General features: G+C 54.5%; 55 protein-coding genes and 1 riboswitch (1 of these 56 cut by a window edge). Of the genes, 33 read left to right on the plus strand and 22 right to left on the minus strand.

Annotation, left to right across the window (positions count from 1 at the left end):
* From ACLD11_RS08930 to ACLD11_RS08945, 4 genes are all read left to right on the plus strand, one after another.
* On the plus strand, nt 1-964 hold a 964-nt coding region (locus tag ACLD11_RS08930; protein ID WP_411014799.1), incomplete at its 5' end, for a sodium ion-translocating decarboxylase subunit beta.
* A gap of 118 nt (nt 965-1,082) precedes the next feature.
* A complete protein-coding gene (locus ACLD11_RS08935) occupies nt 1,083-1,781 on the plus strand; it encodes a triphosphoribosyl-dephospho-CoA synthase (RefSeq protein WP_411014800.1) in 699 nt (232 codons plus the stop codon).
* Between the two features lie 378 nt (nt 1,782-2,159).
* Nucleotides 2,160-3,239: a FecCD family ABC transporter permease gene (locus ACLD11_RS08940; RefSeq protein WP_411014801.1), complete on the plus strand. Its 1,080-nt coding sequence runs from the start codon at nt 2,160-2,162 to the stop codon at nt 3,237-3,239.
* Entirely contained in the window at nt 3,239-4,015 is a 777-nt protein-coding gene (locus ACLD11_RS08945) for an ABC transporter ATP-binding protein (RefSeq protein ID WP_183059016.1), read from the plus strand. The genes ACLD11_RS08940 and ACLD11_RS08945 overlap by 1 nt, the downstream gene beginning before the upstream one ends.
* Before the next feature lie 90 nt (nt 4,016-4,105).
* On the opposite strand, the gene gpmA is transcribed toward ACLD11_RS08945, so the two are convergent.
* The 8 genes from gpmA to modE all read right to left on the minus strand — a co-directional run bounded on the left by gpmA (nt 4,106) and on the right by modE (nt 12,973).
* Nucleotides 4,106-4,858 carry a 2,3-diphosphoglycerate-dependent phosphoglycerate mutase gene (gene gpmA, locus ACLD11_RS08950; RefSeq protein WP_000301554.1) on the minus strand — a complete coding sequence of 251 codons (753 nt, stop codon included), beginning with the start codon at nt 4,856-4,858 and terminating at the stop codon, nt 4,106-4,108.
* Between the two features lie 223 nt (nt 4,859-5,081).
* Entirely contained in the window at nt 5,082-6,122 is a 1,041-nt protein-coding gene (gene galM / locus ACLD11_RS08955; RefSeq protein ID WP_000931426.1) for a galactose-1-epimerase, read from the minus strand.
* The gene (gene galK, locus ACLD11_RS08960) at nt 6,116-7,264 is read right to left on the minus strand and encodes a galactokinase (protein WP_411014802.1); all 1,149 of its coding nucleotides are present in this window, start codon (nt 7,262-7,264) and stop codon (nt 6,116-6,118) included. Before galK ends, galM begins: the two co-directional genes overlap by 7 nt.
* 2 nt (nt 7,265-7,266) lie before the next feature.
* The gene (gene galT / locus ACLD11_RS08965) at nt 7,267-8,313 is read right to left on the minus strand and encodes a galactose-1-phosphate uridylyltransferase (protein WP_000187471.1); all 1,047 of its coding nucleotides are present in this window, start codon (nt 8,311-8,313) and stop codon (nt 7,267-7,269) included.
* A 10-nt stretch (nt 8,314-8,323) separates the two neighbouring features.
* Nucleotides 8,324-9,340: a UDP-glucose 4-epimerase GalE gene (gene galE / locus ACLD11_RS08970; protein WP_001265465.1), complete on the minus strand. Its 1,017-nt coding sequence runs from the start codon at nt 9,338-9,340 to the stop codon at nt 8,324-8,326.
* Nucleotides 9,341-9,562: 222 nt separating this feature from the next.
* On the minus strand, nt 9,563-10,471 hold the full coding sequence (locus ACLD11_RS08975; protein WP_000885520.1) for a DUF2167 domain-containing protein: 909 nt from the start codon (nt 10,469-10,471) through the stop codon (nt 9,563-9,565).
* 170 nt (nt 10,472-10,641) lie between these two features.
* Entirely contained in the window at nt 10,642-12,117 is a 1,476-nt protein-coding gene (modF, locus tag ACLD11_RS08980) for a molybdate ABC transporter ATP-binding protein ModF (RefSeq protein WP_411014803.1), read from the minus strand.
* 67 nt (nt 12,118-12,184) lie between these two features.
* On the minus strand, nt 12,185-12,973 hold the full coding sequence (modE, locus tag ACLD11_RS08985; protein ID WP_411014804.1) for a molybdenum-dependent transcriptional regulator: 789 nt from the start codon (nt 12,971-12,973) through the stop codon (nt 12,185-12,187).
* A 128-nt stretch (nt 12,974-13,101) separates the two neighbouring features.
* Here modE and ACLD11_RS08990 point away from each other — a divergent pair, with 128 nt between their 5' ends.
* From ACLD11_RS08990 to modC, 4 genes are all read left to right on the plus strand, one after another.
* Nucleotides 13,102-13,251: an AcrZ family multidrug efflux pump-associated protein gene (locus ACLD11_RS08990; protein WP_000891513.1), complete on the plus strand. Its 150-nt coding sequence runs from the start codon at nt 13,102-13,104 to the stop codon at nt 13,249-13,251.
* Between the two features lie 166 nt (nt 13,252-13,417).
* Complete coding sequence (gene modA, locus ACLD11_RS08995) at nt 13,418-14,191, plus strand: molybdate ABC transporter substrate-binding protein (protein ID WP_001522982.1); 774 nt, start codon at nt 13,418-13,420, stop codon at nt 14,189-14,191.
* Complete coding sequence (gene modB, locus ACLD11_RS09000) at nt 14,191-14,880, plus strand: molybdate ABC transporter permease subunit (protein WP_183059012.1); 690 nt, start codon at nt 14,191-14,193, stop codon at nt 14,878-14,880. The genes modA and modB overlap by 1 nt, the downstream gene beginning before the upstream one ends.
* 2 nt (nt 14,881-14,882) lie before the next feature.
* Nucleotides 14,883-15,941 carry a molybdenum ABC transporter ATP-binding protein ModC gene (modC, locus tag ACLD11_RS09005; RefSeq protein WP_079944594.1) on the plus strand — a complete coding sequence of 353 codons (1,059 nt, stop codon included), beginning with the start codon at nt 14,883-14,885 and terminating at the stop codon, nt 15,939-15,941.
* On the opposite strand, the gene ACLD11_RS09010 is transcribed toward modC, so the two are convergent.
* Nucleotides 15,942-16,760, minus strand: a complete 819-nt coding sequence (locus ACLD11_RS09010) for a pyridoxal phosphatase (protein WP_001748281.1) — start codon at nt 16,758-16,760, stop codon at nt 15,942-15,944.
* A 163-nt stretch (nt 16,761-16,923) separates the two neighbouring features.
* Between ACLD11_RS09010 and pgl the strand changes: the two genes are divergently transcribed.
* Nucleotides 16,924-17,919 (plus strand): 6-phosphogluconolactonase, encoded by a 996-nt coding sequence (pgl, locus tag ACLD11_RS09015; protein WP_411011838.1) that lies wholly within the window; start codon nt 16,924-16,926, stop codon nt 17,917-17,919.
* Between the two features lie 113 nt (nt 17,920-18,032).
* On the opposite strand, the gene ACLD11_RS09020 is transcribed toward pgl, so the two are convergent.
* Complete coding sequence (locus ACLD11_RS09020) at nt 18,033-18,965, minus strand: LysR family transcriptional regulator (protein ID WP_183059010.1); 933 nt, start codon at nt 18,963-18,965, stop codon at nt 18,033-18,035.
* Between the two features lie 197 nt (nt 18,966-19,162).
* Here ACLD11_RS09020 and ACLD11_RS09025 point away from each other — a divergent pair, with 197 nt between their 5' ends.
* The 3 genes from ACLD11_RS09025 (at nt 19,163) to ACLD11_RS09035 (ending at nt 24,095) form a co-directional block, all read left to right on the plus strand.
* Nucleotides 19,163-20,218, plus strand: coding sequence for a 4-oxalomesaconate tautomerase (locus ACLD11_RS09025; RefSeq protein WP_411014805.1), 1,056 nt, complete (start codon nt 19,163-19,165; stop codon nt 20,216-20,218).
* An 82-nt stretch (nt 20,219-20,300) separates the two neighbouring features.
* The gene (locus tag ACLD11_RS09030; protein ID WP_411014806.1) at nt 20,301-21,734 is read left to right on the plus strand and encodes an anion permease; all 1,434 of its coding nucleotides are present in this window, start codon (nt 20,301-20,303) and stop codon (nt 21,732-21,734) included.
* A 102-nt stretch (nt 21,735-21,836) separates the two neighbouring features.
* Nucleotides 21,837-24,095: a hydratase gene (locus ACLD11_RS09035; RefSeq protein WP_411011835.1), complete on the plus strand. Its 2,259-nt coding sequence runs from the start codon at nt 21,837-21,839 to the stop codon at nt 24,093-24,095.
* A 60-nt stretch (nt 24,096-24,155) separates the two neighbouring features.
* Here ACLD11_RS09035 and ACLD11_RS09040 read toward each other — a convergent pair whose 3' ends face one another.
* Entirely contained in the window at nt 24,156-25,439 is a 1,284-nt protein-coding gene (locus ACLD11_RS09040; RefSeq protein ID WP_001094776.1) for a putative acyl-CoA thioester hydrolase, read from the minus strand.
* 438 nt (nt 25,440-25,877) lie between these two features.
* Between ACLD11_RS09040 and hutI the strand changes: the two genes are divergently transcribed.
* From hutI to hutH, 5 genes are all read left to right on the plus strand, one after another.
* Nucleotides 25,878-27,101, plus strand: coding sequence for an imidazolonepropionase (hutI, locus tag ACLD11_RS09045; protein WP_411014834.1), 1,224 nt, complete (start codon nt 25,878-25,880; stop codon nt 27,099-27,101).
* Nucleotides 27,098-28,039 carry a formimidoylglutamase gene (gene hutG, locus ACLD11_RS09050; protein ID WP_023198005.1) on the plus strand — a complete coding sequence of 314 codons (942 nt, stop codon included), beginning with the start codon at nt 27,098-27,100 and terminating at the stop codon, nt 28,037-28,039. Before hutI ends, hutG begins: the two co-directional genes overlap by 4 nt.
* A gap of 44 nt (nt 28,040-28,083) precedes the next feature.
* Nucleotides 28,084-28,809 (plus strand): histidine utilization repressor, encoded by a 726-nt coding sequence (locus tag ACLD11_RS09055; RefSeq protein WP_411014807.1) that lies wholly within the window; start codon nt 28,084-28,086, stop codon nt 28,807-28,809.
* A gap of 196 nt (nt 28,810-29,005) precedes the next feature.
* Entirely contained in the window at nt 29,006-30,691 is a 1,686-nt protein-coding gene (gene hutU / locus ACLD11_RS09060) for a urocanate hydratase (protein ID WP_001115217.1), read from the plus strand.
* A 1-nt stretch (nt 30,692) separates the two neighbouring features.
* On the plus strand, nt 30,693-32,213 hold the full coding sequence (gene hutH, locus ACLD11_RS09065; protein WP_411014808.1) for a histidine ammonia-lyase: 1,521 nt from the start codon (nt 30,693-30,695) through the stop codon (nt 32,211-32,213).
* A gap of 84 nt (nt 32,214-32,297) precedes the next feature.
* On the opposite strand, the gene ACLD11_RS09070 is transcribed toward hutH, so the two are convergent.
* Nucleotides 32,298-32,774: a kinase inhibitor gene (locus tag ACLD11_RS09070; protein WP_000767403.1), complete on the minus strand. Its 477-nt coding sequence runs from the start codon at nt 32,772-32,774 to the stop codon at nt 32,298-32,300.
* 57 nt (nt 32,775-32,831) lie between these two features.
* The gene (gene bioA, locus ACLD11_RS09075; RefSeq protein WP_411014809.1) at nt 32,832-34,121 is read right to left on the minus strand and encodes an adenosylmethionine--8-amino-7-oxononanoate transaminase; all 1,290 of its coding nucleotides are present in this window, start codon (nt 34,119-34,121) and stop codon (nt 32,832-32,834) included.
* Between the two features lie 86 nt (nt 34,122-34,207).
* Between bioA and bioB the strand changes: the two genes are divergently transcribed.
* The 5 genes from bioB (at nt 34,208) to uvrB (ending at nt 40,492) form a co-directional block, all read left to right on the plus strand.
* Nucleotides 34,208-35,248 carry a biotin synthase BioB gene (bioB, locus tag ACLD11_RS09080; RefSeq protein ID WP_411014810.1) on the plus strand — a complete coding sequence of 347 codons (1,041 nt, stop codon included), beginning with the start codon at nt 34,208-34,210 and terminating at the stop codon, nt 35,246-35,248.
* A complete protein-coding gene (bioF, locus tag ACLD11_RS09085; RefSeq protein WP_411014811.1) occupies nt 35,245-36,402 on the plus strand; it encodes an 8-amino-7-oxononanoate synthase in 1,158 nt (385 codons plus the stop codon). Before bioB ends, bioF begins: the two co-directional genes overlap by 4 nt.
* Entirely contained in the window at nt 36,386-37,141 is a 756-nt protein-coding gene (gene bioC / locus ACLD11_RS09090; protein ID WP_411014812.1) for a malonyl-ACP O-methyltransferase BioC, read from the plus strand. Before bioF ends, bioC begins: the two co-directional genes overlap by 17 nt.
* Nucleotides 37,134-37,820, plus strand: coding sequence for a dethiobiotin synthase (bioD, locus tag ACLD11_RS09095; protein ID WP_411011826.1), 687 nt, complete (start codon nt 37,134-37,136; stop codon nt 37,818-37,820). The genes bioC and bioD overlap by 8 nt, the downstream gene beginning before the upstream one ends.
* A gap of 650 nt (nt 37,821-38,470) precedes the next feature.
* On the plus strand, nt 38,471-40,492 hold the full coding sequence (gene uvrB, locus ACLD11_RS09100) for an excinuclease ABC subunit UvrB (protein WP_097363394.1): 2,022 nt from the start codon (nt 38,471-38,473) through the stop codon (nt 40,490-40,492).
* Between the two features lie 86 nt (nt 40,493-40,578).
* Here the strand turns inward: uvrB and yvcK are convergent, their stop codons facing one another.
* On the minus strand, nt 40,579-41,487 hold the full coding sequence (gene yvcK, locus ACLD11_RS09105; protein WP_001246033.1) for a uridine diphosphate-N-acetylglucosamine-binding protein YvcK: 909 nt from the start codon (nt 41,485-41,487) through the stop codon (nt 40,579-40,581).
* Nucleotides 41,488-41,751: 264 nt separating this feature from the next.
* A riboswitch (molybdenum cofactor riboswitch) is annotated at nt 41,752-41,896 on the plus strand.
* Between yvcK and moaA the strand changes: the two genes are divergently transcribed.
* The 9 genes from moaA to ACLD11_RS09150 all read left to right on the plus strand — a co-directional run bounded on the left by moaA (nt 41,884) and on the right by ACLD11_RS09150 (nt 47,392).
* On the plus strand, nt 41,884-42,873 hold the full coding sequence (moaA, locus tag ACLD11_RS09110; protein ID WP_058331841.1) for a GTP 3',8-cyclase MoaA: 990 nt from the start codon (nt 41,884-41,886) through the stop codon (nt 42,871-42,873). It overlaps the preceding riboswitch by 13 nt.
* Nucleotides 42,874-42,894: 21 nt before the next feature.
* Complete coding sequence (moaB, locus tag ACLD11_RS09115; RefSeq protein WP_000084604.1) at nt 42,895-43,407, plus strand: molybdenum cofactor biosynthesis protein B; 513 nt, start codon at nt 42,895-42,897, stop codon at nt 43,405-43,407.
* Between the two features lie 2 nt (nt 43,408-43,409).
* Nucleotides 43,410-43,895, plus strand: coding sequence for a cyclic pyranopterin monophosphate synthase MoaC (moaC, locus tag ACLD11_RS09120; protein WP_000080894.1), 486 nt, complete (start codon nt 43,410-43,412; stop codon nt 43,893-43,895).
* Complete coding sequence (gene moaD / locus ACLD11_RS09125; protein ID WP_000598596.1) at nt 43,888-44,133, plus strand: molybdopterin synthase sulfur carrier subunit; 246 nt, start codon at nt 43,888-43,890, stop codon at nt 44,131-44,133. Before moaC ends, moaD begins: the two co-directional genes overlap by 8 nt.
* Nucleotide 44,134: 1 nt before the next feature.
* Nucleotides 44,135-44,587: a molybdopterin synthase catalytic subunit MoaE gene (gene moaE / locus ACLD11_RS09130; RefSeq protein WP_001209384.1), complete on the plus strand. Its 453-nt coding sequence runs from the start codon at nt 44,135-44,137 to the stop codon at nt 44,585-44,587.
* Nucleotides 44,588-44,634: 47 nt separating this feature from the next.
* Nucleotides 44,635-45,339, plus strand: a complete 705-nt coding sequence (locus tag ACLD11_RS09135; protein WP_000373611.1) for a Bax inhibitor-1 family protein — start codon at nt 44,635-44,637, stop codon at nt 45,337-45,339.
* 145 nt (nt 45,340-45,484) lie between these two features.
* Nucleotides 45,485-46,192, plus strand: a complete 708-nt coding sequence (locus ACLD11_RS09140; RefSeq protein ID WP_411014813.1) for a Bax inhibitor-1 family protein — start codon at nt 45,485-45,487, stop codon at nt 46,190-46,192.
* A 23-nt stretch (nt 46,193-46,215) separates the two neighbouring features.
* Nucleotides 46,216-46,824, plus strand: coding sequence for a hypothetical protein (locus tag ACLD11_RS09145; protein WP_411014835.1), 609 nt, complete (start codon nt 46,216-46,218; stop codon nt 46,822-46,824).
* Nucleotides 46,825-46,831: 7 nt separating this feature from the next.
* Nucleotides 46,832-47,392, plus strand: a complete 561-nt coding sequence (locus ACLD11_RS09150; protein ID WP_411011823.1) for a hypothetical protein — start codon at nt 46,832-46,834, stop codon at nt 47,390-47,392.
* A gap of 2 nt (nt 47,393-47,394) precedes the next feature.
* On the opposite strand, the gene ACLD11_RS09155 is transcribed toward ACLD11_RS09150, so the two are convergent.
* From ACLD11_RS09155 to ACLD11_RS09165, 3 genes are read right to left on the minus strand one after another with little or no spacing between them, the layout of a single operon-like run.
* A complete protein-coding gene (locus ACLD11_RS09155) occupies nt 47,395-48,357 on the minus strand; it encodes a YbhN family protein (RefSeq protein WP_023215095.1) in 963 nt (320 codons plus the stop codon).
* Complete coding sequence (gene clsB, locus ACLD11_RS09160; RefSeq protein ID WP_000649639.1) at nt 48,357-49,598, minus strand: cardiolipin synthase ClsB; 1,242 nt, start codon at nt 49,596-49,598, stop codon at nt 48,357-48,359. Before clsB ends, ACLD11_RS09155 begins: the two co-directional genes overlap by 1 nt.
* Nucleotides 49,595-50,353 (minus strand): endonuclease/exonuclease/phosphatase family protein, encoded by a 759-nt coding sequence (locus tag ACLD11_RS09165; RefSeq protein WP_000192039.1) that lies wholly within the window; start codon nt 50,351-50,353, stop codon nt 49,595-49,597. Before ACLD11_RS09165 ends, clsB begins: the two co-directional genes overlap by 4 nt.
* Nucleotides 50,354-50,485: 132 nt before the next feature.
* On the opposite strand from ACLD11_RS09165, the gene ACLD11_RS09170 reads away from it, so the two are divergent.
* The gene (locus tag ACLD11_RS09170; protein WP_000871970.1) at nt 50,486-50,896 is read left to right on the plus strand and encodes a YbhQ family protein; all 411 of its coding nucleotides are present in this window, start codon (nt 50,486-50,488) and stop codon (nt 50,894-50,896) included.
* Here the strand turns inward: ACLD11_RS09170 and ACLD11_RS09175 are convergent.
* The 5 genes from ACLD11_RS09175 to cecR all read right to left on the minus strand — a co-directional run bounded on the left by ACLD11_RS09175 (nt 50,858) and on the right by cecR (nt 56,641).
* Complete coding sequence (locus tag ACLD11_RS09175) at nt 50,858-51,964, minus strand: ABC transporter permease (protein ID WP_000469050.1); 1,107 nt, start codon at nt 51,962-51,964, stop codon at nt 50,858-50,860. The genes ACLD11_RS09170 and ACLD11_RS09175 overlap by 39 nt on opposite strands.
* A gap of 155 nt (nt 51,965-52,119) precedes the next feature.
* Nucleotides 52,120-53,250, minus strand: coding sequence for an ABC transporter permease (locus ACLD11_RS09180; RefSeq protein ID WP_000045762.1), 1,131 nt, complete (start codon nt 53,248-53,250; stop codon nt 52,120-52,122).
* Nucleotides 53,243-54,979: an ATP-binding cassette domain-containing protein gene (locus ACLD11_RS09185; protein ID WP_001287616.1), complete on the minus strand. Its 1,737-nt coding sequence runs from the start codon at nt 54,977-54,979 to the stop codon at nt 53,243-53,245. Before ACLD11_RS09185 ends, ACLD11_RS09180 begins: the two co-directional genes overlap by 8 nt.
* Nucleotides 54,972-55,967 (minus strand): secretion protein HlyD, encoded by a 996-nt coding sequence (gene hlyD, locus ACLD11_RS09190; protein ID WP_000743436.1) that lies wholly within the window; start codon nt 55,965-55,967, stop codon nt 54,972-54,974. Before hlyD ends, ACLD11_RS09185 begins: the two co-directional genes overlap by 8 nt.
* Nucleotides 55,967-56,641 (minus strand): transcriptional regulator CecR, encoded by a 675-nt coding sequence (cecR, locus tag ACLD11_RS09195; RefSeq protein WP_001025254.1) that lies wholly within the window; start codon nt 56,639-56,641, stop codon nt 55,967-55,969. The genes hlyD and cecR overlap by 1 nt, the downstream gene beginning before the upstream one ends.
* 229 nt (nt 56,642-56,870) lie before the next feature.
* On the opposite strand from cecR, the gene rhlE reads away from it, so the two are divergent.
* Nucleotides 56,871-57,349 carry the 5' portion of an ATP-dependent RNA helicase RhlE gene (gene rhlE / locus ACLD11_RS09200; protein WP_000007065.1) on the plus strand. Its footprint extends 883 nt past the window's final position, so the window shows 479 of its 1,362 coding nt (coding positions 1-479); its start codon is at nt 56,871-56,873; the stop codon falls past the right edge of the window.

Consider the following 57,349-nt stretch of genomic DNA (forward strand, 5'->3'; position numbering starts at 1 on the left):
GGTGGACATGGGCTACACGCCGGGGGTGCTGGCGTTGTTCTACAAAGTGGCGATTGGCTCCGGCGTCGCGCCGCTGGTCATCTTTATGGGCGTGGGGGCGATGACCGACTTCGGCCCGCTGCTGGCGAATCCGCGCACCCTGCTGCTGGGGGCGGCGGCGCAGTTCGGTATCTTCGCTACGGTGCTGGGGGCGCTGACGCTGAACTACTTCGGCCTTATCAGCTTCACCCTGCCGCAGGCGGCGGCCATCGGCATTATCGGTGGCGCGGACGGCCCGACGGCCATTTACCTGTCGGGCAAGCTGGCGCCGGAGCTGCTGGGGGCCATCGCGGTGGCGGCGTACTCGTATATGGCGCTGGTGCCGTTAATCCAGCCGCCGATTATGCGCGCGCTGACCACGGAGACGGAGCGCAAAATCCGCATGGTGCAGCTGCGCACGGTGAGCAAGCGGGAAAAAATCCTCTTTCCGGTGGTGCTGTTACTACTGGTGGCGCTGCTGCTGCCGGACGCCGCGCCGCTGCTGGGGATGTTCTGCTTTGGCAATCTGATGCGTGAAAGCGGCGTGGTGGAGCGTCTGAGCGACACGGTACAGAACGGGCTGATTAATATCGTCACCATCTTCCTCGGGCTGTCGGTGGGCGCGAAGCTGGTGGCGGACAAGTTCCTGCAGCCGCAGACGCTGGGCATTCTGCTGCTGGGGGTGATTGCGTTCGGGATTGGGACGGCGGCCGGGGTACTGATGGCGAAGCTGCTGAACCTGTGCAGTAAGAACAAAATCAACCCGCTTATCGGTTCGGCGGGGGTGTCGGCGGTGCCGATGGCGGCCAGGGTGTCGAACAAGGTGGGCCTGGAATCAGACGCACAGAACTTCCTGCTGATGCACGCGATGGGGCCGAACGTGGCGGGTGTGATTGGCTCGGCGATAGCCGCCGGGGTGATGCTGAAGTACGTGCTGGCGATGTAAATCTGTTCCTTTCCCGGAGGCGGCGCGTTGCGCCTGTCCGGGCTACCGGATTGCATGGATCTGTAGCCCGGACAGATGCGCAGCATCGCCTCCGGGAATGTCCCATAAGGAGACTTTGATGAATGAAACCATAGCATTTCGTCCGGAAGGCCGGGCGTCGACAAAAGATGTGGTTGTCAATTATACGCTGGCGTCACTGGACGAGCTTGAACAACTGCACCCGGCGCTGAATCTGCTGGCGCACCCGTCAATCGTCCGTGGCAGCCATGATTTCTTTGTCCGTTGTTATGACGCGGGCGTACAGCATGCGCAGGCCGGGGCGGCTGAAACGGTAGCGGTTTTGCCTGATTCGCTGCCACAAGAACGGCAAAGGAGCGGGCTGCTGTGTGCCGCAGCAGGTCGTCTGGATGCCCTGCGCCAGCCGATGACGCACAATCGTTTATGTGACCTGGCCAGTCAGTTCTGTGCTGGCATGGCAGATGTTGACAGCGAAACCCGCAGCGGTTTTTATACCGTGCGCAGCATATCGCTGCCGGTTTACCGGCGGCTGTTGCGGGATCAACATTCTCACAGTGTCTGCCTGCAGCAGGCTCTGCTGCACCTGCTGGCCTGGAAGAGCGATTCTCCCTGGGCGCGGCAGCAGGCGCAGCGGCTGCTCTGGCAGGGCGGCGTGCTGGGCGATAAAGGTGAGTTTGCGCTTATGACGCTGGATGATGAACTGCGGGAGCGCCAGATTGAGTGGCCCGGGCTATGGTCGCTGCTGGCCGTCACCGGGTTTCTGGCGAAATTCCCTGCCGGACCGATATTTGCTGACTGAAAAATGAGGACTGCTGACAATTATCTATTGTGTTGGCATTTCTGCGAGAGGCAGCTAGCGCTTTGCCTGACTTACGAAATGAGAATATCAACAGATTACGTACTTTTTGTAGGTCCGTGGTTGGAACATTGCCACCTGGTTACACGTTGTCAGCAGCCTCAAGCGTGGATGGCTCCACGCTTTTTTGTCTATGGAAAACCCCCAGCCAGGCCCTGTCTCTTGATCAGGAGATCTGATCAAGAGACAGGGCTATGCCGGAGGATATTTATTGGAAACCGATGAGATAGGCCACCGTGTCATCAATCGAAATATAAATAAATATATAACGAGATAATTCGGCGCTATAATTCTCCTCTGATTAATAACGTAGCCCGAACCATGACCTGTCAGGACAAATCACTTTTAGCCCCCGGTCTCGCTTCCACGCCCATCATTCCGCGCTATCGCCAGATCATACGCAAACGGGCCGTGCTCATGTTAGCTATTGCGCTGGCGATGATGGCTTCACTGATGGTGGATGTAACCAGTGGGTCTTCTGGTTTACCGCTCAGTGCGCTGTGGCAGGCCCTTTTCCAGCCGGAAAAGGTGAATGCGGGCATACACGTTATTGTCTGGGATATTCGTTTACCCTATGCCCTGATGGCCCTACTGGTAGGCATGGCGTTAGGGTTAGCGGGCGCCGAAATGCAAACCATTTTAAATAATCCGCTGGCGACACCGTTTACCCTCGGCGTATCGTCCGCGGCGGCTTTTGGTGCTGCGCTGGCGATTGTGTTGGGGATCGGTATTCCCGGTATTCCTGCCGCCTGGTTTATCCCGGCCAATGCGTTCATCTTTGCGCTTTTATCCGCGTTACTCCTGGACGGTATTACCCGTTGGACAGGCGTCGCCGCATCCGGAGTGGTGTTGTTCGGTATTGCGCTGGTATTCACCTTTAACGCGTTGGTCGCCATTATGCAGTTTGTGGCTGATGAAGATACGCTGCAGGGGCTGGTATTCTGGACGATGGGGAGCCTGGTCCGTGCGTCGTGGGAAAAATTGGGCGTACTGGCCGTGGTGTTTATTGCTGTGCTTTTTTGCGCGTTACGAAGCGCCTGGCAACTCACGGCATTACGTCTGGGCGAAGAGAGGGCGATGAGCTTTGGGATTCATGTCCGCCGTTTACGCCTGCTGTCATTGTTGCGTATCAGCTTGTTATCAGCGCTGACGGTAGCTTTCGTCGGGCCGATTGGTTTTATTGGTCTCGTTGCGCCGCACATTGCGCGAATACTTTTGGGGGAAGATCACCGTTTCTACCTTCCGGGCAGCGTGCTGATAGGCGGGCTGGTGTTATCGCTGGCCTCTATTGCGGCGAAAAATAGTATTCCGGGCGTCATGGTGCCGGTGGGGATTGTCACCTCGCTGGTCGGGGTTCCGTTCTTTTTAAGCATTGTATTGCGACATCGGGGGAGTCTCTGATGCGCGGGTTAATGCTCCGCTCATTTAGCGCCGGCTATTCCACTCAGCCGGTTATTGCAGATCTCAACGTTCCCTTACTGCCGCGCGGGAAAGTTACCATTTTGCTGGGGCCGAACGGCTGTGGTAAATCGACGTTACTACGTTCGCTGGCCGGGCTGAATAACGCCGACGGCGAGGCGCTGCTTGATGGCGAAGATCTCATGTCGTTATCGTTTGCCGAGCGGGCGCAGAAAGTTGTGTTTTTGCCGCAGTCATTACCGCAGGGCGTACATCTGCATGTACTGGAGTCGATTATCGTGGTACTGCGGGCATCAGGCGGCAGAGACAATGCGCAGGGCAGAGCGCAGATACTGGCTATCCTTGAGCAATTGGGCATAACGCATCTGGCGTTGCAGTATCTCGACCAGCTTTCCGGCGGTCAGCGGCAGTTAGTGGGTCTGGCGCAATCGCTGATTCGTCGCCCTGAACTTCTGTTGCTGGATGAGCCGCTCAGCGCGCTGGATTTAAACTATCAGTTTCACGTAATGGATCTCGTGCGTCGGGATACCCTGGCGCAAAATAGGGTGACGATAGTCGTGGCGCATGACATTAATATTGCACTGCGTCATGGTGACCATGTCCTGATGCTAAAAGACGGCAGGCTGGTCGCCAGCGGCGCGCCGGAGACGGTGATTACTGCGGAGCGTCTGGCTGAAGTGTACCGGGTACGAGGACGCGTGGAGCGCTGTTCGCAGGGTAAATTGCAGGTGGTGCTGGACGGCGTGATCGCTGTTTAAGACATATTGCCTGATGGCGCTGCGCTTATCCGGCCTACCCATTGCTCGTAGGCCGGATAAGGCAGTTATACCGCCATCCGGCAAAGGTGATTACTTCGCTTTACCCTGATTCGCCACGGCAGCCGCTTTCGCGGCGATCTCGTCAGCGTTACCCAGATAGTAATGTTTGATCGGCTTGAAGTTTTCGTCGAACTCATACACCAGCGGCACGCCGGTCGGGATGTTTAACTCAAGAATCTCATCTTCACTCATGTTATCCAGGTATTTCACCAGCGCACGCAATGAGTTACCGTGAGCGGCGATGATCACGCGCTCACCGCTCTTCATACGCGGCAGGATGGTGTCGTTCCAGTAAGGAATAACGCGGTCGATGGTCAGCGCCAGACTTTCGGTCAACGGCAGCTCTTTCTCGCTCAGTTTGGCATAACGTGGATCGTGACCCGGATAACGCTCATCATCTTTGGTCAGTTCCGGCGGCGTCACGGCAAAACCGCGGCGCCACTGCTTAACCTGCTCGTCACCATATTTTTCTGCCGTTTCCGCTTTATTCAGCCCCTGCAACGCGCCATAGTGACGTTCATTGAGTTTCCAGGATTTTTCCACCGGCAGCCACGCCTGATCCAGTTCATCCAGTACGTTCCACAGCGTATGGATAGCGCGTTTCAGTACGGAAGTGTAGGCAAAATCAAAGCTGAAACCTTCTTCTTTTAGCAGTTTACCCGCTGCTTTTGCTTCGCTTACGCCTTTTTCAGACAGGTCAACATCATACCAGCCGGTGAAACGGTTCTCTTTGTTCCATTGACTTTCACCGTGACGTACCAGAACCAGCTTAGTTACAGCCATACTCTCACTCCTATAAATCATATGTAATGATAATAATTCTCATTATATTGCCGCGAGGTGTTGGCGGCAATGCTTACGCATAACCATAGCGAAAATAGTGGCGCAGTGTAAGGTTCTTGTGAACTCAGAGTTGCGATTTTGTCTTTAAGTGGTGGAGGTTTGAGCAGGGCAATGGCGCGTAGGCCCGATAAGCTTGCGTCATCGGGCATGTAGCGGCATATCGTTAGAACGGAATAAACTGATACTCGGTCAGGCTGGCGTACTCCTCGCCAGGGCGAAGGATACAGTCAGGCTGCGGCCATTCAGGATGATTCGGGCTGTCCGGCAGCAGTTCGCTTTCCAGCGCCAGCCCTTGCCAGTCGGCATAAGGTTCCGGCCCGCGGGAAGGTGTACCCGCCAGATAATTGCCGGAATAAAACTGTAGCGCCGGGGCGGTGGTGTAAACCATCATTTGTAGCTTTCCATCCTGTGACCACAGACGGGCCGCCGGCTTTTTGCCATCACCCTGCGTCTGTAGCAGGAAAGCATGATCGTAGCCTTTAACCTTGCGCTGATCGTCATCGGCGAGAAACTCGTTGGCAATGACTTTTGGCATCCGGAAGTCAAACGAGGTATTGGCTACCGATTTTAGCCCCTGGCGTGGAATACCGGATTCATCTACCGGCAGATACTCATCCGCCAGAATTTGCAGCTTATGTTGGCGCACGTCGGTCCGATCGCCGTCCAGATTAAAATAGACATGGTTGGTCAAATTCACCGGACAGGGTTTATCGACCGTTGCCCGGTAGGTGATGGAGATTCTATTGTCATCGGTCAGACGATATTGCGCCGTGGCGCAAAGATGGCCAGGAAAGCCCTGGTCGCCGTCATCAGAGGTGAGCGCGAATAATACCTGGCGATCGTTCTGGTTCACAATTTGCCAGCGGCGCTTGTCAAAGCCTTCCGGTCCGCCGTGTAGCTGGTTCTCGCCCTGGCTTGGGCTTAACTGTACGGTTTCGCCGGCAAACGTATAGCGGCTATTGGCGATACGGTTCGCGTAACGGCCAATAGAGGCGCCGAGGAATGACGTCTGTTCAGGGTAGTGTTCCGGGCTGGCGCAGCCCAGCAATGCTTCCCGAACGCTGCCGTCAGACAGCGGAATACGGGCGGAAAGAAGAGTGGCTCCCCAGTCCATCAGCGTTACCACCATCCCTGCGCTGTTGCGCAGGGTTAGCAGGCGGTACGGTTGACCATCGGGGGCCAGTGCGGGCGTTTCATTTAGCACTGTCCTGCTCCTTGTGACGGTTTGCATACATAAAAGGTTTCTTTGATTCCGGTTTTCGCTTCGTACTGTTGCGCAACGGCCTGCTGCACAGCGGGAACCAGATCTTCCGGGATCAGCGCGACAACACACCCGCCGAAGCCGCCGCCGGTCATGCGCACGCCGCCTTGATCGCCGATGGTCGCTTTGACGATGTCTACCAGCGTGTCTATCTGCGGGACGGTAATTTCGAAATCATCGCGCATTGAGGCATGGGACTCCGCCATCAGTTGGCCCATACGTTGCAAATCACCTTTCTCCAGCGCGCTTGCCGCTTCAACGGTGCGCGCATTTTCGCTCAGTACATGGCGAGCGCGTTTTGCGACTACCGGGTCCAGTTCGCTGGCAACGGCATTGAACGCCTCAAGGCTGACATCGCGCAGGGCCGGCTGCTGGAAGAAACGGGCGCCGGTTTCGCACTGTTCACGGCGGGTATTATACTCGCTGCCCACCAGCGTGCGCTTAAAGTTACTGTTGATGATCACCACGGCGACACCTTTCGGCATGGAAACCGCTTTGGCGCCGAGCGTACGGCAATCAATCAGCAACGCATGATCTTTTTTGCCGAGCGCAGAGATGAGCTGATCCATAATGCCGCAGTTACAGCCGACAAACTGGTTCTCGGCCTCTTGTCCGTTGAGCGCAATTTGCGCGCCGTCCAGCGGCAGGTGATAAAGCTGCTGGAAGACGGTGCCCACCGCCACTTCCAGCGAGGCGGAGGAGCTTAACCCGGCGCCCTGCGGCACATTGCCGCTGATGACCATATCCACGCCGCCAAACGCGTTGTTACGCTGCTGCAGGTGTTTCACTACGCCGCGCACATAGTTAGACCACTGCTGGCTATCGTGGGTCACGATCGGCGCATCCAGTGAAAATTCGTCCACCTGATTGTCGTAATCGGCGGCAATCACCCGTACGGTACGATCGTCGCGCGGCGCACAGCTAATTACGGTCTGGTAATCGATAGCGCAGGGCAGAACGAAACCATCATTGTAATCAGTATGCTCGCCGATCAGGTTGACGCGGCCTGGCGCCTGAATCGTGTGGGTGGCAGGGTAGCCGAAAATTTCAGCAAACAGCGCGCGCGTTTTCTCTTTCAGATTCATTTTTATACTCCGGATTCGCGAAAATGGATGTCGCTGACCGCGCGCAGGCGTTCAGCCGCTTGTTCTGCGGTTAAATCACGCTGGGTTTCCGCCAGCATTTCATAGCCGACCATAAATTTACGGACGGTCGCAGAGCGCAGCAGCGGCGGATAAAAGTGCGCGTGCAACTGCCAGTGCGCGTTTTCTTCACCGTTAAACGGCGCGCCGTGCCAGCCCATTGAGTAGGGGAAGGAACACTGAAACAGGTTGTCATAACGACTGGTCAGCTTTTTCAACGCCAGCGCCAGAGAGTCGCGCTGCTCGTCGTTTAAATCGGTAATGCGCAGGACATGCGTTTTGGGTAACAGTAGCGTTTCGAACGGCCACGCCGCCCAGTAAGGCACCACCGCCAGCCAGTGTTCGGTTTCGACCACGGTGCGGCTGCCGTCCGCCAGTTCCCGCTGGACATAATCCACCAGCATTGGCGAACGCTGTTCGGCGAAATAGGCTTTTTGTAAACGATCTTCGCGTTCGGCCTCATTCGGCAGGAAGCTGTTGGCCCAGACCTGTCCATGCGGATGCGGGTTCGAACAGCCCATCGCCGCGCCTTTATTTTCAAAGACCTGCACCCACGGATAGGTTTTGCCTAACTCGGCGGTCTGCGTCTGCCAGGTTCTGACGATTTCCGTCAGCGCGGGCAGGCTCAACTCCGGCAGCGTTTTACTGTGATCGGGAGAAAAACAGATCACGCGGCTGGTGCCGCGCGCGCTCTGACAGCGCATCAGCGGATCGTGGCTGTCCGGCGCATCCGGCGTGTCGGCCATCAGCGCCGCGAAATCGTTAGTAAAGACGTAAGTCCCTTTGTAATCGGGATTTTTATCGCCGGTGACACGCGTATTGCCCGCACACAGGAAGCAGTCCGGATCGTGGGCCGGCAGCATTTGCTGAGACGGCGTTTCCTGCGCCCCCTGCCAGGGGCGTTTTGCGCGATGCGGCGAAACCAGAACCCACTGGCCGGTAAGCGGGTTATAACGGCGATGCGGATGATCGATGGGATTAAATGGGGTCATAACAACATCCTTAATCTGGGTATCCCTGCGGATGGCGTGACTGCCAGTGCCAGGTGTCCTGCGCCATTTCGTCAAGCGTGCGGGTGACGCGCCAGTTCAGCTCGCGATCGGCTTTGCTGGCATCTGCCCAATACGCCGGGAGATCGCCGTCGCGACGCGGCGCGAAGTGGTAATTAATGGGTTTACCGCAGGCTTTACTAAAGGCGTTGACCACATCCAGGACGCTACTGCCGACACCCGCGCCGAGGTTATAAATATGTACGCCGGATTTGTCCGCCAGTTTTTCCATCGCCACGACGTGCCCGTCGGCTAAGTCCATAACGTGAATGTAATCGCGTACGCCGGTGCCATCCTCGGTCGGGTAATCGTTGCCGAAAACGGCGAGCGATTCGCGACGACCCACGGCGACCTGGGCGATATAGGGCATCAGGTTATTCGGAATACCTTGCGGATCTTCTCCCATGTCGCCCGACGGGTGCGCGCCGACCGGGTTGAAATAACGCAGCAGCGCAATACTCCACTCCGGCTGGGCTTTTTGCAGATCGGTGAGGATCTGTTCTACCATCAATTTACTTTTGCCGTAGGGGCTTTGCGGCGTGCCGGTAGGAAAACTTTCGACGTAAGGAATTTTGGGCTGATCGCCATAAACGGTGGCGGAGGAGCTAAAAATAAGGTTTTTAACGTTGGCCGCACGCATGGCGCTGACCAACCGTAGCGTACCGTTGACGTTGTTGTCATAGTACTCCAGCGGCCTGGCGACCGATTCGCCGACGGCTTTCAGGCCGGCAAAGTGAATCACGGTATCAATCGCGTGATCGTGCAGAATTTCGGTTATAAGCGCTTCGTTGCGAATATCGCCTTCGACAAAGGTCGGGTGCTTACCGCCCAGACGTTCAATAACGGGCAGCACGCTGCGCTTGCTGTTGCAGAGGTTATCGAGGATGACGACGTCATGACCATTTTGCAGCAATTGTACGCAGGTATGACTTCCAATGTAACCGCTACCACCTGTAACCAATACTCTCATAATTCGCTCCGTTAAGCCTATGGTATGGAATAACCATAGCATAACAAAGATGCGAAAAGTGTGACATGTAATAAATTAGTGGAATCGTTTACACACTGGTGATTTTGCGCATTTATATCAATTAAATGATTACAAATCATCTGGCTTGAGAATGCTTCTGCTTTTTATCCGAAAAAAAGGCGCGTTACGCGCCTGGGAATGAAACGGCCGGGGCAGGAGCTGTCAGTCTTTTTTACGCGAGAGTAGCTTCCTGGCGAGCGCCCCGACAGCGACGACGCCGATGGCGGTCACTTTCCAGAACTTAAGCAGCGCGATACCGAGCATAGCAAGCAGACCTACTTTTTTGGCCGCGATACCGCCAATCAGCGCGGCGAGCCCATACTCCGCTATTTTGTCCGTTGATTCGTTGAAGTCAGCGTAGCGTTGTCCAGAGTTGAACTTGACGGAACTGAGAATTCTTTTCGCCAGAGGGATTTCGTGGTCAACAGAACCTCTGTCGGTCACCAGATTTAAAGAAAAATAACCTTCACGTCCCAGCAGATAGGTGTTGTAGTTCACGCCTTGTTCATTCAGTGGTTCGTTGGTGCCGATATCCTGGATGGCGGCGGACCAGATCAGACGATGATTGGTTGCATCGTAGGTAGGCTTCTCGATCCAGCCAATAATTTCTATCGGCTCAATGCCTTTTGCAATACGATCTTTATTCGCTTCTTTTGTGCCTTTGCGCAGGTTATCCATTAATTCATCGGCATCCCAATTTTTTGCATCATCATCTTTTACATAACCAGAATCATCATATTCGATAGAAATAAATCCATTCATTTCCTTTTTAAATACGAGACCGTAAAAATATTCATCGTCAACATAGTTACCAATTTCACGCATAAATACCGCCGCTTCTTTTGCGGGTATCCAGGTAAATCCTTCCGGCAGATTAAGCGTGGCTTTATCACCTAAACTAATCTTTGTCGGACCCGCAACGGCAGCGCGGCTCATGCCTTCAACAGCGACCTCAACGGCGGTTTTACGCGCTTCCTGCGCAGCGGTCGGCTTTTGCTCAGCATAACTGCCGGGGCAAAATAACATGGCTGCCAGTAAAAATAGTATTATTTGTGGAAAACGAAAAGCCATAATGAATCCCTTATATTCACATACGACATCATTGTCGAAAATTTCAGGATTATTATGACAATGAGGCGGTCAGCGATTCAAGAGATAGTAAGCTTATCGACCGTTATTATTATTCTTAATAAAAGGAGAGTGGTTCCAGAATGGCGCGCGGCGCCATTCTGATAATACATTTAATTATTGCATCGTCCGGAAACGTACTTATAACGTTCGCCCTCTGGTACAAATTCCAGTCGGTGGGTAATACAGGCAGGCGCATCCTCTGCATGATGGGAAACGAACAGCAGTTGAGTCTCTCCCTGGCGAATTAATACATCCACAAAACGGCGTACCAGTTGGCGGTTCAGCGGATCCAACCCTTGCAGCGGCTCATCCAGAATCAACAATGTCGGATGTTTAACCAGCGCGCGCACGATCAGCGCCAGCCGCTGCTGTCCCCAGGAGAGACTGTGGAAGGGGGCATCCGCCGTACGCTTATCGATTCCCAGAATATCCAGCCACTGTTGCGCCAGTTTTCGTTGCCTGTCTGAAACGGCCTGGTAAATGCCGATAGAATCGAAATAGCCGGAGAGAATGACATTGCGCACCGTGGTACTGACGCGGTAATCCAGATGTAAACTGCTGCTGACGTAGCCGATATGTTTTTTGATATCCCAGATTGTTTCGCCGCTTCCTCGCCGCCGCCCGAACAGCGTAAGATCGTTGCTGTAGCCTTGCGGATGATCGCCAGTAATAAGGCTAAGCAACGTAGACTTACCCGCTCCGTTAGGACCGACGATCTGCCAGTGTTCGCCCGGATTGACTCGCCAGCTTAGGTGGTGGAGGATAGGGCGATCGTTATACGAGACTACGCCATCGTTAAGTACGATCCGTGGTTCGCCATCGGGTAACGCATGGCGGGCGGAAGGTTCGTCTGGTTCGGGTAATTGTACGTCGGTCAGACGCTCGCTGTGCGCGAGTTGAGCGACCAACGCCCGTTGCAGCAACTCTGTCGTCGTTCCGGTTTCCGCCAGCGTACAGTCGGCAAGCACGCCGGCAAACTGCACGAAGTCCGGGATTTCATCAAAACGGTTGAGTACCAGCGCCAGGGTAATGCCCGCCTGGTTCAACGCCGTCAGGCGTTGCGCCAGTTGTTGACGGGCGGTCACGTCAAGCCCGTCGAACGGTTCATCAAGGATTAATAACTCCGGCTCAGACATCAGCGCCTGACATAGCAGCGCTTTTCGCGTCTCGCCGGTAGAAAGGTATTTAAAACGCCTGTTGAGTAAAGCGGAAATGCCGAACTGCTGCGCCAGCATCGCACAGCGGGCAGGATGGTGAACATCATCCTGAATAATTTCCGCGGTAGTGCGCCCGGTATCGTCTTCGCCAGGACTGAGCATATCGGTGTTATTACGTTGCCACTCATCGCTGACCAGCTTTTGCAATTGTTCAAAGGACAGACGCGTAATGCGGGTAAACTGACACTGGCGCTCGCCTGTTAATAACGGCAGTTCACCCGCCAGCGCGCGGGCGAGCGCCGACTTCCCGCTCCCGTTAGCCCCAACGAATGCCCAGCTATCGCCCGCATTGAGCGTCAGCGAATCCAGATGAAGTGTTTTTGTATCGCTCAGACGAAACGTGCCTTGCGAAATTTGCAACGATGACATTTTGCATCCCATTTTTTGCAGCGATGAATGACAGGGATACGTCTTTCGGCAACGGATGTCAATGTGCTTAGCACAACGTTGCAATAATCACTCTGTCCGCATTAAACCAGGCAATCACGTCATCGCCTTCCTTTAACGTGGCGGCATCCGCAGTCGGTATCGTGGCGCACAGCGTCTGGCCGTCCGGCAGCGCCATCAACACTTCACACTGTTCCGCGCCGCGCTCGATATGGCTGATCGTTCCCGACAACTGATTGTCAGCGGCGCGCGCAACGGCTGCATCCCGGGTAATGCCAACCCACGGCGCTTTTAGCAGGATCAGCACTTCTTTACCTTCCTCCAGGCCGAGACGCTCGCCGCTTTGCGCCGTCAGCGCGACTTTGAGCCGCGTTTTGCCGTCGGCCAGCAGCACGTCGACATGCTGTTGCACCTGATCGCGATCGCGGGCGGTAATGGTGCCGAACCACTGATTTCGGGCGCTGGTTTGCAGTGAAAAGCGGGAGATAGCGGCCAGCAGACTGTCAAGCGGCAGGGCGTCATCGTCGCTTAACACATCGAACGCTTTTTGCTGAATTTGGCCCAGCAAATCGTAAAGCTGGATCAGACGCTGGCCATAGCGGGTTAATATCGCGCCGCCGCCGCCTTTGCCGCCCGTTGCGCGTTCAACCAGCATATGTTCGCTAAGCTGGTTCATGTCGTTTATCGCATCCCAGGCGCTCTTATAGCTGATTCCCGCGTCTTTCGCGCCCTGACTAATCGAGCCGGAAAGCGCAATGTGTTTCAGCAGAGAGATACGTCGGGGATCGGCAAAAAGCTTTTGCTGAAGTTTCAGGGTAAGAAGGATTTCGGCCTGCATAACCAGCTCCTGGTAAAAAGACTATTGTGACTGAAAAGCGCGTCAGCGCAAAGCCGACCGCACAAAAGGGGAGTGCTTTTCTGTGTGATGCGGTTAAAATACAAAAAGGACTATATCTGGAGTTGCCCATGTTAGAGTTATTAAAAAGTCTGGTATTCGCCGTCATCATGGTACCGGTAGTGATGGCCATCATCCTCGGTCTGATTTACGGTCTGGGTGAGGTGTTCAACATTTTTTCCGGTATCGGTCAGAAAGACCAGTCCAGACAGAACCGCTGATTTCCCCAAACGCCCGCTCAGTCGGGCGTTTTTGTTACTCAAGATCCTGCTTTTCCTGCCGATATTTTCTGTGTTTAATCGTTAATGGGTATGAATAACCGCTGGGAAACCCCTGAGATTATCGTTATATTGTCGTTTACATAACGAAACGCACAAGGAGTTACAGATGGCGCATTCCTGGTTACGCCTGGTCGCAGGGGCGACATTATCTTTCGTCATCGCTGGTCATGCGCTGGCGGATGAAGGCAAGATCACCGTATTTGCCGCCGCGTCGCTAACGAACGCGATGCAAGACATTGCGGCAGAATATAAAAAAGAGAAAAATGTGGATGTGGTCTCCTCATTCGCCTCCTCTTCAACGCTGGCGCGCCAGATAGAAGCGGGCGCGCCGGCGGATCTGTTCATCTCTGCTGACCAGAAATGGATGGATTACGCAGCCGATAAAAAAGCGGTGGATACCACGACGCGCGAAACATTGCTTGGCAACAGCCTGGTGGTGGTGGCGCCGAAAGCCAGCGAGCAGAAACCGTTTACCATCGACAACAAAACGGACTGGATTCGTCTGCTGAACGGCGGGCGTCTGGCGGTGGGCGATCCGCAACACGTACCGGCGGGAATTTATGCCAAAGAAGCGCTGCAAAAGTTGGGCGCATGGCAAACGCTTGAACCGAAACTGGCGCCGGGCGAGGATGTGCGCGGCGCGTTGGCGCTGGTCGAACGTAACGAAGCGCCTTTGGGCATTGTATACGGTTCTGATGCGGTCGCCAGCAAGGGGGTTAACGTGGTGGCGACGTTCCCGGAAGATTCACATAAAAAAGTAGAATACCCCATCGCTATCGTGGAGGGGCATAAAAATGCGGCCGTCAGCGCGTTCTATGATTACCTGAAAGGACCGCAGGCCTCGGCAATTTTTAAACGTTATGGATTTACGACGAAGTAATGATACTGACCGATCCAGAATGGCAGGCTGTCCTTCTTAGCCTGAAAGTGTCTTCCCTGGCCGTGCTGTTTAGCCTGCCGTTTGGGATCTTTTTTGCCTGGTTACTGGTGCGATGCCGGTTTCCGGGCAAAGCCTTACTTGATAGCGTCCTGCATCTGCCGCTGGTGCTGCCGCCGGTGGTGGTCGGCTATCTGCTGCTGGTGTCGATGGGGCGACGCGGATTTATTGGCCAGTGGCTGTATGACTGGTTCGGTCTCACGTTTGCCTTTAGCTGGCGCGGTGCTGTGCTGGCGGCGGCGGTGATGTCCTTCCCGCTGATGGTGCGGGCTATTCGGCTGGCGCTGGAGGGGGTGGATATCAAGCTTGAACAGGCCGCCAGAACGCTGGGCGCCGGGCGCTGGCGCGTTTTTCTGACTATCACCTTACCGCTTACCCTGCCGGGCATTATTGTCGGTACGGTGCTGGCGTTTGCCCGTTCGCTTGGCGAATTTGGCGCGACCATTACCTTTGTTTCCAATATTCCGGGCGAAACCCGCACCATACCTTCCGCCATGTATACCTTGATTCAGACGCCTGGCGGGGAGAGCGCGGCGGCGAGGCTGTGCGTGATTTCGATTGTATTAGCGTTGATTTCGCTGTTGATTTCTGAATGGCTGGCGCGGATGAGCCGTGAACGGACGGGGTGCTAACCATGCTGGAGCTTAATTTTTCCCAGATGCTGGGAACGCACTGTTTAACCCTCAACGAAACGCTGCCAGCCAGTGGGATCACGGCTATCTTTGGCGTCTCCGGCGCGGGAAAAACCTCTCTGATTAATGCCATCAGCGGTTTGACTCGCCCGCAAAAAGGACGCATCGCGCTGAATGGCCGGGTGTTGCATGACGCGGAAAACGGTATCTGTTTAACGCCGGAAAAGCGCCGCATCGGTTATGTTTTCCAGGATGCGCGCCTGTTCCCCCATTACAAAGTCCGCGGCAATTTGCGCTACGGCATGGCGAAAAGCATGACCGGCCAGTTTGATAAGCTGGTGTCGCTGCTGGGAATTGAAGCGTTGCTTGATCGCCTGCCGGGGAGCCTGTCCGGCGGAGAAAAACAGCGCGTAGCGATAGGCCGGGCATTGCTCACCGCCCCGGAGTTGCTGCTGTTGGACGAACCGTTGGCCTCGCTGGATATCCCGCGAAAACGCGAATTACTGCCGTACCTGCAACGGCTGGCGCGAGAAATCAATATTCCCATGCTGTATGTCAGCCATTCTCTCGATGAAATTCTCCACCTGGCGGATAAAGTCATGGTGCTGGAGGATGGACAGGTTAAAGCGTTTGGCCCGCTGGAAGAAGTCTGGGGAAGCAGCGTTATGCACCCGTGGCTGCCGAAAGAGCAACAGAGCAGTATTCTGAAAGTCAGCGTGCTGGAGCATCACCCGCATTATGCCATGACCGCTCTGGCGCTTGGCGACCAGCACCTATGGGTAAATAAACTCAATCAGCCGCTGCAATCCACACTGCGTATTCGTATACAGGCGTCGGATGTCTCGCTGGTACTACAGCCGCCGCAGCAGACCAGTATCCGCAACGTATTGCGGGCAAAAGTGGCGAATTGTTATGACGATAACGGACAGGTGGAAGTCCAGCTTGAGATAGGCGGCAGAACGCTGTGGGCGCGAATAAGCCCGTGGGCCAGGGATGAGCTGAATATCAAGCCTGGCCTGTGGCTTTACGCGCAGGTGAAAAGCGTTTCTATCACCGCCTGACTATAGCAGGTGGGTGTAAATAAATTTGGCGATGCTGTCGGTAGTGTTATCGCCGATCACGACGTCAGCGCGCGCTTTCACCGCCTCATCGGCGTTGCCCATCGCAACGCCGGTGCCTGCCGCCTCCAGCATACTGATGTCGTTGTAGTTATCGCCGAAAGCGATCACATTTTTCATTGACCCTCCCTGCGCTTCTATCCACTGGGTAAGGCGCTTGCCTTTACTGTTGCCTTTGCGCGCAATATCCACCTGATCGTGCCATGACCATTCGCACTCCAGGCCAAGCGCCTGTTCAACATGCTGACCGAACCGCTGTAGCCTGGGAATATCTTCATCGGTAAGCGCAAACTTCCACACGGCATTCACGTCGCGCGCCGCCTGCGCCAACGAAGAGACCTGTGTAAAGGTCGGACGTTGCTCCGGCGGCAAGGTTTGCGCCCACCGGGAGGTACGCACGACGTGACCGGTTGGGTGTTCGTAAAGCATAGCGTCATCAACATACATCAGGCCGTGAATCTGATGCTCATCCAGTAAATCAATCAACTGCAACGCCTTATCCACGGGCATAGGATCGGCATCCAGGACAGTTTTAGCTTGATAATCATACAAATAGGTGCCGTTGCAGCAAATAGCAGGTGTTTCCAGCGCCAGCGCCTGATAAAAAGGATGAATAGCAACGTGATGGCGACCCGTGACAATGATAAGTTGAAAGCCCGCCTCTTTGGCGCGTGATAGCGCGTCAAGCGAGGAGGGGAGTAAGGTTTTATGCGGGGTTAATAACGTTCCGTCTAAATCAAGGGCAATCACGCGTGCAGTCATAATTTTTTCCAGATTAAGTGTAATAATTCCGTCTGTCGGCATGGTACACCGGGACGGTAAGCAGACAAAATTCTGCGTCTGAATTCAGCATTCGCCGTCAAAAGCGACTACGTTAAGCTGTGTCCTGTTATTGCAGCTACATGCTATATGCAAAGGAGTATTCATGAAACAAACAGTCTATACCGCCAGCCCTGAGAGTCAGCAAATTCACGTCTGGAGCCTGAACCACGAAGGGACGCTGACGCTGGTGCAGGTCGTGGATGTGCCCGGTCAGGTTCAGCCGATGGTGGTCAGTCCGGATAAACGCTACCTCTATGTCGGCGTGCGCCCGGAGTTTCGTGTCCTGGCGTATCGTATTGCGCCGGATGATGGCGCGCTGACGTTTGCCGCCGAATCCGCCCTGCCGGGTAGCCCGACCCATATTTCTACCGATCATCATGGTCGTTTTGTCTTTGTCGGATCGTATAACGCCGGTAATGTCAGTGTGACGCGCTTACAGGATGGCCTGCCGGTTGAGCTGGTGGATGTGGTGGAAGGGCTGGACGGCTGCCACTCGGCAAATATTACGCCTGATAACCGTACCCTGTGGGTGCCGGCGCTAAAACAGGATCGCATTTGTCTGTTTACGCTAAGCGATGACGGCCATCTGGTGGCCCAGGAGCCGGCGGAAGTAAATACAGTTGAAGGGGCAGGCCCGCGTCATATGGTCTTCCACCCGAATCGACAATATGCGTATTGCGTCAATGAACTGAACAGTTCGGTGGATGTCTGGCAGCTTAAAAATCCGCATGGCGAGATAGAGTGCGTGCAAACGCTGGATATGATGCCCGCCGATTTTTCCGATACCCGCTGGGCGGCGGATATTCATATTACGCCGGATGGACGGCATCTGTATGCCTGTGACCGCACCGCCAGTCTGATTACCGTCTTTAGTGTCTCCGAAGATGGCAGCGTACTGAGCGTTGAAGGCTTCCAGCCGACGGAAGCCCAACCGCGCGGCTTTAATATCGACAACAGCGGGAAATACCTGATTGCTGCGGGTCAAAAATCACATCATATCGCGGTCTATGAAATTACGGGCACTCAGGGGCTGCTGACGGAAAAAGGCCGTTATGCCGTCGGCCAGGGGCCGATGTGGGTTGTGGTGAACGCGTTCTAAAGACGCTGTGTGCCGGAGGGCGACGGCCTGTTGCTGTAGGCCCGGTAGGTGGCTGCGCCACCGGGCAATCCGGCATGGGCCGCCACGTAGCGCGCGAAAGCCGCCATCCGCCGTTATTGCTGCGGTTTGGCAAAATGCGTCCAAAGGTTGTCTTTGCCATCGGCCCAGACATTTAACAGCAATGAGAAAAAACGCTCCGCCGGCGGCGAAAGCATGGCGTCTTTCCGGCGAATAATGCCCAGAGTGCGCCTGATCACCGGTTCTATCAGGGGAATGCCAATGAGCGTAGGATGCGGTGCCTGCGGCATTGCCAGTCCTGGTAATGCGGAAATACCTAAACCTGCCTCTACCAGACCAAGCGAAGTGGATAAATGGCGAACCTCGTAAAACCACTCCAGCTTCCAGGGCTTATCCGCAAGTTGCTGCTCAATTAACAGGCGGTTGCCGCTTGAAGCGCGTACGCCTATCAGAGTGTGATTGACTAATTCCTGCCATTCAACCAGTTGTCTGGAAGCTAACGGGTGATCCCGTCGGCAGGCCAGAACAAACGGTTCATTTACCAGCGGGGTAAAATCAATCGCGGAATTTGTGATGCTATTCATATTTATGCCAAAATCCGCCTCTTTGCAGAGTACGGATTCCATACAATTATTGGTGCCTTTTTCAAGTATCCGTACTTTAATGTTGGGGTATAAAGCATTAAATTTGCCAATCGCGAGCGGTAAAAAATAGAAAACGGCGGTTGGAATACAGGATAGTGTAATTATACCGTGATGGTAATTATTGAGTTCACGAACATTAAAAATAGTTTCATCCAGTCTTCTGATTAATTCACGCGCTTCGGGTAACAACATTTTTCCCGCTTTTGTTAATGTTACTTTACGCGTAGTTCTCTCAAAAAGGAGAGTATGTAAATCATCCTCCATGTTTTTTATTCTGCGAGTTAATGCGGGTTGCGTAATATTGAGTAATTTAGCTGCTTTGTTAAAAGAGGTAGTCTCCGCCAGAGCGACAAACGCTTTCATACTTGATAGTTCGTGTTTCATTATAACTCCAGCATATAGAAATAATGTTGTCCCATTATCAGACGCATAGCGGGTATTGCAGAGAGTGTACCTGCCGTGTCTGGCTTTTGATTAATAAAAAAAGCTGATTAATCACATCACGAAAGTCATTAGCCTCGCCATTTTTTACATGCAACCATAGTCACAGCAAAAATAAGATGATGATTAAGGATTGTGTTATGAAAAAAATACCCTGTGTATTAATGCGAGGGGGAACCTCCAGAGGCGCTTTTTTATTAGCGGAACATTTACCCGAAGATAAAACCCAGCGAGATAAAGCGTTAATTGCAATTATGGGATCGGGCAATGCGTTAGAAATTGACGGCATTGGCGGCGGGAATCCGCTGACCAGTAAAGTTGCGATTGTCAGCCGTTCGGATGATCCGCAGGCGGATATTGATTATCTTTTCGCTCAGGTCGTTGTACAGGAGCAACGCGTCGATACCACGCCAAACTGCGGCAATATGCTTTCCGGCGTCGGCGCATTTGCTATTGAGCAGGGGCTTATTACCGCGACGTCGCCGGTCACGCGAGTGCGCATACGTAATGTGAATACCAATACCTATATTGATGCCGATGTGCAGACGCCAGGCGGCAGGGTTACGTATGAAGGCACTACGAGAATCGATGGCGTGCCGGGAACGGCAGCCCCGGTAATGCTTACGTTTTTGAATGCCGCAGGCGCAAAAACCGGCACCGTTTTCCCCACCGGATGCCGTATCGACTATTTTGATGGTATCGCCGTTACCTGTATGGATATGGCGATGCCGGTGGTCGTCATTCCCGCTGCCAGCGTAGGGAAAACAGGCTACGAGTCGCCTGCGGAATTAGACAGTGATACCGAATTTTTACGCCGTATTGAATCTATTCGTCTACAGGCCGGTAAAGCAATGGGCCTTGGCGATGTCCGTTCCATGGTTATTCCTAAACCTGTACTTATTTCTCCTGCACAATATGGCGGCACAATCAGTGTACGCTATTTTATGCCGCATTCATGTCATAAAGCGCTGGCGATTACGGGCGCTATCGCCATTGCCAGCAGCAGTGTTATTGACGGTACAGTGACCCGGTCGCTTACCACAGATAATGGCTACGGCAATATAACTATTGAACATCCCGGCGGCTGTCTTGATATTCATTTAAACAATGATGGCGATACTCCTGATTCCATTCGGGCGGCAGTCATTCGTACCGCAAGAAAAATCTTTTCTGGCGATGTCTATCTCCCGGAATAATATAGGCACATTGCGCTGGTATCAAAATGGTAGAGCCGACACGATTCTATATTTGATATACGGAAATATCAGGATATATAAAATGAAGCGAAACTCTTTATGGAAGCTAATAATGATATTAGCTATCCCTTGTATTATTGCCTTGCTGCCGGTGCCGACTGGGTTAAGCCAGTTGGCGTGGGTACTCTTTGGTATTTATCTTGCTGCAATAGTGGGATTAGTCATTAAACCTTTCCCGGAACCCGTCGTTTTATTAATGGCGGTCGCGGCGTCGATGGTTGTCATCGGTAATTTAGGCGGCGGCGCGTTTAAAACCTCCAGCGTATTGAGTGGTTATGCCTCCGGGACAACCTGGCTGGTATTTTCCGCCTTTACCCTGAGCGCCGCGTTTGTCACTACCGGGCTGGGCAAGCGTATCGCCTACCTGTTGATTGGTAAAATCGGCAATACCACATTAGGTCTGGGTTATGTTACCGTTTTTCTCGATCTTGTCTTATCTCCGGCAACGCCGTCTAATACGGCGCGGGCGGGTGGAATCGTATTGCCGATTATTAATAGTGTTGCGGTAGCGCTAGGGTCTGAGCCGGAAAAAAGCCCGCATCGCGTGGGTCATTACTTGATGATGTGCGTCTATATGGTGACGAAAACCACCAGCTATATGTTTTTCACCGCCATGGCGGGAAATATCCTGGCGCTGAAAATGATCAACGATATTTGCCATCTGCAATTAAGCTGGGGCGACTGGGCGCTGGCGGCAGGGGTGCCAGGAATAGTTATGCTATTGGCGACACCGCTGGTGATTTATATGATGTACCCTCCGGAGATAAAAAAGGTCGATAATAAGATCATTTCCAGAGCCGGGCTTCAGGAATTAGGGCCGATGCAGGCGCGGGAAAAACTATTATTAGCGATTTTCGTTCTGGCGCTCCTCGGCTGGATTTTTAGCAGCTATCTGGGTATTAATGAGTCAGCCGTCGCCATTGTGGTGATGGGCGCTATGCTGGTGCTTGGCGTCGTGACCTGGGATGACGTAGTAAAGAATAAAGGCGGCTGGAATACGTTAATATGGTATGGCGGTATCATCGGTCTGAGTTCATTATTGTCAAAAGTTAAATTTTTTGACTGGCTGGCGGAGTTGTTCAAAAATAATATCTCATTTGATCATCATGGTAATGTTGCTTTCTTTGTTATTCTCTTTATGAGTATCGCCGTGCGTTATTTTTTCGCATCCGGCAGCGCCTATATTGTGGCAATGGTGCCGGTATTTGCGATGCTGGCGAATGTGTCTGGCGCGCCGCTTATGTTAACCGCCCTGGCGTTGTTATTTTCTAACTCTTACGGCGGCATGGTGACGCATTACGGCGGTGCCGCCGGACCGGTTATTTTTGGCGTTGGCTATAATGATATAAAATCATGGTGGCTGGTGGGCGCTGTACTGACTATTTTTACCTTCCTTGTTCATATTACCCTGGGCGTCTGGTGGTGGAAGCTATTAATAGGCTGGCACGTGCTATAAGTAAATTATCTCTCTTGCGTTTAAAAAATATTATTGACTGTCATTATTCATGGCGGCGGTACGTTAGCGCTGCGGGAAAGCGATAGCCAAATGGAGTAAGTCATGGTTACGTTATATAAAAAAGGTATTTATCTGTCAGGAAATGAGGTTATTGCAGAAGAGCAATATGCCGGACCAGTCGATAAAACACAGGCTAAAAAAGGCACTATTAGCTGGTCAATCCTCGCCTCGCATAATACGTCTGACAATATGGACAAACTGAAAATTAAGTTTGATTCATTAACCTCACACGATATTACCTATGTGGGCATTATTCAGACGGCAAAAGCGTCGGGGATGGAACGCTTTCCCTTACCTTACGTTTTGACCAATTGCCACAACGCGTTGTGCGCTGTCGGTGGAACCATTAACAGCGACGACCATATGTTTGGTTTATCGGCGGCGCAGCGGTATGGCGGCATTTATGTGCCCCCGCACATTGCCGTTATTCACCAGTATATGCGTGAGATGATGGCCGGCGGTGGTAAAATGATTTTGGGCTCCGACAGCCATACACGCTATGGCGCGCTGGGAACGATGGCGGTAGGCGAGGGCGGCGGCGAGCTGGTTAAACAACTGCTGAATGATACCTGGGATATTGATTATCCCGATGTGGTCGCCGTGTATCTGACCGGCAAGCCGGCGGCGTATGTAGGGCCGCAGGATGTCGCGCTGGCGATTATCGGCGCGGTGTTTAAAAACGGTTACGTCAAAAATAAAGTGATGGAGTTTGTCGGTCCTGGCATCCGTCATCTTTCTACCGATTTTCGTAACAGCATTGATGTGATGACCACCGAAACGACCTGCTTGAGTTCAGTCTGGCAAACGGATGAGGAAACCCGAAGCTGGCTGGCGTTGCATGGGCGCGAGCAGGATTATCGCTCGCTACATCCGCAGCCGATGGCCTGGTACGACGGTTGTATTTATGTCGATCTTAGCGCTATCAAACCGATGATCGCGCTGCCTTTCCACCCCAGCAACGTCTATGAAATCGATACGTTAAATGAAAATCTGGCGGATATTCTTCGCCAGACGGAAATAGAATCGGCGCGCGTGGCGCACGGACAAGCGACACTCTCACTGGTGGATAAAATTGAAAACGGTCGTTTAAAAGTGCAGCAAGGGATTATCGCTGGCTGTTCCGGCGGTAATTATGAGAACGTGATTGCCGCAGCCAATGCCTTACGTCATCGTTCATGCGGTAATGACGCGTTCTCGCTTGCCGTTTATCCGTCTTCCCAACCGGTGTTTATGGACCTGACGAAAAAAGGCGTTGTGGCGGAGTTGCTGGGCGCAGGCGCGATAATCAGAACGGCATTTTGCGGTCCCTGTTTTGGCGCTGGCGATACGCCTGTCCACAACGGACTGAGCATTCGTCATACCACGCGTAACTTCCCGAACCGGGAAGGATCGAAACCGGGGAATGGACAGATGTCCGCCGTCGCGCTGATGGATGCCCGCTCCATTGCCGCAACGGCGGTGAACGGCGGCTATTTAACGTCAGCGGCGGAATTGGATTGTTGGGATAATGTGCCGGATTATGTTTTTGATCCTACGCCGTACAAAAATCGGGTTTATCAGGGATATGTAAAAGGCGTGACGCAGCAGCCGCTTATTTATGGACCCAACATTAAAGACTGGCCGGAGTCAGGCGCGCTGACAGAGAATATTTTGCTCAGGGTCTGTGCGAAAATTCTTGATGAGGTGACGACCACCGATGAGCTGATCCCCTCCGGCGAGACCTCCTCTTACCGCTCTAATCCGGTGGGGCTGGCGGAATTTACCCTCTCGCGCCGCGATCCGGACTATGTTGGCAGAAGTAAAGCCGTCGCCGCGCTGGAAAAACGGCGACAGGAAGGCGAGATCGCCGAACTGGCCCCGGTGTTTGCGTGTATTCAGCAGATTGCCGGTCAGGAAAACGTACGCCCTGAGACTACTGAGGTAGGGAGCCTGATTTATGCCGTCAAACCGGGGGACGGCTCGGCGCGGGAACAGGCGGCAAGCTGTCAGCGAGTGATTGGCGGTCTGGCGAATATCGCGCAGGAATACGCCACCAAACGCTACCGCTCGAATGTGATCAACTGGGGAATGCTGCCGCTGCAAATGAAGGAGACGCCGAATTTTACGGTGGGGGATTATATCTATATTCCGGGCATTCTTGCGGCGCTGGAGACCGCACATCCTGCCGTGACGGGATATGTGATTCGCGATAATGCGCTGGTCGAGGAAATTGCGCTGTATATAGAAAATTTGACCGCTGAGGAGCGGGAAATCATTAAGGCGGGATGCTTGATTAATTTCAATAAACATCGCTTGCAGTAAAGCCACGGGCCGCCACATCTGCTGCGGCGGCCCGTTTATAAGCCTGAACCGGAACGGCAATTACTGCTTAGGTTCCGCCACCACTTTACTGCCTACACCGCGGTTGTTGTATTCCCACATGCGGTTGTAGTTCGTGTCGTTCAGATTACGCTGCACCTCGTCTTTGTCATCCACGGTTCCCGTATTTCCGGCAAACGGACGTTTCGAGATGACCGCGTCGGCCCACGGTTTGGCAACGTTGAAGCCCTCGTTAATCACGCTGTCGCGGATCACTACCTGACCGTTGGTGTTGGCGTCGACATCCAGCGAGCGGCCAAGCTGCGCAACGCCATCGCCGGAGGCGTTAAAGCGGCTGTTGATCGCCAAAAAGCCATAGTAAATATTGGACAGCGTCGCCGGGGCGAAGACGTAGGCTTCCTGCTGTGTGCGGGAGTTGACGACCTGGAAGTTGGTGTTATCGAACACCACGGCGCCGCGTCCGGAAACCATGTCCACATCGCCTTCAATATAGCTGTTCGTCACCAGCGTACGCGGCTGGCGATCGGTCTGCAGACGGTTCTGCACGCCACTGTTGGTCACAAAGAAGGTGTTCTGGCGGCCAAGGATATTGACCTTGTTAATCTGGACTTTGTCGCCATCGGTACGCAGCGCCACCGCCGGATGGTTTCCGGCATCGACGCTGTCGCCCAGCGTGTTCTCGATGGTCAGATTTTGTAGCTGCAGACCGTTATTCTGCGACCAGAACGCGGCAGAACACATCACACCGATCGTCGCGGCGTGTTTGCTTTGGCAGTTATCGAACATATACCAGGCGGGTTTACCAGGCATATATTTCCCGCCGGGATTCACCGCGCGGCGCCAGTCAGCGACGCTCATTTCACCATCAATCGCCATCCCAATTTTCACATCGATCGGTTTTTCACCGGTCCCGTACAGGGTCAGACTTCCCGGCGCGGCGGGAACATACACGGTCCCCTGATAGTCGCCCGGCATAATAGCAATGTACTGGCGTTTGTTCGTGCGTTTAACCATTGCCGCATCGACCGCGGCCTGAATCGAGGTGTGCGTAACGCCTGGCGTACCAGCCGGCCCCACCACAAAGTCAGGCTGTGCGGGCAGGGTAATCGGCGACGGCGACCACGGGGCGGTATTTGGCGTCAGGGAGGCAAAATAGCGCGCCGCAACGAAGTTTTTCGCTTCATTTGCCGACAGAATGGGGCGCGAGGCGGTGCCAGGCGCGGTTTGATCGGAAGGGATCTGATCGGGTGGCGTAGAGCTACAGGCGCTCAGCGTCACGCCAAAAGCCAGTGCCAGCGCCAGACGGGAAACCGATAATGTATTCACAGGTTGCTCCGGGCTTGAAAAAGTTAAATGACATCCATTGAAGCCTGCTTTTTTATACTAAGTTGAACGAAACGGGAAGGCGAAAAGGTAAAAAGTTCCTTTTCAGGCTGGAAACACCTGTCGCATCAGATAGTTTTATCACAATTAAGCAACAACTTTCGCGCTTTGAGTTGACAATCCGGAGCAGAAAGAAAATAAATGTCTATATACCCAAAATAATTCGAGTTGCTTAAAGGCGGCAAGGGAGTGAGTCCCCAGGAGCATAGATAACGATGTGACTGGGGTGAGCGACAAATCTGCCGGGAGCAGATTTGAACGTCGCGTGCGACGGCCCGTCAGGGCGAGGCCCATGAATGGGCCGAGTAATCCGTAGCCAACACATAAGCAACTTGAAGTATTAAGGGTATACAACTCATGACAGGCAAGAGAGCGACAGGAATGCGGCAACTTTTACCGGGCGATACTGTCTGGCGAAACATCAGGCTGGCGACAATGGACCCGCAGCGGCAAGCCCCGTATGGGCTGGTGGATAACCAGGCGCTGATTGTACGCGAAGGGCATATTTGCGATATCGTGCCAGAGACGCAGCTTCCTGTCAGCGGGGACAATATCCATGATATGCAGGGACGACTGGTAACGCCGGGGCTCATCGATTGCCACACGCATCTGGTGTTTGCCGGTAACCGCGCCGCAGAGTGGGAGCAGCGGCTTAACGGCGCGTCATACCAGCATATTAGCGCTCAGGGCGGCGGCATTAACGCGACGGTATCAGCAACCCGCGCCTGTGCAGAAGAGACGCTCTACCTGCTGGCGCACGAACGCATGATGCGCCTTGCCAGCGAAGGCGTTACGCTGCTGGAGATTAAATCCGGCTATGGTCTGGAGCTGGCGACAGAAGAAAAGCTGTTGCGCGTCGCTGCAAAACTTGCCGCCGAAAACGCTATCGACATTAGCCCCACGCTATTGGCCGCTCATGCTACGCCAGCGGAGTATCGTGACGACCCGGACGGCTACATCACTCTGGTCTGCGAGACGATGATTCCGCAGCTCTGGCAAAAAGGGTTATTTGATGCGGTAGACCTCTTTTGCGAGAGCGTCGGTTTTAATGTGGCGCAGAGTGAGCGTGTATTGCAGACGGCGAAGGCGTTAGGTATTCCCGTTAAAGGCCATGTTGAGCAGCTTTCGCTGTTGGGCGGCGCGCAGCTAGTGAGCCGTTATCAGGGTTTATCGGCGGATCATATCGAATATCTTGATGAAGCGGGCGTCGCGGCGATGCGTGACGGCGGTACTGTCGGCGTATTATTGCCCGGCGCGTTTTATTTTCTGCGCGAGACGCAGCGCCCGCCGGTAGAACTGCTGCGCCGCTATCAGGTGCCTGTCGCCGTCGCCAGCGATTTCAATCCCGGCACCAGCCCGTTTTGCAGTTTGCATCTGGCGATGAATATGGCCTGCGTACAGTTTGGTCTGACGCCGGAAGAGGCATGGGCGGGCGTTACGCGCCATGCCGCTCGTGCGCTGGGAAGACAGGCGACGCATGGGCAGCTCAGGGCCGGCTACCGGGCGGATTTTGTGGTGTGGGATGCTGAACAACCGGTAGAGATTGTGTATGAGCCGGGGCGTAACCCTTTATATCAGCGGGTATACAGAGGACAAATCTCATGACGCAATGGTATCCGGCTTCTCCGGCGCTCTGGCAGGGGCGCGATGACAGTATAGAAGCGCCGGATGCGCGGCGTCTGTTTCAGACCGTCACGCGCAGCGAGACCTTTTCCCCCGAAAACTGGCAGCAAAAGATCGCGTTAATGGGATTTGCCTGCGACGAGGGGGTAAAACGCAATGCAGGGCGTCCCGGCGCGGCAGGCGCCCCGGACGCGTTACGTAAAGCGCTGGCGAATATGGCCAGCCATCAGGGACATGAACGGCTGGTGGATTTAGGCAATTGGGTTGCGCCGACGCCCGATCTGGAAGGCGCGCAGCAGGCCTTGCGCGATGCGGTAAGCCGCTGTCTGCGGGCCGGGATGCGCACGCTGGTGCTGGGCGGCGGGCATGAAACCGCGTTTGGACACGGCGCGGGGGTGCTGGACGCGTTTGCGCAGGAAAGCGTAGGGATCATTAATCTTGATGCGCATCTGGATCTCCGTCAGACCGACCGGGCAACATCCGGGACGCCGTTTCGTCAACTGGCGCAGCTATGCGACGCGCAGAGCCGCGCGTTTCATTATGCCTGTTTCGGCGTGAGCCGTGCGGCGAATACGCAGGCGTTGTGGCGGGAAGCGCAGTGGCGGAATGTTACCGTGGTGGAGGATCTTGACTGCCATGACGCGCTGGCACAGATGACGCAGTTTATCGACAAGGTGGATAAAATTTATCTGACTATCGATCTCGACGTATTGCCTGTCTGGGAAATGCCGGCCGTCTCCGCTCCCGCAGCGCTGGGCGTGCCGCTGATACAGGTTCTGCGTTTAATTGAGCCGGTTTGCCGCAGCGGAAAATTACAGGCGGCGGATCTGGTTGAGTTTAATCCACGCTTTGATGACGATGGCGCAGCGGCGCGCGTGGCGGCGCGGCTTGGCTGGCAAATCGCGCACTGGTGGCGTTAATCTGTCATCCGGAAAACACTCTCCGCATAAGGAAGGCTTCACGCATGTATTCATCCCGATCCCGTTCTGCGCCTGCGCCTTTTTACGAAACGGTGAAACAGGACATCTGTAAAAAAATAGCCGGCGGCGTCTGGCTGCCGCACGATCGCATTCCGTCGGAAGCAGAACTGGTCGCCCAGTATGGCTTTAGCCGAATGACCATCAACCGGGCGCTGCGTGAGCTGACGGATGAAGGGTGGCTGGTGCGTTTACAGGGCGTGGGGACGTTTGTCGCCGAACCAAAAGGCCAGTCCGCGCTGTTTGAAGTCCGCAGCATCGCCGAGGAGATTGCCGCCCGCCGTCATCAGCATCGTTGTGAGGTGCTCACGCTGAAGCGCGTGCGGGCAAACGCCATCCAGGCCAGCGCTCTCAACGTCAATGAGAGCGATGTCATTTTCCATTCCATCATGGTGCATTATGAAAACGATCTGCCGGTACAAATTGAAGATCGCTGCGTGAACGCGGATATTGCCGTGGATTACCTGGCGCAGGATTACCGTCAGACCACGCCGCACGCTTATTTGTCGCGGATCGCGCCGCTAACGGAAGGGGAACATATTGTGGAGGCGGTGCGCGCCACGGCGCAAGAGTGCGCGTGGTTAACTATCAAAGAGCATGAGCCTTGTCTGCTCATTCGTCGTACAACCTGGTCCGCGTCGCGGATTGTTTCTCACGCCCGCTTACTTTTCCCCGGGTCGCGCTATCGGCTACAGGGACGATTTATCTCCTGAGCGGGCCGCTGCCGGAAAACGTGATTGCTGACACAATATAACAAAATTGTATCATTTTTGTTAATTCTATTCTTATGCTTACTTGTATAGACAAGTATATGTCTGATTCTTATCTGTGGGTCTGCGGCGGTGCCTGATAGTGGCGTTTTAGCGTTATTTGGCGATGGCAGACCGATAATAATGAGGAGTCATTGCTATGCCTGAAAGCAAGTATCGTCAGCAGACTATCCGCGCGCCCCGAGGCACGGTATTAACGGCGAAAAGCTGGCTGACAGAAGCCCCGCTGCGGATGTTAATGAATAATCTCGATCCTGACGTGGCGGAAAATCCGCATGAGCTGGTGGTCTACGGCGGGATTGGTCGCGCCGCGCGCAACTGGGAATGCTATGACGCTATCGTTGATGCGCTCACCCGGCTGGAGGCGGATGAAACGTTGCTTATTCAGTCTGGCAAACCGGTCGGCGTATTTAAAACGCACGACAACGCGCCGCGGGTATTAATCGCCAACTCCAACCTGGTTCCCCACTGGGCGACATGGGAACACTTTAACGAACTGGATGCGAAAGGGCTGGCGATGTACGGTCAGATGACGGCCGGAAGCTGGATCTATATCGGCAGTCAGGGAATCGTGCAGGGAACATACGAAACCTTTGTCGAGGCGGGGCGTCAGCACTATAACGGCACGCTGGCGGGACGCTGGGTGCTGACCGCCGGACTGGGCGGCATGGGCGGCGCGCAACCGCTAGCCGCGACGCTGGCTGGAGCATGTTCGCTGACGATTGAATGCCAGCAAAGCCGTATCGATTTTCGTCTGCGTACTCGCTACGTGGATGAGCAGGCCGCCACGCTGGATGACGCGCTGGCCCGCATTACGCGCTACACCCGCGAGGGGAAAGCCGTGTCCGTCGCCCTGTGCGCGAACGCGGCGGATATCCTGCCGGAACTGGTTAATCGCGGCGTGCGCCCGGATCTGGTGACCGATCAGACCAGCGCCCACGATCCGCTACATGGTTATTTGCCCTCCGGCTGGCGCTGGGAGGAGTATCAGAAAAACGCGCAATCCGATCCCCACGGGACGATGCAGGCAGCGAAACGTTCCATGGCGGCGCATGTTCGGGCGATGCTGGCGTTCAGTCAAATGGGCGTGCCGACCTTTGACTATGGCAACAATATTCGTCAGATGGCGAAAGAGATGGGGGTGGAAAACGCCTTTGATTTTCCGGGATTTGTGCCAGCCTATATTCGTCCGCTGTTCTGTCGTGGCATCGGGCCGTTTCGCTGGGTGGCGCTGTCCGGCGATCCGCAGGATATCTATAAAACCGATGCCAAAGTCAAAGAGATAGTGGCTGAGGATAAACATCTGCATCACTGGCTGGATATGGCGCGCGAGCGCATTCATTTTCAGGGGTTACCGGCGCGTATCTGCTGGGTAGGCCTGGAGTGGCGGCAAAAACTGGGGCTGGCGTTCAACGAAATGGTGCGTTGCGGCGAGGTATCCGCGCCCATTGTGATTGGCCGCGATCACCTGGATTCCGGTTCTGTCGCCAGCCCTAACCGTGAAACCGAAGCGATGCGCGACGGTTCCGACGCGGTTTCCGACTGGCCGCTGTTAAATGCGTTGCTGAATACCGCCAGCGGGGCGACATGGGTATCGCTCCATCATGGCGGCGGGGTGGGAATGGGGTTTTCGCAACACGCCGGTATGGTGATTGTCTGTGATGGCACTGACGAGGCCGCCGCGCGTATTCGCCGCGTGTTACACAACGATCCGGCGACGGGCGTCATGCGCCATGCCGATGCCGGATATGATCTCGCGGTGGAATGCGCTGTTGAGCAAGGTCTGAATTTACCGATGGTTGCGGCGACGCAGGGGAAAGGCTGATATGAACACCATGACACTCACTCCGGGGCAGTTAAGCCTCTCTCAACTGTACGATGTCTGGCGTCATCCGGTACAGCTTCGGCTGGACGCCAGCGCCATTGACGGCATTAACGCCAGCGTCGCGTGCGTCAATGATATCGTTGCCGAAGGGCGTACCGCCTACGGCATCAACACCGGTTTCGGCCTGCTGGCGCAGACGCGCATCGCTGATGAAGACTTGCAAAATCTACAGCGATCGTTGGTGCTGTCTCACGCCGCGGGCGTAGGCGACCCACTGGATGACGCGATGGTGCGTCTGATCATGGTATTGAAAATCAATAGTCTGGCGCGCGGGTTTTCCGGGATTCGGTTGAGCGTGATAGAAGCGCTCATCGCTCTGGTGAATGCCGGCGTGTATCCGCTGATTCCGGCAAAAGGCTCGGTTGGCGCGTCGGGCGACTTAGCGCCGCTGGCGCATCTGTCTCTGACGCTGCTTGGCGAAGGAAAAGCGCGCTGGCAGGGTGAATGGCTTCCGGCGCAGACAGCGCTAAAAAAGGCCGGACTGGAGCCTGTCGCGCTGGCGGCCAAAGAGGGGCTGGCGCTGCTTAACGGCACCCAGGCGTCAACGGCCTTCGCGCTGCGCGGTTTGTTTGAGGCACAGGAGCTATTTGCCTCCGCCGTCGTCTGCGGCGCGCTGACCACCGAAGCCGTACTGGGATCGCGCCGTCCTTTTGATGCGCGCATTCATGCCGCGCGCGGACAACAGGGGCAAATTGACGTCGCGCGGTTGTTCCGGCATCTGCTGACCGATACCAGCGCCATTGCTGAATCACATCACCACTGTCATAAAGTTCAGGACCCGTATTCCCTTCGCTGCCAGCCGCAGGTCATGGGCGCTTGTCTGACCCAGTTACGTCAGACGAAAGAGGTACTGCTGGCTGAGGCCAACGCGGTTTCCGATAATCCGCTGGTCTTTGCCGAGGCGGGGGAGGTGATCTCCGGCGGTAACTTCCATGCTGAACCGGTTGCCATGGCGGCGGATAATCTGGCGCTGGCGATAGCGGAAATTGGCGCGCTATCGGAGCGGCGCATAGCGCTGATGATGGATAAACATATGTCGCAGTTACCGCCGTTCCTGGTGAAAAATGGCGGCGTTAATTCCGGTTTTATGATTGCCCAGGTCACCGCCGCGGCGCTCGCCAGCGAGAATAAAGCGCTGGCGCACCCGCACAGCGTGGATAGCCTGCCGACCTCGGCGAATCAGGAAGATCATGTCTCAATGGCCCCGGCGGCAGGGCGGCGACTCTGGGAAATGGCAGCGAATACCCGCGGCGTCATTGCCGTGGAGTGGCTGGCTGCCTGTCAGGGGATAGATTTACGGGAAGGGTTAACCTCCAGCCCGTTACTGGAACAGGCGCGACAGACACTGCGCCAGCGGGTGGCGCACTATACGCAGGATCGTTTTTTCGCACCCGATATTGAGTGTGCGACGGCGCTGCTGGCGCAAGGCGCGTTACAGCGTCTGGTGCCGGACTTTATGTGAATGCTGCCGGATGGCGAGGCGCTTATTCGGCTTACCCAACCCGTTGGCAGGATAAGACGTTTACGCCGCCATCCGGCACAGCGTTTAACTGAACATCGCCGTGATCGAGGCGCTGGCGAGCGAATGGAAATGCACGTTAAAGCCGACCATCGCGCCGCTGGCGTCTTCATCAACGTCAAGACGCTCGACGTCCAGCGCGTGAACCGTAAAGATATAGCGGTGCGTTTCCCCTTTAGGCGGCGCCGCGCCGCCGTAGCCCGCTTTACCGAAATCGGTACGCGTCTGAATGACGCCGTCTGGTACGGCCACCAGGCCTGAGCCGAACCCCTGGGTCAGTACGCGCGTATCCGCCGGGAGGTTCACCACCACCCAGTGCCACCAGCCGGAGCCGGTCGGCGCGTCGGGATCGTAACAGGTCACGACAAAACTTTTGGTGCCCATCGGCACGTCGTCCCAGGCCAGATGCGGCGAAATATTATCGCCATCGTAGCCCATACCGTTAAAAACGTGGCGATGAGGAAGTTTATCTCCATCGCGCAAATCGTTGCTGATAAGTTTCATGCGCTCTCCTTTTGACTCACCAGAAGTGTAGCCAGAAGCAGCATCGCTTACCGCTGATTAATGGCTAAAAAATGTTTCATTGTGTACCGCGTCATTGACCGCCTGGGTCAAACGGCGCAGTTGATCCGGACGAATAATGTAGGGCGGCATCAGGTAGATTAGCTTGCCGAACGGCCTGATCCAGACGCCTTGCCCGACGAAGAAGCGTTGAAGCGCCGCCATATTGATCGGGTGCGTGGTTTCAACCACCCCAATCGCGCCCAACACCCGCACATCCGCCACCCAGGGCGAACTTTGCGCGGGGGCTAACTCAGCGCGTAACTGAGACTCGATAGACGCCACCTGCTGACGCCATTCGCCGCTTTCCAGCAGCGTCAGGCTGGCGCAGGCGACGGCGCAGGCCAGCGGATTCCCCATAAACGTCGGGCCATGCATAAAACACCCCGCCTCGCCGTTGCTAATAGTCTCTGCAACCTGGCGTGTCGTGAGCGTTGCCGAGAGGGTCATGGTGCCGCCGGTTAAGGCTTTGCCAAGACACAGAATATCCGGCGCGATCCCGGCGTGCTCGCAGGCGAACAGTTTGCCGGTACGGCCAAACCCGGTGGCTATTTCATCGGCAATCAGCAGAATGCCTTCGCGATCGCACATGTTACGGATACGCCTGAGCCATTGTGGATGATATATGCGCATCCCGCCCGCGCCCTGAACGATAGGTTCCAGAATCACGGCGGCTATTTCATGGCGATGCGCGGCCATCAGGCGGGCAAATGGCACGATGTCGCTTTCATCCCATTCGCCATCCATCCGGCTTTGCGGCGCCGGCGCGAACAGATTTTCCGGCAGATAGCCTTTCCACAAGCTGTGCATGGAGTTATCCGGATCGCACACCGACATCGCGCCGAACGTGTCGCCATGATAACCGTGGCGAAACGTCAGAAAACGCTGACGCGATTCGCCGCGCGCCTGCCAGTATTGCAGCGCCATCTTCATGGCCACTTCCACCGACACCGAACCGGAGTCGGCCAGAAAGACACACTCCAGCGGCTCAGGCGTTATCGCGACCAGCTTACGGCACAGATTCACCGCAGGTTGATGGGTTATGCCGCCGAACATGACATGCGACATGGCGTCAATTTGCGCTTTCATCGCCGCATTCAATTGTGGGTGGTGATAACCATGAATGGCCGCCCACCAGGAGGACATCCCCTCAATCAGGCGTTCGCCCGAGGCGAGAACCAGCTCGCAGCCTTCGGCCCGCTCAACGGGATATACCGGCAGCGGCGAGGTCATGGAAGTGTAAGGATGCCAAATATGGCGTTTATCGAAGGCCAGATCGTCCGTTGTCATAATCGACTTGTAAACCAAATTAAAAAGATTTAGGTTTACAAGTCTACACCATATCAAAAACAAACAACATATTTTGGAGAAGCCCGATGGCTCGCCACCCACGCTGGACACTGTCGCAAGTAACCGAATTATTTGAAAAACCACTGCTGGAATTGCTGTTTGAAGCGCAGCAAATTCATCGCCAGCATTTCGATCCGCAGCAGATACAGGTTAGTACGCTGCTGTCGATCAAAACCGGCGCCTGCCCGGAGGATTGTAAATACTGCCCGCAGAGCTCGCGCTATAAAACCGGGCTGGAAGCCGAGCGTTTAATGGAGGTAGAGCAGGTACTGGACTCCGCCCGCAAAGCGAAAAACGCCGGTTCGACCCGCTTCTGTATGGGGGCGGCCTGGAAGAATCCGCATGAACGCGATATGCCTTATCTGGAGCAGATTGTACAGGGCGTCAAAGCGATGGGGCTGGAAACCTGTATGACGCTCGGCATGTTGAACGAGAGCCAGGCGCAGCGTCTGGCTAACGCCGGGCTGGATTACTACAACCACAACCTCGATACCTCGCCGGAGTTTTACGGCAATATCATCACTACCCGTACCTATCAGGAGCGCCTCGACACGCTGGAAAAAGTCCGTGAAGCAGGGATTAAAGTGTGCTCCGGCGGCATTGTGGGTCTGGGCGAAACGGTTACCGATCGCGCCGGACTGTTGTTGCAGTTGGCGAACCTGCCGACGCCGCCGGAAAGCGTGCCAATTAACATGCTGGTGAAGGTGAAAGGCACACCGCTTGCGGATAACGATGACGTGGATGCGTTTGATTTTATTCGTACTATCGCCGTAGCGCGCATCATGATGCCGACCTCATTCGTGCGTCTTTCCGCAGGACGTGAACAGATGAACGAGCAGACCCAGGCGATGTGCTTTATGGCCGGGGCGAACTCGATTTTCTATGGCTGCAAATTGTTAACTACGCCAAATCCGGCAGAGGACAAGGATCTGCAGTTATTCCGTAAGCTGGGGCTGAATCCGCAGCAGACCAGGGTGCTGGCGGGCGATAACGAGCAGCAGCAACGTCTGGAGCAGACGCTGATGACGCCTGACACCGATGATTATTACAACGCGGCAGCCTTATGAGTTGGCAACAACGCGTCGACGATGCGCTGACGGCGCGTCGGGCGACGGATACGTTGCGCCGCCGCTATGTGGTGTCGCAGGGTGCCGGACGCTGGCTGGTAGCGAACGGGCGACAGTATCTTAACTTCTCCAGCAATGATTACCTCGGCTTAAGTCAACACCCTCAGATTATTCGCGCCTGGCAACAGGCAGTGACGCGTTTTGGCGTCGGCAGCGGCGGGTCGGGTCATATCAGCGGTTATTCCGTGGCGCACCAGGCGTTAGAGGAGGAACTGGCGCAATGGTTAGGATATCCACGCGCGCTGCTGTTTATCTCTGGCTTTGCGGCGAATCAGGCGGTCATTACCGCCTTAATGAAAAAAAATGACCGGATTGTGGCCGACAGGTTGAGTCATGCTTCCCTGCTGGAGGCCGCCAATCTGAGTCCGGCGCAGCTTCGCCGCTTTATCCATAACGATACGCAGCATCTGTCGCGTTTACTGCAATCGCCCTGCGTGGGTCAGCAACTGGTGGTGACAGAAGGTGTATACAGCATGGACGGCGACAGCGCGCCGCTGGCGGAAATCCAGCACATTGCCCGCAGGCATCATGCCTGGCTGTTGGTTGATGATGCCCACGGCATCGGCGTGACTGGCGATGAGGGGCGGGGCACCTGCTGGCAACGGGGGGTGAAGCCTGAGTTGCTGGTAGTGACTTTCGGTAAGGGGTTTGGCGTCAGCGGCGCTGCGGTGCTCTGCTCGGAAAGCGTCGCGGATTATCTGCTGCAATTTGCCCGCCATCTGGTTTACAGCACCAGTATGCCGCCCGCCCAGGCGCAGGCGTTAAGCGCCTCGCTGGCGGTGATCCGTAGCGATGAAGGTGGTGAACGGCGCGAAAAACTCGCCGCTCTGGTTCAGCGCTTTCGGGCCGGCGTTAACGCGTCCCGATTTACGCTACTGAATGCCCATAGCGCCATCCAGCCTTTAATCGTGGGCGATAACAGCCGTGCATTGCGCCTGGCGGAGGCGCTGCGTCAACAAGGATGCTGGGCGACGGCGATTCGTCCGCCGACGGTGCCTGTCGGTACGGCGCGCCTGCGCTTAACGTTAACGCAGGCGCATGAAGCGTGCGATATAGACCGTCTGCTGGAGGTGCTGCATGGCGCAGGTGAATAAGCAGGCTATTGCGGCGGCGTTTGGCCGGGCCGCATCGCAATATGAACAGCACGCCTCTTTGCAGCAACACAGCGCGGATGCGCTGCTGACGCTGTTGACAGGCCGCCAGTTTGCCAGTGTGTTGGACGCAGGCTGCGGCCCCGGACGTATGAGTCGTTACTGGCGAGAGCAGGGGAGCGAAGTGACCGCCCTGGATCTTTCGCTGCCGATGCTGCAACAGGCGCGCGATCGTCAGGCGGCGCATCACTATTTGCTGGCGGATATCGAAGCGATTCCCCATGACGCCGAAGTTTTTGACCTGGCCTGGAGCAACCTGGTGGTCCAGTGGTGCGGCGATTTACGCGATGCGTTGAGCGAGTTGTACCGGGTTGTACGGCCCGGCGGCGTGGTGGCGTTTACCACCTTATGCCAGGGGTCGTTGCCGGAGCTGCGTCAGGCATGGCAGGCCGTCGATAATCGAGCTCACGCGAATAGCTTTTTGCCGGAAGAGGCCATTGACCACGCGCTGCGCGGCTGGCGGGCGTCTCGTCATACTCAGGCGATGACATTGTGGTTTGAGGATGCCCTGAGCGCGATGCGCTCGCTTAAAGGCATTGGCGCCACCCATCTTCATGAAGGGCGGGAGTCGGATGTATTAACCCGCGCCCGGCTTAGACAGATTCAGTTGGCATGGCCGCAGCGGCAGGGGAAATATCCGCTGACGTACCATCTTTTTATGGGAGTGATTGAACGTGACTAAACGCTATTTTGTCACCGGTACTGATACTGAAGTCGGTAAAACGGTCGCCAGTTGCGCCTTATTGCAGGCCGCAACGCAGTTAGGTTATCAAACCGTAGGCTATAAGCCCGTCGCTTCCGGCAGCGAAATGACAACCGATGGGCTACGCAATAGCGATGCCCTGGCCTTGCAGCGTAACAGCAGCCTGCCGCAACCTTATTCCGCTATCAATCCTTATACTTTTGCCGAGCCTACCTCTCCCCACATCGTTAGCGCCGACGAAGGCCGGTCGATAGACGCGGCGGTGTTATCACGCGGATTGCGAACGCTGGAGGCGCAGGCAGATTGGGTGTTGACAGAAGGGGCGGGCGGCTGGTTTACACCGCTCTCTGCCACGCTGACGTTTGCCGACTGGGTACAGACGGAGCAGCTGCCAGTGATTCTGGTTGTTGGCGTCAAGCTGGGCTGTATTAATCACGCCATGCTGACGGCGCTGGCGGTAGAACAGGCCGGATTACCGCTTGTCGGATGGATAGCCAACGACGTACAGCCGCCGGGCGCGCGTCATGGTGAATATCTCGCGACGCTTCGCCGCGTCATACCTGCCCCGCTATTAGGGGAAATCCCGTGGCTGGGCGTTTCTCCATCGCAGGCGGCGACAGGACAGTATCTTGACCTTAGCCTCCTGGAACGCGCCTGACCGCGCTTAAAAACCGCCTTCTTGCAGGATCAGACGATCCTGCTGTTCTTTCGCCAGACCCTCCTGACGTCGCCAGGCTAAAAATGTGCAAAATGTGAGCGTCTACGCCTCAATTTTTCCCTTCTCGTTAGCCAATAATCTGCCAAAAATAGCGATAATTTTTTTTTATCGCCCGGCGAAAACGTCAGGGGCTGATTTTGCCAGGCGGCAGGGGATACGGGCTGGAAGCAGTTATCCACTATTCCTGTGGATAACCTTGTGTATTAGAGTTAGAAAACACAACGTAAGCGAGAGGCGACGCGGCCTGCGACTAAATTGGCGCGAAAGACGGCTTGAGAAAATATCCCTTTTCAGACAGCAAGTTATATAAAATCAATGGTTGTAAAGGAAGGGGGATACGTTGACATAAAACTTTCATCATCCCACTTGACAAATGTTAAAAAAGACTCTGGCCTGGGGATAACCCGCACACTGCTGGAATTTTACCCCGCGACTGTCTATGTTTTACCTCTAAATAGCGTGGGGTATCTGCCGATAGCCATTATACACTGAATTGTTACTGTTTTTTCATCCAGTATTTTTTATTGGCAATATTCACCGTCGAGAGTAAAATTACACCCCTGCCCGCTCACTCCTTCAGGTAGCCGCTCATGAGTAAACCGTTCAAACTGAATTCCGCTTTTAAACCTTCTGGCGATCAGCCGGACGCTATACGTCGTCTGGAAGAAGGGCTGGAGGACGGGCTGGCGCATCAGACGTTATTGGGCGTGACCGGCTCCGGGAAGACATTCACCATTGCCAACGTCATTGCGGACTTGCAGCGGCCAACGATGGTGCTTGCGCCCAATAAAACCCTGGCGGCGCAGCTTTACGGCGAAATGAAAGAGTTTTTCCCGGAAAACGCGGTCGAGTATTTCGTCTCCTACTATGACTACTATCAGCCGGAAGCGTATGTGCCAAGTTCGGATACGTTTATCGAAAAAGACGCTTCGGTAAACGAACATATTGAGCAAATGCGGTTGTCGGCAACGAAAGCGTTGCTTGAGCGACGCGATGTCGTGGTGGTGGCTTCCGTGTCCGCGATTTACGGTCTGGGCGATCCGGATCTCTACCTGAAAATGATGCTGCATCTGACGGTGGGAATGCTGATTGACCAGCGCGCGATTTTGCGTCGGCTGGCGGAATTGCAATACACCCGTAACGATCAAGCTTTTCAGCGTGGTACCTTTCGCGTGCGCGGCGAAGTGATCGACATCTTCCCGGCTGAATCTGACGACATCGCGCTACGCGTTGAGCTGTTTGATGAAGAAGTGGAACGCCTGTCGTTGTTCGACCCGTTAACCGGGCAGGTAGCGTCAACGGTGCCACGTTATACTATCTATCCCAAAACGCACTACGTGACGCCGCGCGAGCGTATTCTGCAGGCGATGGAAGAGATAAAAGATGAGCTGGCGGACAGGCGTAAGGTCTTACTGGCAAATAATAAGCTGCTTGAAGAGCAGCGATTAAGCCAGCGCACGCAGTTCGATTTAGAGATGATGAACGAGCTGGGTTACTGCTCAGGCATTGAAAACTATTCCCGCTTTCTGTCGGGCCGCGGGCCGGGCGAACCGCCGCCAACCTTGTTCGATTATCTTCCCGCCGACGGACTGCTGGTGGTGGATGAATCTCATGTCACCATCCCGCAGATAGGCGGCATGTACCGCGGCGACCGGGCGCGCAAAGAGACGCTGGTCGAGTATGGCTTCCGTCTGCCTTCGGCGCTGGATAACCGTCCGCTGAAGTTTGAGGAGTTTGAAGCCTTAGCGCCGCAAACTATCTATGTTTCCGCCACGCCCGGCAACTATGAGCTGGAAAAATCTGGTGATGAGGTGGTGGATCAGGTCGTGCGACCGACCGGGCTGCTGGACCCGATTATTGAAGTGCGTCCGGTGGCGACCCAGGTGGACGATCTGCTGTCCGAAATTCGTCAGCGTGCGGCCATTAATGAGCGTGTCCTTGTCACTACGCTTACCAAACGGATGGCGGAAGATTTGACCGAATATCTGGAAGAACACGGCGAGCGCGTGCGTTACCTGCACTCAGATATTGATACCGTGGAGCGCATGGAAATCATCCGCGATTTGCGTCTGGGCGAGTTTGACGTTCTGGTGGGGATTAACCTGCTGCGCGAAGGGCTGGATATGCCGGAAGTCTCGCTGGTGGCGATTCTGGACGCCGATAAAGAGGGTTTCCTGCGCTCCGAGCGCTCCCTGATTCAGACCATAGGCCGTGCGGCGCGTAACGTTAATGGTAAAGCGATTCTGTATGGCGATAAAATCACGCCGTCGATGGCGAAGGCGATTGGCGAAACCGAGCGACGTCGCGAGAAGCAGCAGAAGTACAACGAAGAGCACGGTATCACTCCACAGGGGCTGAATAAAAAAGTGGTCGACATCCTGGCGCTGGGGCAGAACATTGCGAAAACCAAAGCGAAGGGGAAAGGCAAGGGCCGTTCTACGGCAAAAGCCGGGATTGTCGAACTGGAGATGACGCCGAAAGCGTTGCAGCAGAAAATTCATGAACTGGAAGGGCAAATGATGCAGCACGCGCAAAATCTGGAGTTTGAAGAAGCCGCGCAAATCCGCGACCAGTTGCACCAGTTACGCGAGCTGTTTATCGCGGCGTCGTAATTTCTTACCGGTGGCGCTGCGCTTACCAGGTCTACCCAGGCCGGATAAGGCGTTTACGCCGCCATCCGGCAATGGCGTCTAAATCATTAACCCAACGCCTGTAGCGCTTTTTCCAGCGCATTGTGTAATAACTGACGATCGTGGCGATAGGGGATATCGCTGGCCTCCAGCACTTCCTGAATCACCAGCCGATCGTTCACCGCACTGACGTCAACTCGCGGCCCAACCACTACTGCGTCAATGACTTTTTTGCCAATATATTGCTCCATCATTGCCAGCTTATCGACCAGCGTTAAACTGGCGGCGGGCAGACTTAATTCGCGGCCCAGATTGCCGATATACACCATGGGCGCCGGGGTGCGCCGCAGCGCCTGCGCCAGTTCATCCAGCAGCAGGCAAGGCATCAGGCTGGTATAAAAACTGCCAGGGCCAATCAGAATCAGATCCGCGTCATTAATGGCCTGTACCGCTTCCCGCGTCGCCGGAACGTTTGGCGTTAACATGATCTCCTGCGGCGGCGTCGCTAACTGATCGATATTCACCTCGCCGTAAATCTCATGCCCCTGATCGTCAATCGCCATCAGATCTACCGGTAGCTCCGACATCGGGATCAGCTGCGCGTCCACTTTAAGCAGATTACGAATTAAATTAATCGCTTCCAGAGGCCGCACGCTCAGGTGATCTAACGCCTTTAACATCAAATTTCCGAGGTTATGACCAGAAAGTTCGCCATTACCGCCAAAACGATACTCAAACATAGCGGATGCGACGCTGGGTTCGGTAATTAACTGATTCAGACAGTTGCGCATATCGCCCCAGGCGATCCCGCCTTCCGACCGGCGAATACGGCCAGTTGACCCCCCGTTATCTGTGGTAGTCACAATGCCGGTCAGGCGCGAACCTAAAGAAGAAAGCGAGGAGAGGACGCGTCCTAATCCATGCCCTCCGCCGAGGGCAACGACACGATCAAGGTCAGCCAGCGTACGATTGCGCATAAAAATTCCTGAAGTCAAATAAGCAGCGCTACAGTAGCGCAAGTCGTGGGTTTTCAGCAATTAGCCGACCGGCTAAAAGACAATTAATTATTCCCGACTACCCCTTTATAGCGAGGGCGTTACCACGGCTAAATGATATATATCAATGTAAAAGTGTGATTTTCACGTATTCTGTCGCTAAATAGTACGATCATATCGCTATGTATATGTTTATATAGCGAAAGCGTGATGGCGAAATTGTCATTTACACGCTAGTATCGGCGTAACCACAGTAAACACTCTAGCCTCTGCACCTGGGTCATTTTTGATACGGTGCTTTGGCCGTGACAACGTTTAACGTTTGCCACCAGGGCGCAGGAAGAAATGACTCCGCCTCCCGTATTTGGAAAGGTGTACATGGCTTCACAACTTACCGATGCTTTCGCGCGTAAGTTTTACTACTTGCGTTTGTCGATTACCGATGTGTGTAACTTTCGTTGCACCTACTGCCTGCCGGATGGCTACAAACCTGGCGGCGTCACTAACAACGGTTTCCTTACCGTCGATGAAATTCGTCGCGTTACGCGCGCTTTTGCCAGTCTTGGCACGGAAAAGGTGCGTCTTACCGGCGGCGAGCCTTCACTACGCCGCGATTTTACCGACATCATTGCCGCCGTGGGTGAAAATGATGCTATTCGCCAGATCGCGGTGACCACTAACGGTTATCGACTGGCGCGCGATGCCGCGAACTGGCGCGAAGCGGGTCTGACGGGCGTCAATGTTAGCGTGGATAGTCTGGATGCGCGTCAGTTCCATGCGATTACCGGTCAGGACAAATTCCGCCAGGTGATGGCGGGCATCGATGCCGCCTTTGACGCCGGTTTCGAAAAGGTGAAAGTCAACACCGTGCTAATGCGCGACGTGAATCACCATCAGTTGGATACCTTCCTTGCCTGGATTCAGCCTCGCCCCATTCAGCTACGCTTCATTGAACTTATGGAGACGGGCGAGGGGAGCGATCTCTTCCGCAAACATCATATTTCGGGTCAGGTATTGCGCGACGAGCTGATTAAGCGCGGTTGGATCCACCAGCAACGCCTGCGTAGCGATGGCCCGGCGCAGGTTTTTTGTCATCCCGATTACGCCGGTGAGATCGGCCTCATTATGCCGTATGAAAAAGATTTCTGCGCCACCTGTAACCGCCTGCGTGTTTCGTCCGTCGGTAAGCTGCATTTATGTCTGTTTGGCGACGGCGGCGTGAGTTTACGCGACCTGTTACAGGATGACGCGCAGCAATGCGCGCTTGAGGAACGTATTTCCGACGCGTTGCGGGAGAAAAAGCAGACCCATTTCCTTCACCAGAGCAATACTGGTATTACGCAAAATTTATCTTACATTGGCGGTTAATCCTTAATAAGGAGATTTCAGATGAGTCAGGTCAGCGCTGAATTTATCCCGACCCGCATCGCTATTCTTACTGTTTCCAGCCGACGCGGCGAAGAAGACGACACCTCCGGTCATTATCTGCGTGATTCGGCGCAGGAGGCCGGGCATGAAGTGGTGGCGAAAGCCATCGTTAAAGAGAACCGTTACGCGATTCGCGCCCAGGTTTCCGCCTGGATCGCCAGTGATGAGGTGCAGGTCGTATTGATAACTGGTGGGACCGGTTTGACCGAAGGCGATCAGGCGCCGGAAGCGCTGTTGCCGCTGTTCGATCGTGAAGTGGAAGGATTTGGCGAAGTGTTTCGCATGCTCTCGTTTGAAGAGATCGGCACCGCAACTCTGCAGTCGCGCGCGGTAGCTGGCGTGGCGAATAACACCTTGATTTTCGCCATGCCGGGATCCACAAAAGCGTGCAGAACCGCATGGGAGAATATCATTGCGCCGCAGCTGGATGCCCGTACACGCCCATGTAATTTTCACCCTCATTTAAAGAAATAACGATGTCGCAATTAACCCATATAAACGCCGCAGGCGAAGCGCACATGGTGGACGTTTCCGCGAAAGCGGAAACCGTTCGTGAAGCACGGGCGGAAGCATTCGTTACCATGCGTAGTGAAACGCTGGCGATGATTGTTGATGGCAAACACCACAAGGGCGATGTTTTCGCGACCGCCCGAATTGCTGGTATTCAGGCCGCCAAACGCACCTGGGAGCTGATCCCGCTGTGCCACCCGCTACTGCTAAGTAAAGTGGAGATTCAGCTTCAGGCCGAGCCGGAGCATAACCGCGTGCGTATTGAGTCTCTGTGTCGTCTGACCGGTAAAACCGGCGTCGAAATGGAAGCATTAACCGCGGCGTCCGTCGCGGCGTTAACCATCTACGACATGTGTAAAGCGGTACAAAAAGATATGGTAATTGGTCCGGTGCGCCTGCTGGCGAAAAGCGGCGGCAAATCGGGGGATTTTAAGGTGGATGCGCATGATTAAGGTGCTTTTCTTCGCCCAGGTTCGCGAGCTTACAGGAACTGACGCGCTGGATCTTCCAGCAGATTTTTCCACCGTTGAGTCGCTGCGACAGCATCTGGCGACAAAGAGCGATCGCTGGGCGCTGGCGCTGGAAGACGGCAAGCTGTTGGCGGCGGTCAACCAGACGCTGGTAAGTTTTGACCATCCGCTGACGGCGGGTGATGAAGTGGCGTTTTTCCCGCCAGTCACGGGGGGCTAACATGCGCGAAACGCGAATTGTAGTCGGCCCTGCGCCGTTTAGCGTCGGGGAGGAATATTCCTGGCTGGCGGCGCGCGACGAAGACGGCGCGGTCGTCACCTTTACCGGAAAAGTGCGCAATCATAACCTGGGCGATAGCGTTAAGGCGCTGACGCTGGAGCATTATCCCGGCATGACCGAGAAAGCTCTGGCGGAGATCGTCGCGAAGGCGCGTTCCCGCTGGCCGCTGGGGCGGGTCACGGTGATTCATCGCGTTGGCGAATTATGGCCGGGCGATGAGATTGTGTTTGTCGGCGTCACCAGCGCGCACCGCAGTAGCGCGTTCGACGCCGGTCAGTTCATTATGGATTATCTGAAAACCCGTGCGCCGTTCTGGAAGCGTGAAGCTACGCCGGAAGGCGATCGCTGGGTCGAAGCGCGCGACAGCGACCAGCAGTTGGCGAAACGTTGGTAGCAGAATGTGATACGCTTTAGGGTATCATTTCCACACAGGAGTTCATCATGGACAGATTTCCACGATCTGATTCAATAGTGCAGGCGCGATCCGGCCTGCAGACCTATATGGCGCAAGTGTATGGCTGGATGACGGTCGGACTGTTACTGACCGCGTTTATCGCGTGGTATGCGGCTAATACGCCAGCCGTCATGATGTTTGTCTTTTCCAGTAAGATCACTTTCTTTGGCTTAATTATTGCCCAGCTTGCGCTGGTGTTTGTTCTGTCGGGACTGGTGCATAAACTTAGCGCCGGAATGGCGACGACGCTGTTTATGCTCTATTCGGCGCTAACCGGATTGACGTTATCCAGTATTTTTATCGTTTACACCTACTCCTCTATCGCCAGCACGTTTGTGGTGACGGGGGGAATGTTTGGCGCCATGAGCCTGTACGGGTACACCACTAAGCGCGATCTTAGCGGTTTCGGCAATATGCTGTTTATGGCGCTTATTGGTATCGTTCTGGCCTCGCTGGTCAATTTCTGGCTGAAGAGTGAAGCGCTGATGTGGGCGGTAACCTATATCGGGGTGGTGGTGTTTGTCGGTCTGACGGCCTATGACACGCAGAAACTGAAGAATATCGGCGAGCAAATAGATACCCGCGATAGCGCTAATCTGCGTAAATATTCGATTCTCGGCGCGTTAACGCTGTACCTGGACTTTATCAACCTGTTCCTGATGTTACTGCGTATTTTTGGCAATCGCCGCTAATTATAGCGATCTCTTAAAATCCTGGCCCTGCGCCAGGATTTTTTTAGGACTATATTTAGGGCGAAACAGCATAAATATCTTAGAAATGTTTTCCTGCGCTTGCCATTCTTATCACCGTGATCATGTGAAGAGTGATAAATGACAAGTGGGCCCTCTGGCTGCAATACGTATACGGCAAATAGCATTTATTCCCGCGACAATGTTATCCCTTACCTATTGGTATACTGCGTTGGGACTATGGTGTACCGCCGGCATTATATGGTTAACGTTGTATACTCATTTTTTGATAACCCACGTTCAACCTGTTGTTGTTTTGTGGGTATCAGCACTTTTGCTTGGCCTGGGGTATGGGGCCGTTACCTGTCTTTCCCGCTTTGGCACTGTTGTCGTAACGTTGATATATATTGCCATCATTACACTTACCGGCGTGTCATTAGCTTACCTTTTCTCAGGTGGCGCGACCATTTTCGTGATTGTTGGAATCATGTTTAGTCTTAATGCCTTATTTATTTTCTATCTGAATATCAGTTCTGGTCTGTTCAGGCCGTTAATTTTTATGGCGGTAAGCGGGATCATCGCTGCGATAGTTGTCAATAGCCTGGTGGCCAGTAGCACTCTGGTCTGGATAGTCAGTGTGCTGACGGTATTGGTGTGGACATTGATTACAGCACTAGAAAAATCGACACTTCACGGTTATGCCCGCATGTTATACCACGGCGAGTTTTCATCGCTGCCTCGTTGCGCTTTACTTGGCGCGCTGACGCTTTACCTTGGCATTATTAATGCTGTGGTTACGCTGTGTCGTTATATCATTTTGATGATTCTGGAAATACTATTATCTTTCAGGCCATAGGCGTTACAGGTTTTTTATTCAGGTTGGTAATAATGGGTATAATGAGTAAATTATGTGGCGAAAAATTTTGGTTAGCGTTTTGTGAAGCTAAGGACGTCACTCGCGCCATTAAAAATGGCGGCGAGGATTTTAATAAGAAATGTTCACCAGCGCTGATTTCTCATTTTATTACCGGTTCGTCATGGGAACATTCATTACCCAATCCTGCGCCTGTTTGCGCGTTTAGTTTTATGCTTATTGTGGGGGGGGTGTGCAGTGCGCATTTTGCTTTCGATAAGTTTATTCTATATTGGCCGCTAAATATAATCATTTATTTTGGCAGTGCTATAGGTATGGTGTTATGCGTTATGGCTGAGCTATGGCTTATTGCCAAAGGTTTTATCCTGGGGTTGCGCCTCTGCGTTTTACTGCTTTTATTAAACATTGTATTCTGCGGTACTGGATTATTTGACGTGTTGTGCCAGCAAAATGGTGAATTAAGGGGCGATCTGGTTATCGCGATTATTATGGTTGTGCTTTGCCGCTGGGTGATGAATGGCGAAACGTTTACGATGATGATTCGGTTCTGCCTGGGGCGTCGATTAGTGCGAGTCGCATTACAAAAATATCTCACCTCACAGACAAGGAAATGATAAGCCCATGAACCTGATGACGTGGCTAACAGGAAAAACACTGGCGGAGCTGGTGAAAAAAGGGCAGTTGATCCCGCCAGAAATTAAGTTACCTGTGTATCCGGCCAGCCACTACAAAAAAAACTGGTATGAACAAGGTATTCCTCACGGAGGCGTTATTGGGCTTACGGCGATCATGATGACCATGACATGGATCGTCAGTATAAACATGGTTATTGCGCAGTTTGAGCTGCACAATAAAAAGCATCTGGAGCTGGTCTTCTTCCTGGCCGTGGGCTATATCGCTTTTCTTACCCCGTCAAATCAGCTGCTGCTTAAAGGAAGAATGAGCGGGGTCATTATTTACCGGTATGCGCTATTGCTGGCCATTATTTCCGTTACGTTGGCAACGTTCTGTACCCTGTCATCAGTATCCATGGGCGAGTTTAACGAAGTGCTCCTGCTGCTGTTTAGCTGGTCATTGCTGCTTTTTTCCCGCTTACAGATGAATACGTCTTTTTTCTCAGCATATGTTTATTTTTACCGGATAAAACGCGTTGTGCTGGAAAGCGAAAACGCGTCTGCTTAAATTTATTTCGCCATCGCCCGCTCGTTTTTCGCCCGCAGCTTCTTCGCCCGGCTTTCCAGGATCAGGTAGCACACCAGCGCCAGCAACAGGGGAATAAAATAGTAAAGCACGCGGTACGCGAGCAGGGCGGCGATAATCGTGCCTTGCGACGTATGTTCGCCCGCCAGCAACGCGATGAATACGGCCTCCAGCACGCCGATGCCTGCCGGAATATGCACGATGACGCCCGCGATACTGCTCACCAGCAGTACGCCCAGCACAAAGAAATAGTTCACGTCCTGACCCATCAGCAGCCAGATGATGGCGCCCATCGCCATCCAGTTCGCGCTGGAGATCGCCATCTGCGCCAGCGCGAATTTCCATGATGGTAGCACCAGTTTCTGTCCTTTAATCGTCATATGCCGCCGCTTCGCAAAGGCGCAAAACCACAGATAGACCGCGATAATCAACAACAAAACGATACCGAGAATACGTAGCGTGCCTTCATCGATATACCAGTGGTCGGGAAGCTGGACAACGCCGAAGGTAAAAATGATGCCGCCCAGCAGAATATAGCCCAGCCAGTTAGTGGTAATGCTGAGCGAGAAAATGCGCGTGATAGTACTGCCGGGCAACCCGAGGCGAGAGTATAGTCGGTAACGCATCCCGATCCCGCCGACCCAGGTGCTGAGCGTCAGGTTAAAGGCATAGCAGACGAACGATACCAACATCACCTGCCGCTTCGCCAGCTTATGGCCGCAATAAAGCCGTCCAAGCAGGTCGTAGCAGCCGTACAGAAGATAGCTAACGATCACCAGTCCCACAGCGCTTAAAAGCGCCGTGCGGTTATAGTCGCGGATGACGGTCCAGACATCGCCCCAGTCGACCTTTTTAGCATAAACCACCAGCAGAACGACGACCGCAATAAAAAACAGCCAGGTCAGCACTTTTTTAGCCAGCCGCCAGCGCGGATGCGATTTAGCCATTAGGGCTTCACTCCTGTATTTTCTGGATCAACGCGATCCTGGGTTTCCATTTCTGGCTGGGCAGGCGGGGGAACCTGCGCCAGATGCGGGGTATGCGCAGGTAGCCAGCCGACCAGCGCCGGGAAATGACGTAAAAAGTGGAACGCCAGCACGCTTTTGGTCAGGTTCCACCAGGTGCGTTTCGGCAGCATAGACTCATCGACCTGCTTACAATCATTCACGATGATGCCTTGTAAATTATCGCGCAGGGTCTGGTTAAAAGTACGATCGTGAATGATCAGGTTAGCTTCAAGGTTAAGCGACAGGCTGAGCGGATCGAGATTACTCGACCCTACCGTGGCCCAGTGATCGTCCATCAGCGCCACCTTGCCATGCAGCGGACGGCGTCGGTATTCATAAACCTGCACGCCGCCCTTCACCAGATAGTTATAGAGCAACCGCGCGCCGACTTTGACTATCGGCATATCTGGTTCCCCCTGGACAATCAGTTTTACGCTCACGCCACGGCGAGCGGCTTTACGCATTGCGTGGAGCAAGCGATAGCCGGGGAAAAAATAGGCGTTAGCGATAATCACTTCACGCTTTGCCTGGGTCAGCATTTTCAGATAATGACGTTCGATATCGTCGCGGTGCTCTTCGTTATCCCGCCAGACAAACAGCGCCTGCGCTTCGCCGGGGTGACGGTTTTCTTCAGCCTGGTGATGGCGCTTCCACCAGCGGCGCGCGGGGCTTTGCCCCGGCAGATTCTCGACTTCGAATTGCAGGATATCGGCCACAACAGGCCCTTCGACCCGTACCGCGTAGTCTTGTTTCGCCTGCGGGCCGTAATCCGACATATGTTCGGCGGAGTAGTTAATGCCGCCGACAAAGGCAATACGATCATCAATCACCACAATTTTGCGGTGCATTCGGCGGAAGATATTGGTTCGCAACCCCAGTAGACGCGGGCGGGGGTCGTAATAGCGGAAAATCACGCCCGCCGAGGTTAATTCGCCGACAAACGCGTCGCTGAGATCGGGAGAGCCGTAGCCGTCGAGTAATACTTCGGCTTTTACGCCGCGCTGTGCGGCTTTTAGCAGAGCGGCATGGAGTTTTTTACCCACCTCATCTTCAAACAAGATAAAGGTTTCCAGAATGATTTTTTGCTGTGCCTGAGCGATAGCCTCAAACACGGCAGGATAGAACTGGTCGCCGTTTTCCAGTAGCTGAATTTGATTACCTTCACGCCAGCCGCATTTCATAGATGGATCTCCGCGCTAAGGGGGGCATGGTCTGATAAATGTCGCCAGTTCCGCAGCGGTAGCGCCGTAGGAGAACTGGCGTTCGCATTCTTGACGTAAATACGATCGAGTCGCAGCAGCGGCATACTCACCGGGAATGTGCGCGCCGGTCGGCCATGGGCACGGGTGAATATCTCCTCCAGCCCGGCCGCGTTTAACGGCGGGCCGGCCTTTTGCCGCCAGTCATTAAAGTCTCCGGCCACCAGCACCGGTTCTGATTCCGGCAAGGCATTCACCCATCCCGCCAGCATGGTTAACTGTGCCTGGCGATGGCTCTCCCGCAGGCCGAGATGTACGCACATGACGTGGATAGGGCGGTTGAGCATGGGCGGCGTAATGCGGCAATAGAGCACGCCGCGTTTTTCGCTACCGCCGACCGAGACGTCGCGATTTTCATAATGTTCAATGGGATAGCGAGATAGAACCGCGTTACCGTGATGGCCTTCCGGATAGACCGCATTGCGGCCATAGGCGAAATCGCTCCACATGGTGTCGGCCAAAAATTCATAGTGGGTAGTGTCCGGCCAGTTTTCGATATGCAGCGGATGCACTTCATGCGCACCCATCACTTCTTGCAGACAGACGATATCGGCGCCGACCGTTCTGACAGCGTCGCGCAGCTCCGGCAGGATGAAGCGTTTATTAAAGGCGGTAAAACCTTTGTGCGTATTAATTGTGAGCACTTTGAATGAAAAATTTCGCGTGTGTTGAGTCATTTTCTTCCTGTCCGCGTCACTATCCTGATTGAAATAGTGTAGTCGTCGTCACAAAAAGATGCGGTCTTACGGAATTTTCCGTAAAGTTCGGTACTCTGAATAATGAGAGAAAAATGCTTCAGGAGAAAAGCCATGAAGTGGCAACAACGCGTTCGTGTCGCAACCGGCCTCGGTTGTTGGCAGATTATGTTGCATTTACTGGTAGTGGCGATGCTGGTAATAGGCTGGATGAGCGGCACATTAGTGCGCGTCGGCCTGGGATTATGCGTGCTTTATGGCGTGACGGTACTGCTGATGCTGGCGTTGCAGCGCCATCATGAGCAACGCTGGCGCGATGTGGCGGATGTGCTGGAAGAGCTGACTACCACCTGGTACTTCGGCACCGCGCTGATTGTCCTCTGGCTGCTATCCCGCGTATTGCAAAACAATGTCTTGCTGGCGCTGGCGGGGCTGGCTATCCTGGCCGGGCCCGCCGTGGTCTCGCTACTGGCGAAAGATAAAAAGCTACATCACTTTGCGTCTAAACATCGCATACGCCGCTGACCCCGTGGTGGCCGCTATCACCAGTAGCGGCCACAAACTTCCCCAGACAATTCCCAGACTCGCATCCTTAAGATAAATTTGCTTGGTAATATCAGTAAAGTGGCGGATAGGATTTATCCACGTCAGGTTTTGCAGCCAGACCGGCATATTTTCCACCGGCGAGACATACCCCGAGAGCAAAATCGCCGGCATCATAAAGACAAAGACGCCGATAAACGCCTGCTGTTGCGTGGCGCAAAGCGATGATATCAGCAAGCCAAAGCCTACCAGCGACAGCCCGTAAATCACCATCGTGAAATAAAATAGCGCTAACGAACCGGCGAAGGGAATTTGGTATGCCCAAATGCCGATAGCCAGCACGATCGTGGCCTGGAAGGTTGCGACAATCAGCGCCGGCACCGCTTTACCAACGAAAATCTGCCAGGTGGTGAGCGGAGAGACCAGTAGCTGATCCAGAGTGCCTTGTTCACGCTCGCGGGCGACGGACAGCGAAGTGACGATCATCACGCCGATAGTGGTGATCATGGCGATCAGCGAGGGCACCACAAACCACTTGTAGTCCAGATTTGGGTTATACCAGTTGCGTACCACCAGTTCGCTATTGTTGGGCTTTGGCTTGCCGTCCATCAATGTCTGCTGATACTCCTTGACGATCTGTTGCAGATAATTGGCGGCGATTTGCGCGCTGTTGGAGTTACGTCCATCAAGAATGAGTTGCATCGGCGCAGGCTGGAAGGTATCCAGATTCCGCGAGAAATCCGCCGGGAAGCGCACCAGCAGCAGCGCTTTTTGCGTATCGATAGTCGGCTGGATCTCCTGCGGACTGTTCAGCAATAGCACATGGGTAAACGCTTTCGCGCGGGCAAAGCGCTGGGTAAGTTCTACCGAATGTTTGCCGTTATCTTCGTTATAGATGGCGATAGTCGCGTTAGTGACTTCAAGCGTCGCGGCGAACGGAAACAGGATGACCTGAATCAGCACCGGCAGAATCAGGATCGCGCGCGTTTGCGGTTCGCGTAAAAGCGATTGCAGTTCTTTGCGAATTAACGTCCATAAACGATGAAACATGCCCGTCCTCTCAGTCCAGTTTGTAGGCCTGATAAGCAAAGCGCATCAGGCATAATGCCGGATGGCGGCGTGAACGCCTTATCCGGCCTACGACGACTACATGGCCCGTAGGCCCGGTAAGCATAGCGCCACCGGGCAAAATACGAGCGCCAGAGTTAATCCAGCCGTCGTTTGGTTTTTAGCCACGTCAGGCCAATAAACATCACCGCCGAGGCGATTAAAAACAGTACGTTAACGCCTAACACGACCGGAATATTGCCGGCCAGAAACAGACTTTGCAGGGTGCTAACAAAATAGCGCGCCGGAATAATATAGGTCACCGCGCGGATCACCGCAGGCATACTGTCTATCTGGAAGATAAACCCGGACAGCATAATTGAGGGCAAAAAGGCGGCGTTCAGCGCCACCTGCGCGGCGTTAAACTGGTTGCGAGTGATGGTGGAAATCAACAGCCCCATCCCCAGCGTACTCAGTAAAAACAGGCTGGTGATGATAAACAGAATCACCAGCGAACCGCGATACGGCACGCCGAGAATAAACACCGATACCAGCATACAGAGCAGCATCGCCAGCATACCGAGAAAGTAATAGGGAATAAGCTTACACAGCAGCAGTTCAACACGCGTCACTTCGGTTGAGAGCAGCGCCTCCATCGTGCCGCGTTCCCATTCGCGGGCAACGACCAGCGAGGTGAGGATTGCGCCAATTACCGTCATGATAATGGTCACCGCCCCAGGAATAATAAAATGCTGACTGATCGCCGCCGGGTTAAACCAGTAGCGCGTCTGGACGTCGATGAGCGGTTCAAAGGTGTCGCCGCGATCTTCCGCCCGCTGCTGTTGCCAGATTTGCCAGATGCCTTCAACATAACCCTGAACGAAGTTGGCGGTGTTTGGCTCGCTGCCGTCGGTAATCACCTGAATCGGCGCGCTGTCACCGGCGCGCGCCATTTGCTGCGCGAAATCCACCGGAATCACCACCAGTCCGCGAATGCGTCCGGCCTGCATTTTTTCAATTAATTCATGGCGATTATCGCTAATGGTCGCGTCGATATAGGGTGAACCGGTCATCGCATGAGTGAAATCCAGCGCCTCCTGGCTTTGTTGTTCAAGCAGAATCCCCACCCGCAGCTTGCTGGAGTCAAGGTTAATGCCGTAACCAAAAATAAACAGCAACAGCAGCGGGATCACCACCGCAATCAGCCAGCTACTGGGATCGCGCACGATCTGGCGCGTCTCTTTGACGCACAACGCACGCACGCGGCGCCAGGAGAGAGACTTACTCATGCGTATGCTCCTTATCCCAGTCATTGATGAGAGTGATAAAGGCCTGCTCCATCGTCGGATCGGCCTGTTGCTCATCGGCGGCCTGCGCTTTGAGATCGTCCGGCGTACCGCTGGCGATAAGCTTCCCACGATAAACCAGTCCGATGCGATCGCAATATTCCGCCTCATCCATAAAGTGGGTCGTCACCATTACCGTGACCCCTTTTTCCACCATGCTATTAATGTGCAGCCAAAATTCACGGCGGGTGAGGGGATCAACCCCGGACGTGGGTTCATCAAGGAATAAAATATCCGGTTCGTGCATCAGCGAGCAGGCCAGCGCCAGTCGCTGTTTAAAGCCCAGCGGCAGCGCATCGGTGGGATGCGACGCGATGCTTTTCAGACCAAACGCTTCACTCATGCGCTGAATTTTTTCATTTTGCGCGCGGCCCCGCAAACCGTAGACGCCGGAGAAAAAACGCAGGTTCTGCTCAACCGTCAGGTTGCCGTAAAGCGAAAATTTTTGCGCCATATAGCCCAGATGCTGACGGGCTTTGCCGGAGCTGACTTTCAGGTCCATATCCAGCACCAGCGCCTTGCCGGACGTCGGCACCAGCAGGCCGCACATCATTTTAAAGGTGGTTGATTTACCCGCGCCGTTCGGGCCGAGCAGGCCAAAAATCTCGCCGCGTTGTACGACGAAATTAACATGGTCCGTGGCCGCGAAATCACCAAATTTTTTCGTCAGTTCCTGCGCTTCAATCACCGTTTCGCCGGCAGTGCCTTCAACCGTATGCAGGATTGAACCCAGCGGAGACTCCGAGGTTCCCGCTCCGCCAAGCAGATCGATAAACGCATCTTCGAAGCGCGGCGCGGTCTCATTGAGGGTGATTTCCGGCATTCCTTCGGCCTGACGAATATCTGCTGCGGTCGCCTCTTTTTTCAGGATCAGGCGTACCGAACGTCCCTGAATCATGCCGTCGCTCACCTGCGGCAGTCTGAGGGCTCTCTGTAGCAACTTACGGTTGTTTTCCTGTGGACTGCTCATCAGAAAGCTGCGCCCGGCCATCGTTTGCGTCAGCGCTTTAGGTTCGCCCTGATAGAGTAGCTCGCCTTCATTCATCAGCAGCACGTCGCGACACTGTTCGGCTTCATCCAGATAGGAGGTGCTCCATAAAATCAGCATCCCGTCGCCCGCCAGTTCGTGGACCATTTGCCACAACTCGCGCCGTGAAATCGGGTCAACGCCAACGCCCGGTTCATCCAACAGCAGCACTTTCGGTTCGCCGACCAGCGTACAGGCCAGCCCCAGTTTTTGCTTCATCCCGCCGGACAATTTTCCCGCCAGACGGCCAGTGAAAGGGCCGAGGGCGGTAAACTCCAACAAACGGGCAAAGGTCTTTTCCCGTATCTCGCCGGTAACGCTGCGCAAATCGGCATAGAGATTAAGGTTCTCCATGACGGTAAGATCTTCATACAGACCGAATTTCTGCGGCATATAGCCCAGAACCGCGTGCAGCTCGCTGTCGTTTTGTATCGGGTCGAAGCCTAATACGGACGCGCTGCCGCCATCGGCTTTGAGCAGGCCCGCCAGCATACGCATCAGCGTGGTTTTTCCTGCGCCGTCCGGCCCTACCAGCCCGGTGACATAACCGGAATGAATGGTACAGTCGAGCGGCGCGACGGCGGGTTTATCCATTCCCGCAAAGCGCTTCGTCAGACCGTGCAGCGTAATAACGGCCTCACTCATGCCGTGCCTCGTCATTAAATTTCACCGTGACTGGCATCCCCTGGCGTAACGCATCGTCCGCATCGGTGACGATAATGCGCAGGCGATAGACAAGATCGGTACGCAGATCCGGTGTTTCGACGGTTTTCGGCGTAAATTCCGCGGTGGGCGAAACGAAACCAATCTTGCCGTGGTAAGGTTTGTCAGGACGACCGTCGGTATACAACAGAATGTCGCGCCCCGGTTGCGTCTGACTGAGGTTGCGTTCATCGACATAGGCGCGCACCCAGACGGGGCGGGTCAGCGAGAGCGTTAATACCGTGCTGCCGGCGTTCAGCATACTGCCAGGCTCGACCGCGCGGGTGAGCAAGGTTCCGTTGGCAGGCGCGATAAGCGTGGTGTCCTGCAAATCAAGCTGCGCCTGCGCCAGTTGGGCCTTTGCCTGTTCCAGGCTGGCTTTCGCCTGGGCGATATCCTGTTCACGATTACCGGTACGGTACTGGCTCAGTTTATCCTGCGCGGACTTCAGCGTCGCCTGTGCCTGATCGCGCGATGAGCGGGCGTTTTCCAGATCGTTAGCGGAAATGGTGCGGCTTTTCCACAATCCTTGCTGACGGTTATAAAAATTTTGCGCGTAGTCATAAGCGGCTTGCGCCTGTCTGACGGCGGCGGCGGCCTGGGCTATCTCTTCATCGCGATAGCCTGCCAGCATCAAATCATATTGCGCCTGCGCGACCGACACGCCAGCTTTCGCCTGCATTAGCGCGTTTTCGTATGGCGCGTGATCCAGTTCGCCGAGCACCTGTCCGGCTTTGATAGTATCGCCTTCATCAACATTCAGCGACGCCAGCCTGCCGCCGACGCGAAAGCTGATATTGACGGTACGGATATCGACATTACCGTATAACGTCAGCCCATCGTCCTGCCGACTTTGATACCACCAGGTTCCACCGGCAATCACAGCGACGATCGCTGCGATTGCCAGTCCGATAACGACAGGTTTTTTCATCAGTCCAGACTCCTTTGCGTTAAACCGTGCAGAATAAGATCGATGTGGCAGGTTACCGTCTGGTAAATCAGCTCCGCTTTTTCTTCATCAAACTGCGGCCAGCCGGTACGTAACAGAATAGTTTCTTTGCCGAGACGGAACGCCAGCACTTCGCCCAGTAAGGCATGGGTATGCAAAATCATGCGCGTATCATTGGCGTCGCAGCCGGTATAAGCGGCAACCAATCTTGTCAGATGGGTGTGCAACGGATCGATAACCTGTTCATGAACCAATTGATAGGCCGACGTGGGTGAGAGCTGCTCGCGTGAAATAAATTTGCTCAGGTTAACGGTGTCTTCCTGCGTCAGCAGCATAATCATGTTCTTGCAGGCGAGCAGAATGAGCTCGCGTATGGCGTCCCGGTCAGGGGCCGGCTGGCTAAACAGGCGTTCCGCTTTTTCAGCATGGGGGCGAAATTTTTCGCCAAGAAAATCGGCAATCCACTGGGCGCAGGCGAGGTATAAATCCTCTTTTGAGCCGAAATAGTAAGTAATGGCGGCAATATTTTGCCCCGCCAGCGCGGCGATATCGCGCGTGGTGGCATGGAGGCCATACTCGCCAAACTGTGCCAGCGCGGCGGCAATGAGCTGACTTTTCGCCTGCTCGCCTTTGGTGGTCGTGGTAGGAATATTCATCACACGCCCTAATTTTTAATCAATCGATTGATTAAGATTATGACTCATGATGGCTCTTGTCCAGTGTGGTCGATTAATTTGTCTTTGCCACCATTCGGGATAATTTATGCGCCGCATCACAAAAACTGCTACACTCCGCCCCTTCATGACATTGTGGTTTTTGTCATTCCAAATTTGAGCATCTCCCTGAAAACTACACCGGCAACGGTCGGGGCGGTCCGGAGTAGTTATGTCTTTTGATTCCCTGGGATTAAACCCTGATATCCTGCGCGCCATTGCTGAGCAGGGTTACCGTGAACCTACCCCTATTCAGCAACAGGCGATTCCCGCCGTGCTGGAAGGCCGCGATCTGATGGCCAGCGCCCAGACCGGAACCGGTAAAACGGCGGGTTTTACCCTGCCATTGTTGCAGCATCTGATTACCCATCAGCCGCACGCTAAAGGTCGTCGCCCGGTGCGCGCGTTGATCCTCACGCCAACCCGCGAGCTGGCGGCGCAAATTGGCGAAAACGTCAGAGATTACAGTAAATATCTCAATATTCGCTCGCTGGTGGTATTTGGCGGCGTAAGCATCAATCCGCAGATGATGAAACTGCGCGGCGGCGTGGATGTGCTGGTGGCGACGCCGGGACGTCTGCTCGACCTGGAACATCAAAATGCCGTGAAGCTGGATCAGATTGAGATTCTGGTACTGGATGAAGCCGACCG

Source organism: Salmonella sp. 741265116_PST, assembly GCF_046567715.1.
Taxonomy (GTDB): Bacteria; Pseudomonadota; Gammaproteobacteria; order Enterobacterales; family Enterobacteriaceae; genus Salmonella; species Salmonella enterica.

What these genes read in the sequence shown, in the direction of transcription:
- moaE (WP_001209384.1), top strand. Translation starts at nt 44,135, where the DNA reads ATGCGCGAAACGCGAATTGTAGTCGGCCCTGCGCCGTTTAGCGTCGGG.
- modC (WP_079944594.1), top strand. Translation starts at nt 14,883, where the DNA reads ATGCTGGAGCTTAATTTTTCCCAGATGCTGGGAACGCACTGTTTAACC.
- ACLD11_RS08975 (WP_000885520.1), bottom strand. Translation starts at nt 10,471, where the DNA reads ATGGCTTTTCGTTTTCCACAAATAATACTATTTTTACTGGCAGCCATG.
- moaC (WP_000080894.1), top strand. Translation starts at nt 43,410, where the DNA reads ATGTCGCAATTAACCCATATAAACGCCGCAGGCGAAGCGCACATGGTG.
- modE (WP_411014804.1), bottom strand. Translation starts at nt 12,973, where the DNA reads ATGCAGGCCGAAATCCTTCTTACCCTGAAACTTCAGCAAAAGCTTTTT.
- ACLD11_RS09180 (WP_000045762.1), bottom strand. Translation starts at nt 53,250, where the DNA reads ATGAGTAAGTCTCTCTCCTGGCGCCGCGTGCGTGCGTTGTGCGTCAAA.
- galE (WP_001265465.1), bottom strand. Translation starts at nt 9,340, where the DNA reads ATGAGAGTATTGGTTACAGGTGGTAGCGGTTACATTGGAAGTCATACC.
- ACLD11_RS09055 (WP_411014807.1), top strand. Translation starts at nt 28,084, where the DNA reads ATGTATTCATCCCGATCCCGTTCTGCGCCTGCGCCTTTTTACGAAACG.
- cecR (WP_001025254.1), bottom strand. Translation starts at nt 56,641, where the DNA reads ATGAATATTCCTACCACGACCACCAAAGGCGAGCAGGCGAAAAGTCAG.
- ACLD11_RS09020 (WP_183059010.1), bottom strand. Translation starts at nt 18,965, where the DNA reads ATGAAACACGAACTATCAAGTATGAAAGCGTTTGTCGCTCTGGCGGAG.
- ACLD11_RS09150 (WP_411011823.1), top strand. Translation starts at nt 46,832, where the DNA reads ATGAACCTGATGACGTGGCTAACAGGAAAAACACTGGCGGAGCTGGTG.
- gpmA (WP_000301554.1), bottom strand. Translation starts at nt 4,858, where the DNA reads ATGGCTGTAACTAAGCTGGTTCTGGTACGTCACGGTGAAAGTCAATGG.
- ACLD11_RS09070 (WP_000767403.1), bottom strand. Translation starts at nt 32,774, where the DNA reads ATGAAACTTATCAGCAACGATTTGCGCGATGGAGATAAACTTCCTCAT.
- ACLD11_RS09170 (WP_000871970.1), top strand. Translation starts at nt 50,486, where the DNA reads ATGAAGTGGCAACAACGCGTTCGTGTCGCAACCGGCCTCGGTTGTTGG.
- ACLD11_RS09155 (WP_023215095.1), bottom strand. Translation starts at nt 48,357, where the DNA reads ATGGCTAAATCGCATCCGCGCTGGCGGCTGGCTAAAAAAGTGCTGACC.
- ACLD11_RS09010 (WP_001748281.1), bottom strand. Translation starts at nt 16,760, where the DNA reads ATGACTGCACGCGTGATTGCCCTTGATTTAGACGGAACGTTATTAACC.
- bioA (WP_411014809.1), bottom strand. Translation starts at nt 34,121, where the DNA reads ATGACAACGGACGATCTGGCCTTCGATAAACGCCATATTTGGCATCCT.
- bioB (WP_411014810.1), top strand. Translation starts at nt 34,208, where the DNA reads ATGGCTCGCCACCCACGCTGGACACTGTCGCAAGTAACCGAATTATTT.
- ACLD11_RS08945 (WP_183059016.1), top strand. Translation starts at nt 3,239, where the DNA reads ATGCGCGGGTTAATGCTCCGCTCATTTAGCGCCGGCTATTCCACTCAG.
- moaD (WP_000598596.1), top strand. Translation starts at nt 43,888, where the DNA reads ATGATTAAGGTGCTTTTCTTCGCCCAGGTTCGCGAGCTTACAGGAACT.
- ACLD11_RS08990 (WP_000891513.1), top strand. Translation starts at nt 13,102, where the DNA reads ATGTTAGAGTTATTAAAAAGTCTGGTATTCGCCGTCATCATGGTACCG.
- hutG (WP_023198005.1), top strand. Translation starts at nt 27,098, where the DNA reads ATGACGCAATGGTATCCGGCTTCTCCGGCGCTCTGGCAGGGGCGCGAT.
- moaA (WP_058331841.1), top strand. Translation starts at nt 41,884, where the DNA reads ATGGCTTCACAACTTACCGATGCTTTCGCGCGTAAGTTTTACTACTTG.
- clsB (WP_000649639.1), bottom strand. Translation starts at nt 49,598, where the DNA reads ATGAAATGCGGCTGGCGTGAAGGTAATCAAATTCAGCTACTGGAAAAC.
- galT (WP_000187471.1), bottom strand. Translation starts at nt 8,313, where the DNA reads ATGACCCCATTTAATCCCATCGATCATCCGCATCGCCGTTATAACCCG.
- ACLD11_RS09165 (WP_000192039.1), bottom strand. Translation starts at nt 50,353, where the DNA reads ATGACTCAACACACGCGAAATTTTTCATTCAAAGTGCTCACAATTAAT.
- ACLD11_RS08935 (WP_411014800.1), top strand. Translation starts at nt 1,083, where the DNA reads ATGAATGAAACCATAGCATTTCGTCCGGAAGGCCGGGCGTCGACAAAA.
- galK (WP_411014802.1), bottom strand. Translation starts at nt 7,264, where the DNA reads ATGAATCTGAAAGAGAAAACGCGCGCGCTGTTTGCTGAAATTTTCGGC.
- modF (WP_411014803.1), bottom strand. Translation starts at nt 12,117, where the DNA reads ATGTCATCGTTGCAAATTTCGCAAGGCACGTTTCGTCTGAGCGATACA.
- ACLD11_RS09030 (WP_411014806.1), top strand. Translation starts at nt 20,301, where the DNA reads ATGAAGCGAAACTCTTTATGGAAGCTAATAATGATATTAGCTATCCCT.
- pgl (WP_411011838.1), top strand. Translation starts at nt 16,924, where the DNA reads ATGAAACAAACAGTCTATACCGCCAGCCCTGAGAGTCAGCAAATTCAC.
- ACLD11_RS09025 (WP_411014805.1), top strand. Translation starts at nt 19,163, where the DNA reads ATGAAAAAAATACCCTGTGTATTAATGCGAGGGGGAACCTCCAGAGGC.
- ACLD11_RS09175 (WP_000469050.1), bottom strand. Translation starts at nt 51,964, where the DNA reads ATGTTTCATCGTTTATGGACGTTAATTCGCAAAGAACTGCAATCGCTT.
- ACLD11_RS09035 (WP_411011835.1), top strand. Translation starts at nt 21,837, where the DNA reads ATGGTTACGTTATATAAAAAAGGTATTTATCTGTCAGGAAATGAGGTT.
- ACLD11_RS09185 (WP_001287616.1), bottom strand. Translation starts at nt 54,979, where the DNA reads ATGAGTGAGGCCGTTATTACGCTGCACGGTCTGACGAAGCGCTTTGCG.
- hutH (WP_411014808.1), top strand. Translation starts at nt 30,693, where the DNA reads ATGAACACCATGACACTCACTCCGGGGCAGTTAAGCCTCTCTCAACTG.
- ACLD11_RS08940 (WP_411014801.1), top strand. Translation starts at nt 2,160, where the DNA reads ATGACCTGTCAGGACAAATCACTTTTAGCCCCCGGTCTCGCTTCCACG.
- modB (WP_183059012.1), top strand. Translation starts at nt 14,191, where the DNA reads ATGATACTGACCGATCCAGAATGGCAGGCTGTCCTTCTTAGCCTGAAA.
- bioC (WP_411014812.1), top strand. Translation starts at nt 36,386, where the DNA reads ATGGCGCAGGTGAATAAGCAGGCTATTGCGGCGGCGTTTGGCCGGGCC.
- ACLD11_RS09135 (WP_000373611.1), top strand. Translation starts at nt 44,635, where the DNA reads ATGGACAGATTTCCACGATCTGATTCAATAGTGCAGGCGCGATCCGGC.
- yvcK (WP_001246033.1), bottom strand. Translation starts at nt 41,487, where the DNA reads ATGCGCAATCGTACGCTGGCTGACCTTGATCGTGTCGTTGCCCTCGGC.
- hlyD (WP_000743436.1), bottom strand. Translation starts at nt 55,967, where the DNA reads ATGAAAAAACCTGTCGTTATCGGACTGGCAATCGCAGCGATCGTCGCT.
- hutI (WP_411014834.1), top strand. Translation starts at nt 25,878, where the DNA reads ATGCGGCAACTTTTACCGGGCGATACTGTCTGGCGAAACATCAGGCTG.
- bioF (WP_411014811.1), top strand. Translation starts at nt 35,245, where the DNA reads ATGAGTTGGCAACAACGCGTCGACGATGCGCTGACGGCGCGTCGGGCG.
- modA (WP_001522982.1), top strand. Translation starts at nt 13,418, where the DNA reads ATGGCGCATTCCTGGTTACGCCTGGTCGCAGGGGCGACATTATCTTTC.
- moaB (WP_000084604.1), top strand. Translation starts at nt 42,895, where the DNA reads ATGAGTCAGGTCAGCGCTGAATTTATCCCGACCCGCATCGCTATTCTT.
- hutU (WP_001115217.1), top strand. Translation starts at nt 29,006, where the DNA reads ATGCCTGAAAGCAAGTATCGTCAGCAGACTATCCGCGCGCCCCGAGGC.
- uvrB (WP_097363394.1), top strand. Translation starts at nt 38,471, where the DNA reads ATGAGTAAACCGTTCAAACTGAATTCCGCTTTTAAACCTTCTGGCGAT.